Below are 56,986 nucleotides of genomic sequence, written 5' to 3' on the forward strand. Positions count from 1 at the left end.
CGAGTCGCGACACCGCCCGGCGGTGACGCGGCGGCCCTGTGGGAGACGCTCGTCGATCTCGTCGGCTCCGTGCTGCGTACGGCGGGCCGCGACGACCTCGGGAGCGGCGCGGTCGCCGGGGTCGGAGTGGGCTGCGGCGGCCCGATGACCTGGCCCGAGGGCGAGGTCTCGCCGCTGAACATGCCCGGGTGGCGCGGCTTCCCGCTGCGGGCCCGGCTCGCCTCGCGGTTCCCCGGGGTCCCGGTGCGCGTCCACAACGACGCGGTCTGCCTGGCCGTCGCCGAGCACTGGCGCGGTGCGGGCCGGGGCAGCGCCGACATGCTCGGCATGGTCGTCTCGACGGGCGTGGGCGGCGGGCTGATCCTCGGCGGCCGGCTGATCGACGGCGGCAGCGGCAACGCCGGGCACATCGGGCACGTCGTGGTCGATCCGGACGGGCCCGAGTGCCGGTGCGGCGGCCGGGGCTGCCTGGAGGCCGTCGCCCGAGGCCCGGGCCTGGCGGCCTGGGCGGTCGAACAGGGCTGGGTCCCGGGATCCGGGCAGCCGGACGCCGGGCCGGACGTCCCGCCGTACGGCGAGGCGGTCGCGGAACCGGACACCGGCCCCGATTACGTGGAGGAGACGACGGCCAGCGGGCGGCGGCTCGCCCTGGACGCCGCCGCGGGCGACGAGATCGCCCTCGCCGCGCTGGACCGCGCGGGCCGGGCGCTGGGCGTGGCCATCGCCTCCGCGGTGAACCTCTGCGACCTCGACGTGGTCACCGTCGGCGGCGGTCTCTCCCAGGCCGGGCCGCTGCTGTTCGAGCCGCTGCGGGCGGCGCTGCGGGAGCACGCGCGGATGGGCTTCGCCCGGCGGGTCAGGGTCGTCCCGGCCGCCCTGGGCCAGGACGCGGGCCTGGTCGGCGCCGCCGCCCTCGTCCTCGCCGCCGACCGCTACTGGTCCCGCTGAGCGGGACCAGCCGACCTTGAGCCGCTCGTCACCGGAGCCGGCTCGGCCAGACGCCACGCCCGAGCCTCGTTCTCAAGGCACCGCACCCCCGCCTCGAACCACTCGGGACCACCCGCCGTCTCGACCGCGCGCTCCAGATGGCCGCTCTCCCGCCACCTGCGGTGGCCGCTCGTCTCTTTCCCGGGAACGCGGTGACTCATGGGAGCAACCGGAGGGCCTGAACGTGGCGGGGACGTACGACGTTGAAGTGGCGGTGATCCAGGGTCGCCACTGCCGGCAGCCGCAACCGCTCGGCTATCGCGATCACTGAGGCGTCCACCGCCCCGAGGGGCAGGTTCCCGTAGGTGCGCACGAGTTCGGCGATACGTGCGATGTCTTCTCTCTCAAGAGAGATCAATATCAATTCCCCGGCGGCGAGTGAGTCGAGGAACGCGGCTTCCGCCAGGGACCCTCGATACTTCTCGACCAGCCAGCACACCTCGACCATCACGGGGACCGGAACCAGCAGGGGTCCCGGCGCGCTTTCGAGGAACTCCGCGCAGCGGAAGTGGTGCTTGTCCGCGATGTCCAGGGCGGCCACCAGCGGTCCGGTGTCGAGAAGCGTCGTCACATCGGACGATTCAACCCCTCGCCGAGGATCTCTTCATGCCGTTCCGCAAGATCTCCGACACCGGAGTCCATGATGCCGATGAAAGCCAGGCGGCGGCGCCTGACCGGCGGCTCGCTCTCCGGTCGGTCCGCGGTCTCGTCGGACTCCACCAGCCGCAGCGCGACGGCACGCAACTCTCGCGCCTGGTGGGGCTGAAGTCTGTCCACCAGAGCGTGCAGGTCGTCGTAGTCATGTGCGGCGGTCACATCCCGAGTGTACGTCGCTCGGAACCGCCTGAGCAGCCGATTCGTGTCGTAGACGGCCCCCGGGAAGGGAGATTCCGTTCACCGCAGGGCGTCCGCCGGTTCCATTCGGGCGGCGCGGAGCGCGGGGTAGAGGCCGGCGAGCAGGCCGACCAGGGCGCCGGCCACGGGCGCGGCCAGGGCGAGACGGGCGTCGAGGACGGGGGTCCACCGCTGCGCGGCCGAGACGGCGACGACGGAGACCAGGCCGGCTCCGGCGCCGATCACTCCGCCGGTCATCCCGATCAGGGTGGACTCCAGGAGGAACTGGGCGGCGATGTGGCGGCGGGCGGCGCCCAGGGAGCGGCGCAGGCCGATCTCGGAGACGCGTTCCATCACGGTGACCAGGGTGACGTTGGCGATGCCGACCGCGCCGACCACCAGGGAGACCAGGCCGAGGATCAGGAAGAGGCCGTTGACGTCGTCCTGGACGCCGTCGCGGGCGCGTTTGGGGGTGGGCGGCGAGATGACCTGGAGCTCGTCGTGGTGGTTGGGACTGAGCGCGACGGGGGCCTGGCGGGCGATGAGGTCGGCGGCGCCGAGGGAGGTGTTGACCAGCACGCGGGTGACGTTCCGCAGGCCGAGGCCGGCGCCGGTCGTGGGCGGCACGATCACCGCGGTGGACAGGACCTGCTCGCGGCCCAGGCCGCCCAGGACGCCGATCACCGTGTAGGCGCGGTCCTCGATGAAGACGGCGGGGGCGCCCGTCAGGCGGGTGACGCCGAGCATCCGCGCGGCCTGGTCGCCCAGGACGACCACGCGGTCACCGCGCCGCACGTGGCCCGCGTCGAAGAAACGGCCCTCGACCATGCGGCCGCGGGCGGCCCGCGGCAGCTCGGGGTCTCCGGCCACCACGGCGAGGGTCTGGCCGGTGACCCTGGTGGGATCGACGAGGTCGTTGGCCGTCACCCGGAGGTTGGAGCTCTCCTCGGTCTGGGCGAGGGCGGAGACGGAGGTGACCCCGCGCAGCCGCCGCACCTCGGCGGAGGAGTCCCAGCCGACGAGCGGGCCGCCGCCGGGCCTGGCCGGCACCTCGACCGTGATCGCGGTGGCGGTCAGCTCGTCGAACCGGCCGACGATCTGGTTCCCGGCGGTGGCGGCGACGCCCAGGGTGATCACCAGGGTGGTGATGCCGAGGACGGTGCCCAGCGTGGTCAGCGCGGAGCGGACCGGGCGGGCGAGCACGCCGGCCAGGGCCTCGGCCCACAGGTCGCGGATGTCCATGGTCTCCTCTCACCGGAGTACGGCGAACACGGGTAGGGGCACGCGGGGCGCGCGGAAGGCGGGACGCGCGGGCAGACGCCGGAGAACGACGACGTCGGCTGCTTCGACGGGACGCGGGCCGTACGGGCTGTACTGGCCGTGCGGGCCGTACGGGCCGTACTGGCTGTGCGGGCCGTACGGTCACTCCTCGGTGAGGACGCCGTCGCTGATGCGGACGCGGCGGCCGGCGCGGGCGCTCACCTCGTCCTCGTGGGTGATCACCAGGAGGGTGAGGCCGCGGGCGTGCAGGCCGTCGAACAGGTCGAGCACCGCCTCGGTGTTGCCGCTGTCGAGGTTGCCGGTGGGCTCGTCGCACAGCAGGAGGGCGGGCTCGCCCATCAGCGCGCGGGCGATCGCCACCCGCTGCCGCTCGCCCCCGGACAGCCGCCCGGGCGGGAAGTCCACCCGGTGCGACATGCCGACCAGCTCCAGCGCCTCCAGCGCCCGCCGCCGCCGGTGCCGGCGCGGGTGCCCGCCGTAGACCTCGGCGAGCATGACGTTCTCCGCGACGGTCCGGTGCGGCAGCAGGTGGAACGACTGGTAGACGAAGCCGATCTCGCGTCCCCGCAGTCTCGTCCGCGCGCCGTCCCCGAGGGCGGTCGTCTCGATGCCGTTCAGCAGGTAGGAGCCGGAGGTGGGCCGGTCCAGCAGGCCGAGCGTGTTCAGCAGGGTGGACTTGCCCGACCCCGAGGGACCCACGATGGCCACGTAGTCGCCTCGCCGGATCCGCAGGCCGACGTCGCGGAGCGCCCGCACGGGCGGGTCGGTGGGGAACACCCGGCTGACGGCGTCCAGGACGATGACGTCGGGCATGACGTCAGGCATCGCTCACCACCACCCGGTCGCCCTCCTTCAGCGTGCCGGGCCGTACGGGTGTCACCTCGACGTCGCCGTCGGCGGCCAGGCCGGTCCTGACCTCCACGTCGGCGACCCGGTCGTCGCCCCCGGGCAGCGCGACCCGGACCCTCGCGCGGCCGTCGGCCGAGGTGACGACGGCGGCGACCGGCACGGTGAGCACCGCGCCGCCGGTCGCGCCGACGGAGATCCTGGCGGTGACCGGTGTGCCGACCGCGTCCCGCAGGCCCTTGGCCGTCGTCGGGGTGAGCAGGACCGGCACGGACCCCGCCGCGTCGCCGAAGGGGCTCGTCGCCTTCTTCTTCTCCCCGGAGCCGCCGTCCGTTCCCGCGTCCGCGGGTTCGGCGTCCTTGCCGGTGGCGGTCAGCACCGCCGGGAACGTCGCGCCGTCGGCGGTCTCCAGGGTCGCCTTCAGGCCCTTGCGCAGCAGCTTGGCCTCGTCCCGGTCCACCGAGCCGGTCACCGCGAAGGACGAACTGGTCACGGTGGCGACCTTGCCCTCGACGGCGTCCCCGGGCCGGACCGCGGCTTTGTCCAGCCGGGCGGGCAGCGCGGGCAGGAAGACGATCTCCCCGGGCGGGACGCTGACGCCGTAGGTCTTCAGGTACTCGGCCAGGACCGCCTTGGCGCCCGCCACGTCCCGGCGGCCGTTGGCGACCTTCAGCCGGAGCGGGGAGAGCCGCCGGGCCTGGCGCAGCGCCTGGTCGGCGGTGGCGACGGCGTCCTCGGCGGCGCGCACCTCCTTGGTCAGCCCGGCGAGGCGGGTGGTCTTGCCCGCCCGGGCCTCGTCGTCGAAGGCGGCCAGCGTCTCCTGGGCGGCGCGCAGGTTCTCCCGGGCGCCCGCGGCCTTGACCTCGAGGAGCGTCCTGTCGTCCTCGGGCTTGGCGGCGGCGAGCGCCTGGGCGGCGGCCAGGACCTCCTCCTCGGCCTGCCGTACGGCCCTGGTCAGCTCGGTGAGGCGGGTGGCCTCCTCGGGGCTGAGGTCGCGCGCCTTCTCCGTGGCCAGCGCGTTCCGCGCGGCCCGCAGGTCCTCGCGGGCGTTGGCCAGCTTGACCGCCAGGGATTCGACGTCGCGTCCGCTGTCGAGGGCCGCCTTGTCGGTGAGCAGGTCCTCCTCGGCGGTCCGCACGGCCTGCCGGAGGGTCTCCAGCTCCCGGCGGGCGGCCAGGTCCGGCTCCTGCGCCCGGTAGCCGCGCGCGGCGTACCAGCGGCGTACGGCGGCGGCCGTGGCGGAGTCGAAGACGCCGGTGGACGGCGGGCGGTACCCGAGGCGCCGCAGCGCCGCCTGGAGCTGGCGGACATCGGCGCCGCCGGTTCCCGGCGCCATCGTGCGGTGCATGGGTACCTTGCCGCGCAGGGCGAACACCGGGCGGCCGTTGACCTCCAGCAGCACCGACCCCTCCTTGATCGTCCCAGGGCGCGGGGCGCGGGTGACCCGCTGGGCCCCGCCGTCGGCGGCGGCTCCGGCGGCGTCGGTCCCTCCGGCGCCGCCGACCACGCCGGCGAGGGTCACCGGCAGCGGCGAGCCGTACGCCAGGGTGCCGCTGACGGCGATGGCGCTGGTCAGCTTCTTCCGCGCGACGGGGGAGGTGACCAGGGACGGCTTGGGCGGCCGGCGCAGTGCGGCCTCGTCGGCGGGGGAGCGCAGCCGCGTGCCGACGGCCCAGCCCGTGCCGGCGACCAGGACGACCCCGGCCAGGACACCGCCCAGCACGCGGCGCCTGTTCCTCACCATCGGAGCCGCCGGAGCCGCCGGAGCCGCCGGACCGTCCGGGGGCCGGAGTCCGCCCGGCGCGCGGGGATCCGCCTCACCACTGGATCACCCTGAGGCCGAACTCGTCGTAGGCCTTCATCATCTTGTTGCCCGCGGAGTAGGCGGGGTAGAAGTCCCGGCCGCACTCCAGGTCGTCGAGCGCCGCCTTGATCTCCCTGTCCAGGTACGGCCGGGCCTGCGCGGCCGTCAGCTTCGGCTGGTACTCGGCCCCGTCGACGGGGTCCTCGGCCTGCTGGCGGCCGAGCCGGTTCAGCTCCGCCTTCAGCTCCGCGCCGCCGGCCTCGGCGACCTTCGTGGGCCGGAGTGAGGCGACCTTGTAGCCCTTGGCCCTGAGGCACTCGCCGTACTTCCGTGCGAGCTCGACGAGCTTGGGATCGCCGTCCGTCTCGCGGTCCGCCTGCTCCAGGCGGCGGTTGAGCTGGTCGTAGTAGTCCTGCTCGCTGGTCACGGTCTTGCCGGTGAACTTCTTGATCGCCGCGTTGCGGCAGTCCACGTCCGCCTCGCCCCACGCGGCGAGCTGGGTCGCCGACAGGGAGTTCTTGATCGGCTGGTTGGCGGTGTTGTCGTAGAACTCGTACTGGGCGGCGGCCGGGTCGTCCGGGTAGACGAACTCGGCGAAGTACTTGAACCCGTACTTCTGCCGGAACCGCTTCATCGTCTCGTAGTCGCCGGCGTCGAGCTTGCGCTTCTCGTCGCCGGCCTGCTTGGGCGGCGGGACGTTCATGTTGTACTTGAACCCCTTGCGCTTCATGCAGTCGGCGCGGTCGGACTCCATCTGGCGGATCCTGTTCTGCATCGCGTCGGCGGGCGAGGGCGAGGGCGTGGCCGCGGCCTGCGTCGCGGCCGGTCCGCCGCAGCCGGTCAGCGCGGCCAGGGCCAGGCCGATCGCGGGCACGGCGAAGAGAACTCGTGGCATGGTGACCTCGTTTCGGCACGCGGGCGGGCCGCGGGTGCGGTGGCCGCTCGCGGTGGGTGAGGGTTTCGGGGAGGGTCGCGGAGGCTCGCGGGGAGCACGCGGAGAAGAGCCGGCCGGGCCCCTGGAGGGGCGGAGCCGGGAGGAACGCTAGAGGGCGGGGTGCCGCCTCGCCCGGTACGGCGCGGCCGCGGCGAGCGCGGTGGCGAGGAGCAGCGCGGCCAGGTGGGCGATGTCGGGTTCGGACTGGACGCCGAGGTTCTCGGCGTGGACGACGCAGACGGGGACGAGATGGACGCCGGCCGCCACGGCCCAGCGCGGGTCGCGCGCCACGTGGCCGGCTCGGGCCGCGAGCAGCAGGAGCCCGAGCTCCAGCCCGGTCCTGACCACGTCGAGGGTGTCGCCGCCGCGACCGAAGTCGAGCCCGGCCGGGTCGGCGCCGGCCAGCAGCGGGACCACCGGCAGCCAGAGCCACGAGCGCCTGCCGAGCCGGTGCCGGTGGGCGGCCAGCACCAGCAGGCCCAGGACGGTCAGGCCGTAGCCGGCCATCGGCGCCACCGGGCCGCCGCCGCCGTAGAGGGCTCCGGCGTGCCAGACGGGAGGGGCGTCCACGGGCAGCAGGGTCGGGTCCAGCCAGGGGCGTCCCAGCGTGATCGCGAGCACCTTCGTCGCGACGAGCGCCACGACCGGGAGGGCGAGCCGTACCCGCCCGCGGATGACGAGCAGCAGGGCCAGCGCCGACAGCCCCGTCCAGATCGGCACCGACGCCGTGTACGGCACCAGCGTCGCGAGCTGGACGGCGCACAGCGCGGTCACCCCGAGGTGCAGGCCGTCGAGCCAGGCCGGCCGGTCCGACGCTGCCGCGACGATCCTGGCCCGCAGCCCGCCGGAGACCAGCGCCCGCGCCTCGCGGAGCGGGGGCAGCGCGCGTCCCGGCTCGGCCGTGTCGAGCAGGGTGGTGATGATCTCGCCGCCGTGCTCGGCGCGGTAGCGGCGGGGGTAGCACAGCAGCAGCCGCCGGTAGCGGCGCTCCAGGGAGTTCCCGCCCGCCCCCGTGGCGGCGGGCCTCTCCAGGGCCGCGGTCACGCGAAGGCCGATCCGGGACGGAGGAGCCGCCCGGTCACCACCGACGCCGCCTGCTGCATGCGCAGCGCCTCCGCGGAGACGACGTCGTGCCCGTGGTCGGTGAGCCGGAAGTATCTCCGGGGCCGGCCGTCGACGACCTCCTCGCGGTCCACGGCGATCAGGCCGTTCGCCGCCAGCCGGTCGAGCGCGCCGTACAGCGTGCCGACCGGCAGCTTCACCCGGCTCTCGGAGAGGTCGAGCGTCCGCTTGATGATCCCGTGGCCGTGCAGCGGGCCGTCGAGCAGCGAGGCGAGGATGAAGTAGGTCGCCTCACTGACCGCTGGTGATCCTTTAGCCATGCGGGAGACCATACTTCGCGCGGCGAAGTATGGTCAACTCGGGCATCCGATGTGGAAACGGGCGCGTCCGGGCAGGCGTCCGGTCGCCGGTCGCCGGTCGCGGGGAGGCGGGAGGCGGGACGCGGGCGGACCCGCGCGGGCGGCGGTCCCGGGGCGCGGGCGGGCGTCCGGGCCTCCGGGCTTCAGGCGGCGGGCCTGACCGGCTTGAACAGCCAGGCGTCGAAGAGCGCGTCGAGCTGCCTGCCGGAGATCCGTTCCGCCAGGGCGACGAACTCCTCGGTCGTCACGTAGCCGTAGCGGTGCTCGGCCGTCCAGGTCCGCAGCACCTTGAAGAACGCCGCGTCGCCGATGCGCCGCCGCAGCGCGTGCAGCGCCATCCCGCCGCGCCGGTAGACGGAGTCGTTGAACAGGTCCTGCGGCTGCGCGCGGCCGGGGGGATACTTCCAGATCGCGTCGCCCGCGGGGTGCGCGTCGTAGGCGGCGCGGAAGGACTGCTCGGCGGGGACGCCGTTGTGCTCCTTCCACAGCCACTCGGCGTACGTCGCGAAGCCCTCGTTGAGCCACAGGTCCTTCCACCGCCGGATGCTCAGGCTGTCGCCGAACCACTGGTGGGCCAGCTCGTGGGCGACGGTGTCGTCGTCGGGGACGAACCCGCCGTACATGGGCTTGGTCTGGTTCTCCAGGGCGTAGCCCGCGGAGAAGTCGTCGATCACGCCGCCGGTGGAGGAGAACGGGTAGGGGCCGAACACCGTGCTCCAGTAGTCGGTGATCCGCCCCGACTGGGTGTACAGCCTGCCCAGGGAGTCGCGGTAGCGGGGGTCGACCGCCGCGAGGTTCGCGATCCCGGAGGCCGTCCTGCCCTGGCGCAGCTCGAACCGGCCCAGCGTCATGGTGGCGAGGTAGCTCGCCATGGGGTGGCTCTCGCGCCAGTGGAAGGTCGTCCTGCCGCCGGCCGTCACCGGGGCGCCGACCATCTCGCCGTTGGCCAGCACGGTCAGTCCGGCCGGGACGGTGACCTCGAAGTCGTAGCGGGCCTTGTCGGCCGGGTGGTCGTTGCCGGGGAACCAGGTCTTGGCGCCGTTGGGCTCGCTGGTGACGAAGGCGCCGTCGCGGGTCGGGATGAACCCGTAGGTGCCGAGGTTGGAGGAGCCGGTGATCGGCTTGGGCTCGCCGTCGTAGGAGACCACGACGGTGAAGCGGTCCGCGTCGGAGACGGGCGTCGCGGGGGTCACGGTCAGTTCGGTGCCGGCCCGGGTGAACGCCGCGGGCCGCCCGTCCACGGTGACCCTGGCGACGCGGAAGCCCGACAGGTCGAGGTTGAACGCGTCCAGTCCCTGGGTGGCCTTCGCCGTGATCGTGGCCACGCCCGCCAGGTGCCGGGAGGACGGGTCGTAGCCGATCCGTAGGCCGTAGTGCTCGACGTCGTAGCCGCCGTTGCCGTCGGCGGGGAAGTCGGGGTCGCCGATCCCGGGGGCCCCGGTCCGCCCCTGACGCGGGGCGTCGTGCCGGGGCGCCGGGACGCCGTCGGCGGCGACGGAGGCCGCGGGGGCCGCCGCCCCCTTCGACGCCGTGCACGCGGTCGCGCCGACCCCGCCGAAGGCGGCGAGCGTGCTGAGAAACGTGGCGGTTGCCCCGATGGCCAGTCGACCGGACGTCATGCCCGTGAGTCCCCCTTCCGGGCCCGGACCGCGCCGGGCACCGCACGCAGACTACGTGACGGGCGGGTGCTACCCACGGTAATGGGGTGAGGGCCCGGGGTGTCCGTGGGATTGTGTCGCGGATGGCCTGTTCGTGCCGCGACCTCCGGACCGCCCGGGGCGCGGACCGGAAGGGGCCGGAAGGGGCCGGAAGGGGCCGGAAGGGGCCGGAAGGGGCCGGAAGGGGCCGGGAGGGGTCGGAAGGGGTCGGAAGGGGGTCTTCGGGCTCCGGGGGAACGCGGTCCTTCCGGGGGGAGAGGGGAACGCGGCTCTTCCGGGGGAGGGGGAGCGGCCCTTCCGGGCCGCTGAGCGCCCGGAAGGGCCGCGCGGGCGGCGTCAGAGGTTGCCGCGGCGGTCCTGCTCGCGCTCGATCGCCTCGAAGAGCGCCTTGAAGTTGCCCTTGCCGAAGCCGAGCGAGCCGTGCCGCTCGATCAGCTCGAAGAACACCGTCGGGCGGTCCTGCACCGGCTTGGTGAAGATCTGCAGCAGGTAGCCGTCCTCGTCGCGGTCGACCAGGATCTTGCGCTTCTTCAGCTCCTCGATCGGGGCGCGGACCTCGCCGATGCGGGCGCGCAGCTCCGGGTCGTCGTAGTAGGAGTCGGGCGTGTCGAGGAACTCGACGCCGGCGGCCCGCATGTGGTCCACTGCGCTGAGGATGTCGTTGGTGGCCAGCGCGACGTGCTGGACGCCTGGGCCGCCGTAGAACTCCAGGTACTCGTCGATCTGCGACTTCTTCCGGGAGACCGCCGGCTCGTTGAGCGGGAACTTCACCTTGCGGGTGCCGTCCGCGACGACCTTGGACATCAGCGCCGAGTACTCGGTGGCGATGTCGTCACCGACGAACTCGGCCATGTTGGTGAAGCCCATGACCCGCTTGTAGAACTCCACCCACTCGTCCATCTTGCCGAGCTCGACGTTGCCCACGCAGTGGTCGACGGCCTGGAAGAAGCGGCCGTTCTTCACCGCGGGCGCCGCGACGATCGGCTCGGCGGCGACGAAGCCCGGCAGGTACGGCCCGCTGTAGTTGGACCGGTCGACGAGGGTGTGCCGGGTCTCGCCGTAGGTGGCGATCGCCGCCATCACGACCTTCCCGTGCTCGTCCTCCACCGTGTACGGCTCGGCCAGGCCCTTGGCGCCCTGGGAGATCGCGTAGCTGTAGGCGGCCTCCACGTCGGGGACGTCGATGGCCAGGTCGATGACGCCGTCGCCGTGCTCGGCGACGTGCCGGGACACCCCGGTGCCCGCGCGCACCGCGCCGCGCAGCTCGAACCGGGCGCCGCCGGAGGTCAGGACGTAGGAGACCTCGTCACGGCTGCCGGTTTCGGGCCCCCGGTACGCCACCAACTTCATGCCGAAAGCGCTGGAGTAGTAGTGGGCGGCCTGCTTGGCGTTGCCCACGGCGAAGACCACGGCGTCCATGCCGTTCACAGGAAAGTTGTCCCTCATGCGGCTACTTTCGGATTTCATGAGCTGTGTGCGCAAGAGTTGCGTGAATTACTGGACAATATGCCTATTCAGCCTCACGCCTCCGGGGAGCATCTGGACATCATGACGATCGATCAGCTCGACGCCCGGCTCATCGCCCTGCTCACCAGGGAGCCGAGGCTCGGGGTGCTGGAGTGCTCCCGGCGGCTGGGCGTGGCCCGGGGCACCGTGCAGGCCCGCCTCGACCGGCTGTCCGCCCGGGGAGTGATCACCGGGTTCGGGCCCGACGTGTCGCCCGCGGCGCTCGGCTACGACGTCACCGCGTTCGTCACCCTGCAGATCCGCCAGTTCGGCGGGCACGACCCGGTGGTCGACCAGCTCGCCGCCATCCCCGAGGTGCTGGAGGTGCACACGATCACCGGCGGGGACGACATGCTCTGCCGGGTCGTGGCGCGCAGCAATGCGGATCTCCAGCGGGTCATTGACGTGATCGTTGACGTCCGGGGGGTGGTCAGGACCTCCTCGGTGATCGCCTTGGACACCCCCGTGCCATACCGGGTCCTTCCTTTGGTGGCCGATGTGCCGCGCCAGGTCAAGAGCTAGCCGTACCATCCCAAGCAGGGTTCAGTCACCGTTATGCATCGTTTACCCTTACGGTTCGCGCAGCTGACGGGGGGTCGGCCGCGCCAGGGGATGGGGGTTGCCGCGTGCGAGAGGGCGGGAAGAGAGGGCCGGGACGGCGGTTCCTGCGGCTGGCGCTGATCGCCTTCGGCGTCGTGGTCGTCTTGTCGGTGGGCGTTCTCGGGGTGGTGTGGGCGATGACCCCCATCCCGGACAGCACACAGCCGAAGGCCACCGCGCAGGGCTCGGTGATCTACTACCGCGACGGTAAGACCGTGCTGGCCAAGCAGGGGGTGAACCGCCGCAGCGTGCCCCTGTCCGAGGTGCCGGAGAGCGTCAGGAACGCCGTCATCGCCGCCGAGAACCGCTCCTTCTACGACGACAAGGGCGTCTCGCTCAAGGGCACCTTCCGCGCCATGTGGTCCACGGTCACCGGCCGGCAGCTCCAGGGCGGCTCGACGATCACCCAGCAGATGGTCCGCAACTACTACAGCGGCCTCAGCCAGGAACGTTCCATCGTCCGCAAGCTCAAGGAGGTCATGATCTCCTTGAAGGTCGACCAGTCCAAGCCCAAGGACTGGGTGCTGGAGCAGTACCTCAACACGATCTACTTCGGCCGGGGCGCCGACGGCGTCCAGGCCGCGGCCCAGGCGTACTTCGGCAAGGACGTCGGCAAGCTCGACGTCGCCGAGGGCGCCTACCTCGCCGCGGTGATCCAGCAGCCGTCCCGGTTCGCCGACCCGCACGGCGCCGACCTCGACGCCGCCCGGACACGCTGGCGGTCGGTGGTCGACGGCATGGTGCAGATCGGCGCGCTGACGCCCCAGCAGGCCGCCGCCACCACCTTCCCGACCCTCAAGAAGCCCCGCCCGGTCTTCTCCCTCAAGGGCCAGCAGGGCTACATGCTCGACCAGGTGGCCGCCGAGCTCAAACGCCGGGGATACACCGACGAGGCCGTCAACCAGGGCGGCCTGAAGATCGTCTCGACCTTCGACAAGAACCTCATGGCGGCGGCCGAGCGGGCCGTCACCTCCGTCATGCCCGACGGCTCCGCCAAGAAGGTCCACACCGGCCTGGCCGCCGTCGACCCCGGCACCGGCGAGGTCGTCGCCTTCTACGGCGGGCGCGACTACGACGCCAACAAGTTCGACAACTCCTTCTCCGCCAAGGTGCAGGCCGGCTCGACATTCAAGGCGTACACGCTGGCCGCCGCGCTGGAGAACGGCCTGGGCCTCGGCACGCGGGTGAACGGCAACTCGCCGATGACGGTCGCCTCCGCCCCCGACCACCCCATCCCCAACTCCGGCGGCACCTCCTACGGCCAGATCGACCTCGTCACCGCCACCAGGAACTCGGTGAACACCGCCTTCGTCGACCTCGGGCAGAAGGTCGGCCTGGACAAGGTCGTCAAGGCCGCCAGGGCCGCGGGCATCCCCGCCGAGCAGCTCGCCCCGCACCGCGGCGCGGCCACGCTCCCGCTGGGCGTGGCGTCGGTGAGCGCGGTGCAGAACGCCTCGGGCTTCGCGACGTTCGCCGCGGGCGGCGTCCACCGCGACGCCCACGTGATCCGGTCGGTGACCGACGCCACGGGCAAGGTCACGAAGTTCGACGCCAAGGGCAGGCGGGCCTTCGGCGAGCAGACCGCCGCCGACGCCACCTACGCGCTCACCCAGGTCGTCGAGGGCGGCACCGGCTCGGCCGCCCGCCTCTACGACCGGCCGGTGGCCGGCAAGACCGGCACCACCGACGGCTCGGTGTCGGTGTGGTTCGCCGGCTTCACCCCGCAGCTCGCGACCGCGGTGGACATGTTCCGCGACGACCACAAGCCGGTGGTCATCAACGGCGCCGTCCAGTACGGCGGAAGCTACCCCGCGCAGGTCTGGCGGGCCTTCATGACCGAGGCGATGAAGGGCAAGCCGGTCAAGGAGTTCCCCGAGCCGTCCGACTACGGCTACGACCCCTACGGCTACGACGACGGCTACCCCTCCGGCCCGCCCGACGACGGCTACGGCGACGGCGGCTTCCGCGACACCCCGGCCACCCCGCCGTTCGACGACGGCACCTCGTCCCCCGAGCCGGGGGACCAGGGGACCGGCCCCGGGAACGACGGCGCCGGTGACGGCCAGGGCGACGGCACGAGCCCGCAGAACGGCCCCCAGGGCCGCGTGGACGACGGCGGCGGCCCCGGCCAGGGCTTCGGCGACGGGACCGGCGGCGGCGACCCCCGCACCCAGGACCCCGCCCAGCGGGAGGGCCCCGCCCAGCGGCTCCCCGTCGGCTGACCGGGCCGCCGCGCCCCGGTCGGCAGCCTCGGTGCGAAACGGTGCGGAACGGTTCACGGCCGCGCGTCGGCCCGGTCGCGCGCCGACCCGGCCGGGCGGCCGGGTCCCGGGTCGCGCCGCCGCGGGTCAGGCGGTCAGCTCGGCCCGGAGCGCCTCCGGGGTGGTGACGGGCATCCGGCAGGTGAACCCGCGGCACACGTAGGCCGCCGGGACGCCGTCCACCGGGCCCCGCCCTTCCAGGAGGGGGACATCGGCCGCGCCGGGCTCGCCGAGGGCCACGACCATGCCCGGGGCGGGCGACATCAGGGCCGCGCGGTGCAGCGCGGCGGTCGCCGCGTCGCCGGCCGGGCCCACGACCGCGACCTCGACGGGGCCGGAGACGGCCGCCTGGGCCACCGCCAGGCCCCACCCGGCGAACCGGGCGTGCCGGTCGGCCAGGACGCTCACCGTGCCCAGGGCCGCCTCCGCGGCCTCGCGGTGCCGGGCCGAGCCGGTCAGGGCCGCGTACGACAGCAGCGCGCCCGCCACGGCGAACCACCCCGACGGGGTCGCGTTGTCGGTGGGGTCCTGCGGGCGCTGGAACAGCCGCTCGGCGTCGTCTGCGGTGTCGAAGAACCCGCCGGCGCCGTCTGCGAACCGGTCGAGCGCGCTGTCCAGCAGCGTCCCGGCCAGCCGGAACCAGCGGGTCTCGCCGGTCACGCCGTACAGCGCGAGCAGGCCCTCGGCCAGGTCGGCGTAGTCCTCAAGGACGCCGGCGCCGGCGCCGGCCCGGCCGCCGAGCGACGTGCGCAGCAGCCGGCCGCCGTCGACGTGCACCTCGTCGAGCAGCGTGGCCGCCGCCCGCGCCGCCTCCACCAGGTCGGGCCGGTCGAACAGCGCCCCGGCCTCGGCGAGGGCGGCGATCGCCAGGCCGTTCCAGGCGGCCACCACCTTGTCGTCGCGGCCGGGCCGTACCCGCCCGGACCGGGCGGCCAGCAGGGCGGCGCGGACCCGGGCGAACCGCTCGGGGTCGTCGGGGTCCTCCGGAAGCTGCAGCACCGAGGTGCCGTGCTCGAACGTGCCGGTCACCTCGAACAGCGAGACGGCCCAGGCGCCGTCGTCCTCGCCCAGGACCTCGATGATCTCCTCGGGCGTCCAGACGTAGAACTTCCCCTCCACGCCCTCGCTGTCGGCGTCCAGCGCCGAGGCGAAGCCGCCCTCGGGGGTGCGCATCTCGGCCAGCAGGAAGGAGGCGGTCTCCAGCGCCACCCGCCGGGCGAGCACCGACCCGGTGGAGCGCCACCAGTGCGTGTAGACCCGCAGCAGCAGGGCGTTGTCGTAGAGCATCTTCTCGAAGTGCGGCACCACCCAGCCGGCGTCCACGCTGTAGCGGGCGAAGCCGCCGCGGAGCTGGTCGTAGATGCCGCCCCGTGCCATCGCCTCCAGGGTCCGCCCGGCCATGGCCGTCGCCTCGCCCGCGGCGCTCCGGTCGCCCTCCGGGGCCGCGGGCCGGGGGTCGGCGGCGTAGCGCAGCAGGAACTCCAGGACCATCGACGGCGGGAACTTCGGCGCCCCGCCGAACCCGCCGCGGTCGGGGTCGAAGGACTGCCGCAGGCTCCGTACGGCCCGGTCCAGTGTGTCGCGGTCCGGCACCGGGCCCGACGGCAGCGCCGCCTGCTCGTTCAGCGCCTGGGCGATCTTCGAGCCCTGGTCCAGCACCGCCTCGCGGTCGCGGGCCCAGGCGTTCGCCACCCCGGTCAGCAGCCGCTGGAAGTGGGGCCGCGGGAAGTACGTGCCCGCGTAGAAGGGGCGCCCGTCCGGGGTGGCGAAGACCGTCATCGGCCACCCGCCCTGGCCGGTCATGGCCTGGGTCGCGGTCATGTAGACCGCGTCCACGTCCGGGCGTTCCTCCCGGTCGACCTTGACGCTGACGAAGTGCTCGTTCATCAGCGCGGCGGTGCCCTCGTCCTCGAAGGACTCGTGCGCCATGACGTGGCACCAGTGGCAGGCGGAGTAGCCGACGCTGATCAGCAGCGGCACGTTCCGCCGCCTGGCCTCGGCGAAGGCGTCCTCCCCCCAGGGGAACCAGTCGACGGGGTTGTCCACGTGCTGCAGCAAGTAGGGGCTCGTCGCGTCCTTCAAGCGGTTCATGGAAACCTCTCCTGCGTACGCGGTGCGCACGTTCTTCTCCACGAGGCGCGCGGGCCTCGCGCGCCATGGTCCTCACCCGTACGGTCCCTCTCACAGTAGACGGGCGCGGAGGCGACGCCGTGGGGGTGGGGCGGTCGCCGGGGGCATCCGGCCGCGGGATCCGCCGGCGGTGGGACCGGCGCGGGCGGGATCCGGCCGGGGTCCGGCCCCGGCCTCCTCCCCGGGTCGTAGGCGACGGTATACCGGGGTGGCACGTGGCGCCCGGAAGGCGGGACTCCCGCGCGGGGAACGCCGCGGTGCCCGCCGTACGGGGGCTCGGGGCCGGCGTCCGGCCCGCCGGGACGTCATGCGTCCGTCGCAGTGGTCCACCGGGAAAGTCGCAGCCTTCGGTGGCCGTTCGGCCGAGGCGCCGCCGGTCGCGTGCCGGAAGCATTGCCGCCATGCCGATAACGATCTTTCGCGGCGCGGTGGCCACGGGCGTCGCGCTGCTCGCGCTCGCGACGCCCGCCATGGCGGCCGCCGCCGCCGGACCACAGGTGACCGCCCCTTCCGCCGCTCCTTCCGCCGCTCCTTCCGCCGCGCCGGACGCCTCCGCCACGCCGGGCGCCCCCGACACCCCGGTCGCGCCTCCCGTGCTGCCCGCGCCGACCGGTCCGCACGCGGTGGGCACCACCACGCTGCACCTGGTGGACGGCTCCCGCCCGGACCCGTGGGTGCCGGAGCGGAAGGCGCGCGAGCTCATGGTCTCGCTGTGGTACCCGGCGCGGGCGCCCGGCGGGCGGCGGGCCGCCTATATGACCGCCGAGGAGTCGGCGCTGCTGCTGAAGGGGCAGCACGTCACCGGCCTGCCCGAAGACGTGCTGAGCGGGACCCGGACCAACGCGACCGCCGACGCCGCGTCGGCCGGCCGCAGACGCGGCCTTCCCCTCGTCGTGCTGTCGCCGGGGTTCACCATGCCCCGCTCCTCGCTGACGATCCTGGCCGAGGACCTGGCGAGCAGGGGGTACATCGTGGCGGGGATCGACCACACGTACGAGTCCTACGGCACGTCGCTCCCCGGTGGGCGCACCGCGACCTGCGTCGCCTGCGCCGAGCAGTCCGCGGACCCCTGGAAGTTCGGCGACAAGGCTGCCAGGGGCCGGGCGGCCGACGTCTCCTTCGTCCTCGACCGGCTGACCGGGCCGAGGCCGGCCTGGAAGGGCGGCGGACTGATCGACCCCTCCCGGATCGCGATGGCCGGCCACTCCCTGGGCGGCAGCAGCGCCTCATGGACCGCGCTCAGCGACCCCCGGGTGCGCGCCGGGGTCAACATGGACGGCACCTTCTTCGTCCCGATCCCCGATGAGGGGCTCGCCCGGCCGTTCCTCATGATGGGCGCCGGGAAGATCCACGAGCCCGGCGGGCAGGACTTCACCTGGGGGCGCGACTGGGGACGGATGACCGGGTGGAAGCGCTGGCTCACGGTCGACGGCGGGGACCACGGGTCCTTCACCGACTACCCGCCGCTTATGGAGCAGGTCGGCGTGGACCTGGGGTCCCGGCTCTCCGGGGCCCGCGCGGCGGAGATCACCCGTAGGTATGTCGGCGCCTTCTTCGACCTGCACCTTCGCAAGCGGTCCCAGCCGCTGCTCGACGGGCCGTCCCGGCGCTACCCGGAGGTCAGGTTCCACCGCTGACCCGGGACGCCCGGCCGGGCGTCCCGGCCTCCCGCCCCTGGGAGGGGGCGTGGGCGGCGATCAGCGTACGGCGGGGCCCTGCCGGGGCGGCGCCGTACGCGGGGTGAGGCGGCCGCGCGCGAACACCGGATCGCCGTCGGCGCCCGGAAGGTGTGTTCGGGCGGGTTCGGGGCGTAGGCTCGTTGAGCGTGGATCTCGACTTCGTCCGCGTGCACGCCGGAAGGCCGGTCGCGGAGCTGACCCGGCGTGACGTGGTGCGCGCGTTGCTCGCCGTGCCCTCAGGCGTGGCGCTGGTGGCCCTTCCCGACCTGCGCCGGGCGATGGAGCGGGCCGGAAACCCGCTGACCCCGCCCTTCTGGGAGTCGGCCCGGACGGCGCTGGGGGCGATCGAGTCGGGCAACGCGACCGTGGGCGACGTGCAGCGCTGGCTGGAGTCCACCGGCACCGAGCCGTTGCTGCTGACCCGGACCATGTTCGTCTGGCCCGAGGAGGACGAGCGCGGGCCGGTCGCCGAGGAGATGTTCCACCGGCTGGTCGCCCACCTGGAGCGGCGGGTCGCCGAGGGCGAGGTCGATCCGGACGCCCTCGCGCTGGGCGACGAGACGGCCAGGGCCTCCTACGAGGAGATCCAGGAGCGCTGGCTCGGCACCCCGCTGCCCGACGGGCGGGTGCCCAGGGACGCGGTGAGCGACGAGCAGGACGAGGAGCTGTCGGCCGCCTGGCACGAGGAGGAGGCGTTCGCCCTCGGCGAGCTGCGGCGCATCATGGCGGAGCTGCCCGAGGCCGAGCGTCCCGAGGAGGCGCTGCGGGCGGCGAGCGCCCGGCTGCGCGAGCTGATGACCGCCCCCGGCTACCCGGGCAACGTGCTGCGGGCCTGCGCCGGCTACGAGGGCGGCCCGCTGCCGGCCGACGACGAGGAGCTGTGGCTGACGGTCGCGGCGGGGATCGCCGGGCCGATCTCGGACCTTCCGGAGGAGGACGACCTCGCCGAGGTGTTCGCCGACCTGGAGGAGGAGCTGAGCTCCGAGGACTCCGTGCTGGCGGCGCTGTGCGCGATCGACCACGCGGACTGGCTGGCGGTGGTGGCCGCGCTGGCCAGGCGCGGCCCCGGGGTGCTGGCCTCGCCGGAGCGGATCGCCCGGCTCATCGCGGAGTCGGAGGACATCGACGTCCGGATGGACGAGCCGGAGGATCTGGAGTCGGCCGAGGCGCTGTTCGGGTCGGTCACGCCGCTGTGGGCCTGCCTGGGGATCGTCGACCGGAGCGAGGTGCTCACCCCGCTGGGCCACTGGGGCCTGCCCAGGGCCCTGGAACGGGCCTGGTCGGAGACGGGCTGAGCCGTACGGCCTGAAGCCGTACGGCGGGCCCCGCGGCGGGCGCGGTCAGGCGTTTTCGCCGGGCTTGCGGGGATCCCGGTCGTGCGGAAGGTCGATCTTGGAGATCTGCTTCCGCATCGACTTGACGAGCAGGAAGAGCGCGAAACCGAGGGCGGCGACGACGAGGAAGCCCAGTACACCCGGGCTGACGTCGCCATCGGCGGCGGCGGCGAACACGATGGCAGTCACACCTCAAGTCTGCCACCGCCACCCGGCGGTCCCGTCAGTGGCAGGCGGGGGAGGTCTCCTCGGCCAGAACGCCGGTGAACAGGTCGTCCTCGGGAAGCTCGGTGTCCACCAGGGAACGCGCCAGGTGGTAGTCCTCGGTCGGCCAGATCTCCATCTGCACCTCGCGCGGGCAGACGAACCAGAACCCGTCGGGGTCGACCTGGGTGGCGTGCGCGATCAGCGCCTGGTCGCGGACCTCGAAGTAGTCCCCGCAGGGGACCCGGGTGGTGACGGGCCACTTGTCCTTCTGCGGGCGGTCCTCCCAGCGGGCGATCCAGTCGCTGTAGGGGGAGCCCAGGCCGCGGGAGACCATCGCCTCGTGCAGGGCCTCGAACCGCTCCCGGGTGAAGCCCATGTGGTAGTAGAGCTTCAGAGGCTGCCAGGGCTCGCCGGTGCCGGGGTAGCGGTCGGGGTCGCCGGCCGCCTCGAACGCCTCCACCGAGACCTTGTTGGTCATGATGTGGTCGGGGTGGGGGTAGCCGCCGTCGTCGTCGTAGGTGAGGATCACGTGCGGCCGGAAGTCGCGCACGGCCGCGACCAGCGGCGCCGCGGCCGCCTCCAGCGGCTGGAGGGCGAAGCAGCCCTCGGGCAGCGGCTCGTTCTCGTCCTCGGGCAGGCCCGAGTCGACGAAGCCGAGGAAGCGCTGCCGGACGCCCAGGATCTCGCGGGCCCGCTCCATCTCCAGGCGGCGGACCTCGCCGATGTTCTCGAGGATGTCGGGGCGGTCCATCTTGGGGTTGAGGATGGAACCGCGCTCTCCGCCAGTGAGGGTGCAGACCAGCACCTCCACGCCTTCGGCGACGTAACGTGCCATCGTGGCGGCGCCCTTGCTCGACTCGTCGTCGGGGTGCGCGTGAACGGCCATAAGCCTCAGCGGTGCACTCACGGGGCTCGCTGTCTCCTCTTTGTCTGTCGCGTTCGGATCTTCGTCTGTCCCGCCGCGGCCCGGGGGACCGGCCGCCCGCCCGCGCCCTGGGACGCCGTGCCATTCCACGGCGCGGCCTGAGGCACTCTAGAGAGAGGTTAGTTTCTCGTGGGCGGTCGCGGGGGCAACGCCCCCGCGGGGGACAATTGTTTCGGACAACGCCGCGGTAGTGCTTGGAGATTCCGTCATGGCCATCAGTGAGGCCGAGCAGGGCCAGGAGCCCCGCCCCGTGCTCGGCAGTCCCGGCGACTTCCCGGAGCGGGAGCCCCGCCGGGGCAACTTCGTCGTGCACGTGGTGATCGCCATCCTGTGCGCGGTGTGCGCCGCCGGGTGGGGTTACGTCATGTGGGCGTCGAAGGGCAACACCGACGTCATCGACGAGGTCATCGCGTTCGATGCCAACCGTAGCGACTCCCTGCAGATCACCTTCGAGGTGGTCAAGCCGTCCGACCGCGCCGCCGTCTGCCGACTGCGGGCCGTGGACGTCAACCACGTGGAAGTGGGCAGCCGGGAGATCGATATTCCGGCAGGTAAGGGATATATCCGCCTTACCGAGCGGCTGCAGACCAGTGCCCAGGCGACTTCCGGCTCGGTTCAATACTGCCATCTCGTATAGTGAGATATTTGGGGAAGCGTTCGAGCCGTTAACTTGTTAGCCTGTCGAGATTCGATCGTGCGCCACCCAGCGTACGAGTGCCTGTCCGAGTACGAAGCCCCCTTCAAGAGGAAGCAAGGAGAACCCGTGGCCGACTCCCACAACGAGAGCGTCACCTGGCTCACGCAGGAGGCGTACGACCGCCTGAAGGCGGAGCTGGAATACCTCTCGGGGCCCGGGCGCGTCGACATCGCCAAGAAGATCGAGGCGGCCCGCGAAGAGGGTGACCTGAAGGAGAACGGCGGCTACCACGCCGCCAAGGACGAGCAGGGCAAGATGGAGGCCCGGATCTTCCACCTCCGTCAGATCGTCGACAACGCCAAGGTGGGCGAGGCGCCCCGCACCGAGGGCGTCGTGGGCCCCGGCATGACCGTCACCGTCCGCTTCGAGGGTGACGACGAGGAGGTCACGTTCCTGCTGGCCTCCCGCGAGGAGAGCGGCGCCCCGATCGACGTCTACTCGCCGAAGTCGCCCCTCGGCGCGGCGATCAACGGCAAGAAGGTGGGCGAGAAGGCCACGTACACGATGCCGAACGGCCGCTCCAACTCGGTGGAGATCCTCGACGCCGTGCCGTACGTCGGCGGCTGACCCTCCGGCCCGTGACCTTCCGGGCCGGAGACCTGATCCGTGGATCCGCCGGGACGTCCCGTCCCGGCGGATCTCCATGTGTGGAACGGGTCCCTGCGCGCGGGGGCCTTCACACCCGGGAAGTGACTCCGTGCGCGGAGGAGGCCCGTTCCCGAAAGCGCGGCGATAAGTCGTTAGAGAACTTTTAGCGGCTTTCCATGCGTCATCGTCTGATTTCCGGCACTCTTGGTCTGGCGCCGGGCGGAGGGAAGGAGACGACGTGTTCGAGGGGCGGACGCGTGTCTCCCATCTGATCCACGAGGCCCGGCAGGACCTCGCCTACGCCCCGCGCATCCGGCGCGCCGCGCCCGGCCTCCGGCGGCGCCGGCGCCTCCTCCCCGTCGTCCTGGTCGTCCTCCTCGCCGCGCTGGCGGCCGGGACGGTCGTCGTCGTCACCCTGCCCGAGCGGGTCCCCGAGACGACGGTCGCCCTGCGCAGGCCGGTCACCACGGAGACCGTCCGGGCCGCCGCCACACCGGCCCCCGCGCCCACGCGGGCCGCGCCCCCGCCGGTGGCCCCGCTCACCTCGATCCACAAGCCCAGCATGTTCGTCGTCGCGAACCGGGCGCTGAGCTCGGCCGTGGTCGCGAAGGTCGCCCAGATCTCCGGGGTGCGGGCGGTGGAGCGCGCCGACGCCGCCGAGGTGGGCATGGACGGCAAGCGCGTGCAGACCCTGGGGGTCGATCCCTCGACGTTCCGCGCCTACACTCCCAAGCCGACCGCCCGCTCCGACCGGCTCTGGCACAACGTCTCCGCCGGGGAGATGGCCGTCTCCTTCGTCCTGGGCAACGACGGCGGCATGCCGCTGGGAAAGATCGTGAGCGCGGCCGGGCGCAACCTGCGGGTGGGCGCCTACGCGACGATGGGCATGGGCGCCATCGACGCGGTCGTCTCCCGGGAGACCGCGCGGGCGCTGGGCGTCCCGGAGAACAACGCGCTGGTAGTGAGCGCGCCCAGGGCCGACACCGCCAAGCTGCGCGCCGCCCTGCTGCGCGTCCTGCCCAGGGGCAGCCAGGTCGCCGCGATCAACCCGGTGCTGCGGGCGCCCGTGCAACAGCCCGGGAAGCAGACCGGGAAGCAGACCGGCCGCACGGTCTGGCCGGCGGGTTCCTTCATGACCGCGGAGCAGATCAGGACGGCCCTCACCGCGGCCGTCGGCAAGCTCGGCCGGCCGTACGTGTGGGGGGCCGAGGGGCCCGACACCTTCGACTGCTCGGGCCTGGTGCAGTGGGCCTACGCCCAGGCGGGCGTGAAGATGCCCCGGGTGACGCACCAGCAGTTCGTCGCCGGCCCGCAGGTCTCGCTCGCCCAGGCCCAGCCCGGGGACCTGCTGTTCTGGCGGTCCGACCCCACCAACCCCGGATACGTCTCGCACGTGGCGATCTACTGGGGCGACGGCAAGATGCTCCAGGCCCCGCGGACCGGTGACGTGGTCAAGTTCAGCCCGGTCAGCACCCGAAACCTCGCCGGGGTCGTCCGGGTCAGCCCGGTCGTCGCGGCCCGCGTCCGCTGACCCGCCGCCCCCTCCCCGGCCTCATCCCGCGTAGACGCCTCCCGCGCACGGCGGACCCCGTACACGCGTACGACGGTCCCCACCCGCGCGTACGGCGCCCCCCGCGTACGACGGTTCTCCGCGTACGGCGCCCCTCCGCGTACGGCGGCCCCTCACGTACGGTGCCTCCCCGCGTACGGCGGTCCCCGCCTCCCCGTCCAGCATTGCCCGCGTACGGCGGTTTTCACCCTGCGCGTACGGCGGATTCGCCTCTGGTCTCGTCACCCGTAGCGTTGTAATGTCGATTACATGGATATCGAAGAAGCAACACAGAAGCTGCGCGGCTGGTTCTCCGGGCGGCTGCCCGAGGACTGGTTCGAGGGCCAGCCCGAGATCGTCCTGGACCGCGAGGAGATCGCGGTGATCGGCCGGCTCCCGGCGCCCTCCTTCACCGACGACGTCTCGGAGGTGGAGCGGGCCGCCGCCCTGGAGGGCGGCGTGCAGCGGTTCCGCGAGGAGACCCGGGAGCGGCGCATCGAGATCGCACTGGAGGCGGAGCGCCGCTTCCGCCGCAAGGTCTCCTGGGGCGTCGAGGTGGGCGACGAGACGGTGATGTTCACCACACTGTCGGTCCCCGTCATGACCCGGCTGAGGCAGTCGGAGCGCCGGGTGCTGGACACCCTCGTGGCCGCCGGGGTGGCCCGCAGTCGCAGCGACGCGCTGGCCTGGTGCGTCCGCCTGGTCGGCAGGCACACCGACTCCTGGCTGGCGGATCTGCGGGACGCGCTGCGTCACGTGGACCAGGTGCGGGCCGCCGGACCCGACCTGGATTCCTGAGCCTGAGCGGGGAAAACGGCCGCCGACTGGTCTGAACCTGTTCACTAATTGGTTTAGACCTTTATCAGTGGCCTATACCACTGCGGTAAGCGTCTTTTTTAGGCTCGCTTCTTTTGGGTAGGTCCTCTCAAACACCATGCCCCCTGCCAGCCCATACGCCCGCGAAGCGGGCGGGTGAGGGGTCGGGGCGACCGCCGGCCGCGTTAATTCACTGGTCTACGCCAATTGGATCGGACGCGGTTTCCTGGTCAATGATGTTTTGGCCCTGAGAAGCGTAAGGAGCCGTAGCAGTGTCCGTTATCGAGGACGTAACCGCCCCCAGCCCGACCAGCCACGCCGGACTGGCCGCCTGGGTCGCCGAGATCGCCCAGCTGACGCAGCCCGACCGGATCGAGTGGTGCGACGGCTCGGAAGCCGAGTGGACGCGCCTCACGAACCTCCTGGTCGAGCAGGGCACGTTCAAGCGCCTGGCCAAGCGGCAGAACAGCTTCTACGCCGCCTCCGACCCCAGCGACGTGGCCCGCGTGGAGGACCGGACCTACATCTGCTCCGAACACGAGGAGGACGCCGGGCCGACCAACAACTGGATCGCCCCGGACGAGATGCGCAAGACCTTCGGGGAGCTCTTCAAGGGCTGCATGCGCGGCCGCACCATGTACGTCGTGCCGTTCTGCATGGGCCCGCTCGGCGGCGAGATCTCGCAGCTCGGCGTCGAGATCACCGACTCGCCGTACGTCGCCGTGTCGATGCGGATCATGACCCGGATGGGCGAGCCCGCGCTGCGGCTCATCGAGGAGCGCGGCGACTTCGTCAAGGCCGTCCACTCGGTCGGCGCCCCGCTCAAGCCCGGCCAGGCGGACGTGCCGTGGCCGTGCAACTCCACCAAGTACATCAGCCACTTCCCCGAGACCCGCGAGATCTGGTCCTACGGCTCGGGCTACGGCGGCAACGCGCTGCTCGGCAAGAAGTGCTACGCCCTGCGCATCGCCAGCACGATGGCCCGCGACGAGGGCTGGCTGGCCGAGCACATGCTCATCCTCAAGCTGACCCCACCGGAGGGCGAGACCCGCTACGTCGCGGCCGCGTTCCCGAGCGCGTGCGGCAAGACCAACCTGGCCATGCTCCAGCCGACCATCCCCGGCTGGAAGGTGGAGACGATCGGCGACGACATCGCCTGGATGCGGTTCGGCGACGACGGCCGCCTGTACGCCATCAACCCCGAGGCGGGCTTCTTCGGCGTCGCGCCCGGCACCGGCGAGTCCACCAACGCCAACGCGATCAGGACCCTCTGGGGCAACAGCATCTTCACGAACGTCGCCCTCACCGACGACGGCGACGTGTGGTGGGAGGGGCTCACCGACGAGCCTCCGGCGCACCTGACCGACTGGAAGGGCCGCGACTGGACCCCGGACGGCGGCGAGCCGGCCGCGCACCCGAACGCCCGGTTCACCGTGCCCGCCGGCCAGTGCCCGACCATCGCCCCCGAGTGGCAGGACCCCAAGGGCGTGCCGATCTCGGCGATCCTGTTCGGCGGACGCCGCGCCACCGCGGTGCCGCTGGTCACCGAGTCGCTGAGCTGGCAGCACGGCGTCTTCACCGGGGCCAACATCGCCTCCGAGAAGACCGCCGCGGCCGAGGGCAAGGTCGGCGAGCTGCGCCGCGACCCGTTCGCGATGCTGCCGTTCTGCGGCTACAACATGGGCGACTACTTCGGCCACTGGATCAGCATCGGCCGGCGGGAGGGCGTCCGGCTGCCGAAGATCTACTACGTCAACTGGTTCCGCAAGAACGACGAGGGCAAGTTCGTCTGGCCCGGCTTCGGGGAGAACATCCGCGTCCTGAAGTGGATCGTCGACCGGATCAACGGCAGGGCCGAGGCGGTGGAGACCCCCATCGGCCTGCTGCCCGCCGAGCTCGACACCGACGGCCTCGACCTCTCCGCCGAGGACCTGCGGACCCTGCTGAGCGTGGACGCGGAGGTCTGGAAGGAGGAGGCCGCGCTGATCCCGGCCTTCTTCGAGACCTTCGGCGACCACCTCCCCAAGGAGCTCTGGGACGAGTACCACGCCCTGGTCGCGCGCCTGGACAAGTAGGGACGCCGCGCCCCGGTGCGCTCCGGAGCGATCCACTGCGCACCGGAAAACGGCCTCCGCGGCGAACTTCCGTGATGACCCGATCGTCTACATGACGGCGGGGCATCCGCCTTTCCTCCACCCCCCGGGAGGCCGGACATGGAAGAAGCACTGCTCGTCGTCGCCCTGATCCTCCTCGCCGCCGTGGGCTTCACCGCGTCGGCCCTGTCCAGGGAGCATCGCCGGGCCCGCTCGGCTCCGTCCGTCCACCTCACCGGCTCGCCGGGCCACTACGAGATCGCCTACCTGGCCGGAGGGCCGCTGCGGACGGTCAACACGGCCCTCGCCGTGCTCGCCAGGGGAGGGGGCGTCCGCGTGTCACGGGGCGGCCAGGTCAGCGTGGTCACCGGGGCCCCGCTCTCCCCCGATCCGGTCGAGCGGGCCGTCCTCAAGACCCTCCGCGCCCGGGGCGGGTCCTGCCAGGTGGGGCAGCTGCGCCGCGCCGTGGCCGACGACCAGGCCATGAGCGACCTGCGCGACGGCCTGACGCGGGCGGGCCTGCTGATCCCCGACGGCGCGCTCGCCCCGGCCAGGAGGCTGCTGAACCTCCTGCTGGTCCTCACCGTGCTCGCCGTCGTCTTCGAGTTCGTCACCCTCATCCCCACCGTCTTCAGGTTCGTCACCGTCATGTCCATCGGTGGCGGGGAAGTGGTCGGCGTGGTGACGCCGCTGGCCGGAGCCCTCGCCGCGGTCATCGGCATGACGACCTACCAGAGCCGGAAGCGCGCGCTGCGCGGCATGCTGACCGACGCCGGGCGTGCGGCCCTCGACGACGTCGGCAGGACCCACGTGCGGGGCGTCTCCCGTGCCGCGGACCTGCCCCTGTACGCCGCGGTCGGCATCCCGGTCGCCCTGTACGGCCTCGCCGAGGCCGGCGACCCCGCCCTCACCGAGGAACTGCAGCGGCAGCACGCGAACAGCGCCGTGAGCTGCGCCTCGGGCTCCTGCGGGGGCTCCTCCGGGTCGTCGGGCGACGGCGGCTCCTTCGGCGGGGGCGGCGATTTCGGCTCGGGCGGCTGGGGCGACTCAGGCGGGGGCGACTCGGGCGGCGGGTCGAGCTGCGGAGGCGGGTCGAGCTGCGGCGGCGGAGGCTGCGGTGGCGGCTGAGCGGCCCGCCGGGGCGGCGCGGGGAGACGACATGACGGGGACCGGGCGGCTCGGGGTCGGCATCGGGTGGCGACCGGAGATCGACCTGACCGTGGAGCGCCTGCCGGGCGTGGACTTCGTGGAGGTCGTCGCGGAGAACATCCGTCCCGGCGACCTACCGGAGTCGCTGCGGGTGCTGCGCGGCCGGGGCCTGCCGGTGATCCCGCACGGCGTCGGGCTGGGGCTGGGAGGGGCCGAGCCGCCCGACCCGGACCGCCTGGCGCACCTGGCGGACTGCGCGCGGGCCCTGGACGCCCCGCTGGTCAGCGAGCACCTGGCCTTCGTCCGCGCGGGCGGCATGGAGGCGGGTCACCTGCTGCCGGTCCCGCGCACCCGGGCCGCGCTGGCGGTGGTCGCCGACAACGTACGGCGGGCGCAGGCGGCCCTGCCCGTCCCGCTGGCCCTGGAGAACGTGGCCGCCCTGTTCGGCTGGCCCGACGACGAGATGACCGAGGCGGAGTTCCTGGGCGAGCTGGTGGAGACGACCGGGGTCGGGCTGCTGGTCGACGTGGCCAACCTCTACACCAACCAGATCAACCTGGGCCTGCCGGCCGTCGGCGCGCTGGACGCCCTGCCGCTGTCGGAGCTGGCCTACGTGCACGTCGCCGGGGGGCACCTCCACCACGGCGTCTGGCACGACACCCACACCGCCCGGGTTCCCGGTGAGGTGCTGGAGATCCTGGCGGAGCTGCGCGCCCGGGTGGACCCGCCGGGCGTGCTGCTCGAATGGGACGGCGACTATCCCGGCGACGACGTGCTGGAGGCGGAGCTCGGCCGGATCCGCGAGGCGGTGACCCGTGCCTGACCCGGTGAACCACCCCGCCCCCTCACCCGGGCCCGGCCTCCCGTACGGCCCCGCCCCTTCACCCGCGCCGGGCCTCCCATACGGCCCTGACTCCCCGCCCGCGCCCGGAACCGTGAACGGCTCCGTATCCGGTCCCGCGGCCGGTGCCCGGGCCGAGCTGGCGCGGGCCCAGGCGGAGCTGCTGGCCGCCCTGGTGGCCGGGGGCGAACCGCCCCGGGGGTTCGACGAGGGGCGGCTGCGGATCCAGGCCGCGAGCCTGGTCTCCAAGAGACGCGGGGTCGTGGCCCGCATCCGGCCGGACCTCGTGGCACTGCTCGGCGCCGCCGGGTTCGCCGCCGAATTCGACGCCTACGCCCGGGGCCGCCCCAAGCCGCCCGGCGGCTCCCGGGCCGACGCCCGGGACTTCGCCGAGCGGCTCAGGGCGGCCGGGCACCCGCTGCCGGAACCCGAGCCGGAGCCGCCCGCCGGACGCCGCCGGTGGACCCGGTTCACGCGGGCGCTGCGGGAACTCCCGCCCGTCCTGCCGACGCGGGTGAAGGGCCTCACCCGCGGGTGGGCGGGTCGGCCGCGCTGATCGCCGCCGGGTGTCCCGCCTGAGCGGCGGGTACCGCCCCGGCCGAGTGACGGACACCACGCCCCGGGCGGGTGGTGGGCGCCGCGCGCCGGCCGGGCGGCAAGGAGACCTCCGCCGAACTTTCGTGCGATCTCTCTCGTCTATACCGGAAACGGGGCCGAATGCCCCGCCTTCTCTCCCCCCGGAGGCGGATATGGCGATCATGGTGTTCTTCGGTGTCATCGTTCTCACCGGCGCCGTCGTCCTCGCGGTGGTGCTGCTGTTCAGGAAGGCCGACGCGGTCACGGCCGCCGGCCGGCCGAAGAGGTTGGACCCCCGGCCCCGCGGTCGCGTCGGCGCCCGCTCCCGCCGCATGTCCTCGGCCTACTCGACGTCCTACGACGCGCCGTCCTTCGGTCACACTCCCGGCGGCGACGGCTGCGGCGGATCCTCCGGTGGCCACGGTCACTCCTCCGGCTCGGACGGCGGCTCCTTCGGCGGGGGCGGCGACTTCGGCTCCGGAAGCTGGTAGGCCCCGTGCCCGCGGGCGGCCCGCCGGAGCACTCCGCCCGCGGGCGCGGCGCGCCGGCCCGTACCGCCGATCGGTGCCCACCGGTCTGAACCCGCCGACTCGAACCGGCCCGAACCGACTCGAACCGACTCGAACCGGCCCGGACCGTGGCCGCACCGGCCGGCGCGTTTGGCCGGACGGGCCGGGGATACCTACTCTGACGTGGGGGGACTGCGCTGTCTTGACGGGTCGTACCTGACCGTCACGCCGGTGGCGTGCCGGGACAGCGTCGGCTCGCCGTACGAGGTCACGCTCGAACTCCACCGCGACGGCGTGCTGTACGGCACCGTGGGGGAGCGCTGCGGCTGGTTGCTCGCCCGGCTGGCCAGGGAGGTCACCGAGGCCCGCGCCGGCCACCAGGACCAGTGGCCCGACCCCGACGACCGCTTCCCCGGCCTCCCGGGGGAGGACGAACTGTTCGCGTTTCGTTACCGGACCAGGAACGGGGTCGTCAGCGGGGGCGAACTCCGATGTCAGCTGCGTACCATCCCGGTCTGGACGCCGGGACGGCGGGGCGGGTCGGGGGAGTGGCGGCTGACGCGGAGGGCGTTCGTCGAAGCCTGGTGCGGCGGCGGGGTCGGCCTGCGCGCGGTCCTCACCTCCGCTGAACTGGGGATCTTCATCGACGCGCTGGTCGCCGAGGCCGAGGAGTGCCTGGGACGAGCAAGCCCGGCAACCCATCCGGGATCCCCATAGAGGGGGCAACAGGTCCCCGGGACGGTGATAATTGCCTGTCAGCGCCCTTCCACCGCGGGCGTTGGAAGGAGGGGATTCCATGGATGTGCGCGATCTCGTCTACCGGCTGTACGAGCGGCGGCTGGAGGCGAAGCTGTCGCGGCAGCCGGGATCGGTCCCCCGGCACGTCGGCGTCATCGTCGACGGCAACCGGCGCTGGGCGCGGGCGATGGGCCTCGACGACGTCAGCCGCGGTCACCGCAAGGGCGCCGACAAGATCTCCGAGCTCCTGGGCTGGTGCCGGGAGGCCGGCGTCGAGGTCGTGACCGTGTGGCTGCTCTCCAGCGACAACCTCAGCCGGCCCAAGGACGAGCTCGACCTCCTGGTGAGGATCATCGAGGACGTGGTCCAGGAGCTCGCGGCGGACGGCTGGCGCGTCAACCCCATGGGGGCGCTCGACCTCCTGCCGGACCGTACGGCCCGCGTCCTGAAAGAGGCAAAAGAAGCGACATCCCACCGTCCCGGGCTGATTGTGAACGTTGCTGTTGGGTATGGAGGAAGGCGTGAGATCGCTGATGCGGTGCGCTCCCTCCTCCAGGAGCACGCCAGCAAGGGCGCGAGCATCGAGGACCTGGTCGAGGTCCTGGATGTCGAGCACATCGCGGAGCATCTCTACACGCGCGGCCAGCCTGACCCGGACCTCGTCATCCGGACCTCGGGAGAGCAGCGGCTCTCCGGATTCCTGCTCTGGCAGAGCGCTCACTCCGAGTTCTACTTCTGCGAGGCCTACTGGCCCGACTTCCGCAGAATCGACCTCCTGCGGGCGCTCCGCTCCTACGCCGCGCGGCACCGGCGGTACGGCTCCTGACCCGTGTGACGAATGCCCCCTTTTGGATAGGCATGCGGCATTGGAAGGCGGGTATTCAGGACGTACCGTAACAAGTGGGTGGCCACCGGCCGCCCACACCGGAGAGGGCCCGCCTTTGCGACAACGTTCCGCCAGGGAGGGCCGGGCACCGGCACCCCCGGCGTGTCGCGCGGTGGGATCCAGGTCCGGTCCGCATCCCAGCACATGGCAGGGCGCCCCCCATGGCGCCCGGGGGAGATCGCGTGGCAAACCCTTCGTCCTCAGCCACGTCGCCGGCCACCAACCGGCGTACGTACGTCCTGGACACCTCGGTCCTCCTGGCTGACCCGGCGGCGATGAGCCGCTTCGCCGAACACGAGGTGGTCCTCCCGATCGTCGTCATCACCGAGCTGGAGGCCAAGCGGCACCATCCGGAACTCGGCTACTTCGCGCGCAAGGCGCTGAGGTACCTCGACGACCTGCGGGTGACCCACGGGCGGCTGGACGAGCCCATGCCCATCGGAGACGGCACCATCCGGGTCGAGCTCAACCACAGCGACCCCTCGATCCTTCCCGTCGGCTTCCGGCTCGGCGACAACGACACCCGCATCCTGACCGTGGCGCGCACCCTCGCGGCCGAGGGACACGACGTGGTCCTCGTCTCCAAGGACCTGCCCATGCGGGTCAAGGCCGCCTCGATCGGGCTGGCGGCCGAGGAGTACCGCGCCGAACTGGCCTTCGTGGAATCCTCCGGCTGGACCGGCATGGCCGAGCTCCAGGTGGCCGACGAGGACGTCCAGTCGCTCTTCGAGCACGGCACCGCGGACGTGCCCGAGGCGCGCGACCTGCCCACCCACACCGGCCTGCGGCTGCTGTCCAACCGGGGCTCGGCGCTGGGCCGGATGATGCCCGACAAGTCGGTGCGGCTGGTGCGCGGCGACCGCGAGGTGTTCGGCCTGCACGGCCGTTCGGCCGAGCAGCGCATCGCGCTCGACATCCTGATGGACCCCGAGATCGGGATCGTCTCGATGGGCGGCCGGGCGGGCACCGGAAAGTCGGCCCTGGCCCTCTGCGCGGGCCTGGAGGCCGTCCTGGAGCGCCGCCAGCACCGCAAGGTGATCGTCTTCCGCCCGCTGTACGCCGTCGGCGGCCAGGAGCTCGGATACCTCCCCGGCACCGAGAACGACAAGATGAACCCCTGGGCGCAGGCCGTCTTCGACACCCTCGGCGCGATCACCACCCCCGAGGTGATCGAGGAGGTCATGGACCGCGGCATGCTGGAGGTGCTGCCGCTCACCCACATCCGCGGCCGTTCCCTGCACGACGCCTTCGTCATCGTCGACGAGGCCCAGTCGCTGGAGCGCGGGGTGCTGCTGACGGTGCTGAGCCGGATCGGCGCCAACTCTCGCGTCGTGCTCACCCACGACATCGCCCAGCGCGACAACCTCCGGGTGGGCCGGCACGACGGCGTGGTCGCGGTCGTGGAGAAGCTCAAGGGACATCCGCTGTTCGCCCACGTCACGCTGACCCGCTCGGAGCGCTCGCCGATCGCCGCGCTGGTCACCGAGATGCTGGAGGACATCACGATGTAACGGGCCCGTCTCCGGCGGGCGGCCGTCTCGCCGCCCGCCGGAGGCGGTTCCCGGTCACGGGGGCAGCCGCACGCCGTCGGCCGCGAGGTCGCGGAACTCGAAGCAGGTGTGCTCCCCCCACGACCTGGGCTCGCCGGGGAACAGCCGGGTGATCTCGACGCTCCAGATGCTCTCCTGCTTGTTCTGCCGGATGGTGCAGGTGAGCTGGGCGATCCCGGCCCGGGAGAGCGTGCCCTCTCCCGACAGGATCACGTTCAGCCGGTATCCCGTGGTGTCGCCGAGGTCCTTGCGCCGGCCCGACTCGGCGTACCGGGTGGTCTCGGTGTCGTAGTGCCGGAAGGCGTCGAGGGCGGTGGTCAGCTCCGGTTCTGGCGGCTGCTTGCCGGCCCGGAACAGGGTGTCGACGATGTCGGAGGCCGTGTCGGAGCCCACCGGGATCCTGACGGGCTCCAGGCGGCCGTCGCGCAGCAGGTAGACGGTCACCCACGTGGGGCTGTAGCTGATCACAGGGGGCCGCCCGCGGTCCTGGACGCCGGTGGGGGCGATCCCGCACCCGCCGAGCGCGAGGACGGCCGCCAGGGCGGCGGCGGGCCACCGGGCGGGGCGGGCGAGTCGTTCCGTGCGCCGTACGGCCGTGCCGGGCCGTCCCGCCTCCCGGGCGGGGTCGCGGTGTGCCCTCATCTTCCGGGCAGCCAGACCGTGAAGAGGACGCCGGGGTCCTGCGCCCGCGCCGAGACGGTGCCGCCGTGCAACTCGACGTTGGCGCGGGCGATGGACAGGCCGAGCCCGCTGCCGTCGCCGCCGCTCGCCTTGTAGAAGCGGTTGAACACGTGCGGCAGGTCGGCGGGCGGGATGCCCGGGCCGTGGTCGCGCACCTTCACCTCCAGTCCGCCGGGGACGCGGCGGGCGGTCACCACGACGGGGGGCGCGCCGTGCCGCAGGGCGTTGCCCACCAGGTTCGCCACGATGACGTCGAGGCGCCGCGGGTCGGCGGAGAAGGCCAGCGCGCGGGGCACGTCCACCTCCACCCGGTCCGACCAGCCCCGTATCTCCAGGCAGTCGTCGATCACGTCGGCGACGTCCACGCTCTCGGTGTTCAGCGTCGCCGTGCCCGAGTCGAACCGGCTGGTCTCGATGAGCTGCTCCACCAGGGTCCGCAACCGCTTGATCTCCCGCAGGACGAGCCGTACGGCCGCCGCCGGCTCGGCGGGCAGCCGGTCGGCCTCCTCCGAGAGCATGTCGGCCACCGCCGTCATCGCGGTCAGCGGGGTGCGCAGCTCGTGCGAGACGTCGGCGACGAACCGCCGGGACATCGCCTCCAGCGAGCGCAGTTCGGACACGCTGTGCTCCAGGGCGGCGGCGGTGTCGTTGAAAGTGGCGGTGAGCTGCGCCAGCTCGTCCTGACCGTGCACCGGCAGGCGGGTGTTGAGCCGGCCGGCGCCCAGCGCCCGGGCCGCCGAGCCCAGCCGCCGGACGGGCAGCAGCACCCGCCTGGCCGACACCAGGGCGACGGCGAGCGCGATGACCAGCATGACGCCGCCGGCCGCGGCCAGCGGCCGGCGCAGGTCGTCCAGGAGCCGCTCCTCCTCGGTGAGGGGGACGAAAGCGAAGACGCTCATCCCGGTGGGCCTGGCGATGCCGAGGGGCTCGATCCGCCACACGGGGGTGGCGATGATCAGCCACATCCGTCCCCGGACCGCCCGGCGGGCGGTCACCGTCTTGCGGGCGGACGCGGTGACGAGGTCGGCGGGGACATCGCTCATGCCGAAGTCGCCGTCGGGGTAGGCGTAGCTCTCGTAGCGGACCACCACCCGGCCGTTGCGGGCGCGCAGGCTCCGCTGCAGGGCGGCGATCTGCGTGTCGGCCGGCGGGCCGTCCCCCGGCCAGCGGGCGCCGACCGGCACCTTGATCCCCTCGATGATGTCGCGCACGTCGCCGACGGCCACCTGCTCGGTCCGGTCGATGACCCGGCGCTTGACGAGCTCGTAGCCGATCACCGCGACGAGCGCGGAGGCGGACACGGCGATGAGGGTGAAGGCGATGACCAGGCGGCCCCGCAGGCCGGTGTGCATCAGCCTCACGGCGGGCTGAACCGGTAGCCGAACCCGCGGACGGTGTGGATGAACTCCGGCTCGGCGGGCACCTCCTCGATCTTGGCGCGGATCCGCTGGACGCAGGCGTCCACCAGGCGGGAGTCGGCGACGTGGGTGTGGTCCCAGACGGCCCGCAGCAGGTACCTGCGGTTGAGCACCTGGCCGGGGTGGCGGACCAGTTCGAGCAGGAGCCGCAGTTCGGTGGGGGTCAGGTGGATCTCCCGGCCGGCCAGCGACACCTTGAGCGCGCCCCGGTCCACGACCAGGTCGCCGAAGGTGACGCGGTCGGAGGCGGCCGACTCCACCCGGCGCAGCACGGCGCGGATCCGCGCGTCCAGCACGCGCGGTTCGACGGGTTTGACCACGTAGTCGTCGGCGCCGGCCTCCAGGCCGACGACCACGTCGAGGTCGTCCCCGCGGGCGGTGAGGAGGATGACGGGCAGCTGGTCCATCCGGCGGATGCGGCGGCACACCTCGACCCCGTCGATGCCGGGGAGCATGACGTCGAGCACGGCGATCTCGGGGCGGCGCGACCTGATGTGGGCGAGGGCGTCCTCGCCGTTGTCGTAGGAGGTCACGGTGTGCCCCTGGCGGCTCAGCGCCAGCTCCAGCCCCGTCCGGACCGAGGGATCGTCTTCCACCAGAAGGATGCCCGCCACGCCGTAATTATTCGCCCAAATGCCATCGGATCGGTGCCTGTCATTGAACTGTGACAGGGAAGGGGCAGGCCGGGCGGTACGGCGGGACCCGCCGGGACCTCCCACTCCGGTGCGCGGGCCGGGCGGGCCGTCTAACCGGTAAATGTGACTGAAATCACAGTACATTGCCAAATGACGGGAAAGGCCACGTAATCAGGTGGTAAGCAGGGGGAAAGCCTGTTGATCTCGCGGGAGAGGCAGACCAACTCCGCCGTTCAGGTTGCGGAGCACCCCCCCGCGCACGGCAAGCTCATAGGTCGTGAGCTCAGGACCGCCGCAGTTGAGGGAGCATCCGGCTCCGCGCCCCCGCCGTAACGCCCGGAAATCCGCCAAGCGGGACAAGGCGGCCCCACAGGAGCCGCGGGCGGGGAAGAAGAAGGGGTGGCTGACCCCCAAGCGCGCCATCATCCTCGCGACGACGGCCGCCGTCGTCGTGGGCGGCGGCGGGTTCACCGTCTACACCGCGATGCAGAACGCCTCCGCCCCGAAGCCGGCGCCGCTCTCCCTGAACGAGATGTCGAAGATCTTCGGCGGCGGCGACCCGTTCGCGCCCGACCCCGAGGGCGACATCCTCAAGGCCCAGGCCGCCCAGGCGCTCAAGGCCGACCGGCTGGCCGCCGAGCGCGACAAGCGCCGCAAGCTCAGCCCCATCAAGATCGTCAAGGAGGCGCCCGGCGGCGGCGGCTTCGACCCCAAGCAGCTCCCGCCCGGCCCGGCGAACCCGTCCGGCAACCGCGCGCTGGGCAAGCAGATGCTGGACGCGCGCGGCTGGAGCGACCAGTGGGGCTGCCTGGAGAGGCTCTGGACCAAGGAGAGCGGCTGGAACGAGCGGGCGATGAACCGCTACAGCGGCGCCTACGGCATCCCGCAGTCCCTGCCCGGCAGCAAGATGGCCAGCGCCGGCGGCGACTGGCAGACCAACCCCGCCACCCAGATCGCGTGGGGCCTCGGCTACATCAAGGGCCGCTACGGGACGCCATGTGGTGCCTGGGCCCATTCCCAGGCCACGGGCTGGTATTGAGACACCAGGACTCGGCAAGTCTGACCGCCTCCATGCCATGGGCGACGCACCCTGGGGCTCATGGATGTGAAGGTCAGCGTGGTGGTGCCGGTGCGCGATCCCGGCACCGCGGCCGACGCCTGTGTCCGCTCGCTCCTCGCGCAGTCGATGGCCCCGGAGGAGTACGAGGTCGTCTTCGCCGACGCCGGGCCGGGCGACGGGATCCAGCGGCGCCTTGAGGCGCTGTCGGCGGCGCGGCCGAACGTCCGGGTGCTGCACCTGGGGGAGACCGGCTCGCCGATGAGGGGCCGCAACATCGGGATGGCCGTCGCCCAGGGCGAGTACGTCTACCTGATGGAGCAGACCGACCGGCTGGAGCGGACCGCGCTGGAGCGGATGTACCGGCGGGCCGTGCAGACCGACGCCGACGTCCTCCTCGGACGGCTGGTGGCCGGCCGGATGCCGCCCTCCCCGGTGTTCGAGGCCGACCGCGACCGCGCCGACATCCTCAAGGACCGGCTGCTGTCCGCGCTGACCCCGCACAAGCTCTACCGCCGGGCGTTCCTGGACGCCGAGGCGCTCGGCTTCCCCGACCCCGGCGGACGCCTGGCCGAGGAGACCTTCGTGCTCCGCGCCTACCTGCGAGCCAAGGTCGTCGCGGTCCTGGCCGACGAGGTCTGCTGCCACGTGGCCGAGCGCCCCGAACCGCCGGGCGACCCGTACGTGCAGGGGGCGGAGCTGCGCGAGCTGCTCGACGTCATCGACGCCGAGCTGCCCCCGGGACGGCGGCGCGACCGGATGTACGCGCACTGGCTGCGGGCCTCGGTGCTGCGCCGGCTCGGCGGCGGCCGGTTCGTCACCGCCTCCGCCCGGGAGCGGGCGGCCACCTTCACCACGCTGCGCGAGCTCGTCATCCAGCGCTTCCCCCCGCATCTGGACCGGTACCTGCCCGTCCATCTGCGGGTCCGCGCGGCCCTGCTGCGCGCCGGCCGCCTCGACCGGCTCCTCGCGCTGGCCGAGGCCATGCGCGGCACCCACCTGCGGGCCGACCTGCGGGAGGCCGGATGGCGGGACGGCGCGTTCGAGATGACGCTCACCGTGGAGATCATGCGGGCCGGCGGCGAGCCGATGCGGTTCGTCCCCTACGGCGAGACCGGCCTGCTGTGGGACCCCCCGGCGCCGCTGGACGTCCAGCTCCCCCCGGAACTGGTGGACGTCACCCGGGCCGTCTCACAGGCCCGGGTCGAGGTCTACATCAGGCACCCCGGCAGCGGGCTCGTCCACGCCCTGCCGGTGACGTCGTCGCTGACCCGCTGCCGGCACCGCAACGGGATCAGGCTGCAGGCCGGCGCGACCGCCCGGCTGGAGGTGGACACCGCGGCCCTGGGCCGCCCGCTGCCGGCCGGCCCGTGGGAGGTCCACGCGCGCATGCACGGCGGGGCGCACCGGGCCCGCGCCCGGGTGACCGGCGTCCCCGGCGACTGCGTCGGCGACCTGGCCGGCCGCTCCCGGAGGCTGGTCGTCCCCTGGTGGTCGGAGGAGGGGGAGCTGGGCGTCTGCGTGGAGCCCCGGTCGTTCTCCGAGTCGATCGTCCTGGTCTCGACGGGGACGAAGGTCATCCGCGACCGGGGACAGGTCTTCGTCGTCGTGCCGGTGCCGTACGTGCCGCCGAGCGGGGGGCCGCCCGCGGAGCTGACGCTGCGCCGGGCGGCCCGCCCGGACCAGGAGGTCTGCGTGCCCGCCCTCATCGAGCCGGGTGTGCCGGGACGCCACGCGGGGCGGCTGGTGGCCAGGGTCCCGACCCGGCTCGCCGCCCAGGAGGGGTTCCTGTGCCCCGGGGAGTGGCTGCCGTTCCTGCGGCTGGACGGCGGGGAGGAGGCCCTGCGCTTCCGGCTGCGGATGGGCCGCACCGGCAGGGTGGAGGTCGGCGGCGCGGGCGGCCCGGACGCGGCCGGACCCCGGTACCCGCTGGCCCGGCGCGCGGTCCTGCGGGTTCCCGGGGTCCGGGGCACCGTCCGGCTCGCCCGGACGGTGCGGCGGCACTACCTGCCGAGCTGACAGGCGTTGACGAGGTCACCGCTCGCCGGGCGCGGCAGGGTCGCGCTCGGCGGGGGAGCCTGGCCCTTCTCCACCCAGCCCGCGAGGGCGTCGAAGGCGGTGCGGAAGCACGGCAGCATCGGCCGCAGCCTGTCCGGGAAGCTCGCGTACAGGCCGTCGGTGTGGGTGCCGTCGGTGATCCGGTAGTAGCGGAACGGCCGGTCTCCGACCATCTTCGCGTAGACGTCCCCGGTGCGGGAGATCGGCAGCAGCGTGTCCAGCGTGCCCTGCAGGGTGATCAGGGGCTTGCCGATCCGCCCGGTCAGTTCGATCTTCCTCACGGCCGGCGCGACGTACTTCCTGCGGGCCGCGTAGTCGTAGTCGGCGTCGCAGTCCGGCGTACCCGAGGCGCAGAACGGCGTGCCGGCATCGGTGTCGCCGTCGTAGCCCGGGTCGAGCTCCTCGCGGTAGAGCCGCTGGGTGAGGTCCCAGTACACCTGGTGGTGGAACGGCCACAGGAACTCCGACCCCTTGGCGTAGCCGGCGTCGTACATCGCCTGGGCGTCACCCTTGGGATAGGCCCGCAGCGCGGGCGGCAGGAAGGTCAGGAGGTTGTCGTCCTGCGTCCACAGGGTGCCCTCCCAGTCCACCCCGCCGTCGTAGAGCCACGGCCGGTTCTCCAGCTGCCAGCGGACGAGGTAGCCGCCGTTGGAGATGCCCGCGGCGTAGGTGCGGCGGGGGAGCCTGCCGTACCGCTGCGCGGCGACGGCCTTGGCGGCCAGCGCCACCTGCGTGACCCGGGTGTTCCACTCGGCGAGCGCGTCCCCCGGCTTCCTGCCGTCCTTGTAGAAGTCGAGGCCGGTGTTGCCCTTGTCCGTCGCCGCGTAGGCGTAGCCCTTCGCCAGCGCCCAGTCGGAGATGACGAAGTCGTTGGCGTACTGCTCGCGGTTGCCGGGGGTGCCCGCGACGACCAGCCCGCCGTTCCAATCGTCGGGCAGCCGGATCACGAACTGCGAGTCGTGGTTCCAGCCGTGGTTGGTGTTGGTGGTGGAGGTGTCGGGGAAGTAGCCGTCGATCTGGACGCCGGGCACGCCTGACGGGCTGGTCGCCCCGGCCGGGTGCAGGCCCGCCCAGTCGGCGGGGTCGGTGCGCCCGGAGGCGACCGTGCCGGCGGTGGTGAGGTCGTCCAGGCAGGACTTCTCCTGGTGCTCGGCGCCCACGACCGTCAGCAGGCCCATCAGCGCGCAGTGCCGGCCGACGCCGGAGGCCCCGGCCGTCTCGGCGGTGGCGGCGGTGGCGGCCGGGGCGCCCGCGGCCAGGGCGGCGGTGAGGAGGGCCAGGCCCGCCGCGAGCGCGGCGGGCCGGCGGCGCCGGGAAGCCGCCGTCGATGTCGCCGCCGGTGTCGCCGTCGGTGCCGCCGTCGATGTCATCGTCATGCCTCTCAGCTCCGCTTCAGGTGGTCGGCGAGGGCGGCGCGGAACTCCTCGGGCCGCTCGACGTGCGGGCTGTGCCCGCAGTCGAGGACGACCTCGGTGAAGTTCCCGTACCGCCGCAGCACGGTTCGCGTCTGGGTCACCATCGGCTGGGCCGGGGTGCCGGGGGACCCGGGGACGATTCCCAGGGCGCCCAGGTGGGCGAGGTCGAGCATCGAGGTGTCGGAGACGATCACGTCGGAGTCGCCCCTGACCCACAGGACGGGCGGCTTGGGATCGACGGTGTGCAGGTCGTCCAGCCGCAGGTACGTGGGGGCCATGGTGTTGAGCACCCCGCGACGGCCGGGGGCCGTCCCGGGCCAGGCGTCCGAGGGGACCGCGTCGCCCGGGTAGTTGTCCTCGCCGATCCTCGTGGTGAGCATCGACTCGACGAAGACGTCCTCGTCCTCGGGGTCGAGCACCGTGCCGGGCTTGACGTACGTGGCGCGCAGCACGCTCCGCGGCGACAGGGGCGAGTCGGCCGACCGGTCGCCGGCGGCCAGCAGCCGCACGAACTCGGGGTTGGCCGTCCCCCCGCCGCCGCCCGCCCCGTCGGGGTGGTTCAGCGTGCCGTCCGGCCCGTGCGTGCCGCCGAAGCCGTACGGCGAGACCGGGTTGACCAGCGTCACGCTCCGCACGGCCGAGGGCCGGTCGCGCAGCGCCTGCAGCACGACCCCGCCGCCCATGCTCCACCCCACCAGGTGCACGCCGGACAGGTCGAGGGCGTCGACGAGCGCGAGGACGTCGTCGGAGAAGTCCCGCAGGCCACGGGTGGCGTCGATCGGCGCCGGGTCGCTCTCGCCGAAGCCGCGCAGGTCCACCGCGAGCGGCCGGTAGCCGCCGGGCAGGGCGAGCATCGTCTCCCGCCAGAAGACGGAGCTCGACACGTTGCCGTGGACGAACAGCACCGGTTCGCCCCCGGCCGTCCCGGTCGTCAGGACGTTCTGGGTGATCCGGGCGGTGGGCACCCGCCGGCTCTCGATGTGCATCTGGTGATCTCCGTTACGGGTTCAGCGGACGGTCGGGGCGGAGGCGGTGTCGCCCTCGGCGCGCACGGTGGCCAGGTCGCGGTCCTTGGTCTCCCGGGCGACGAAGACGGTGATCAGGGTGACCACGGCGGCGATGAGCACGTACAGCATGATCGGCAGGGCGGAGCCGTACTGCTGCAGCAGGGCCACCGCGATCAGCGGGGCGACGCCGCCGGCGATGATCGAGGCGAGCTGCGCGCCGACCGACACGCCCGAGTAGCGCATCCGGGTGGCGAACAGCTCGGAGAAGAACGCGGCCTGCGGGCCGTACATCGCGCCGTGCAGGATCAGGCCGACCGTGACCGCCAGGGTGACCGCGAAGAAGTTCTTGGTGTCGATCAGCGGGAAGAAGGCGAAGGCCCACACGCCCACCCCGGCCGCGCCGAGCAGGTAGACCGGGCGCCGGCCCAGCCGGTCGGACAGCGCGCCCCACATCGGGATCGAGAAGAAGTGGATGGCCGAGCCGATGAGCACCGCGTTGAGCACCATGGGCTTGTCCAGCTTCGCCGCCTCGGTGGCGTACACCAGCACGAACGCGGTGATCACGTAGTAGGAGACGTTCTCCGCGAAGCGGGCGCCGATCGCGATGAGGACGTCGCGCCAGTGGTAGCGGAACACGTCGGCCATGGGCATGCGCTTGACGGGCTTGTGCTCGGCGTTGGCGACCGCCTGCTGGAAGATCGGCGACTCGCTGATGGACAGGCGGATCCACAGGCCGATCAGCACCAGGACGCCGGACAGCAGGAACGGGATGCGCCAGCCCCAGCTGTTGAACGCCTCGTCGCTCTGGAACGCGGCCAGCACCGCGAGCACCGCGGTGGCCAGCAGGTTGCCGCCGGGGGCGCCGGACTGCGGCCAGGAGGCCCAGAACCCGCGCCGGTTCGGGTCGCCGTGCTCGGAGACGATGAGCACCGCGCCGCCCCACTCGCCGCCGAGGGCGAAGCCCTGGACCAGCCGCAGGGCGGTCAGCAGCAGCGGGGCCGCGGCGCCGACCGTCGCGTAGGTCGGCAGGCAGCCGATCAGGAAGGTCGCGACGCCCATCATCAGCAGGCTGATGACCAGGAGCTTCTTACGGCCGAGGAGGTCGCCGTAGTGGCCGAAGACGAGCGCGCCGAGCGGGCGGGCCACGAAGCCGACCGCGTAGGTCAGGAACGCCAGCAGGGTGCCGGTGAGCGGGTCGGACTTGGGGAAGAAGAGGGCGGGGAAGACCAGCGCGGCGGCGGATCCGTACAGAAAGTAGTCGTACCACTCGATCGTCGTGCCGATCAGGCTGGCGGCGACGATCTTGCCGATAGGGGTTCGGGTTTTTTCTGTCATCTCACTCACCAAAGGTTGCGCTGTTGGGGGGATGTCGGCTCACGGTACGTAGTGACCGGCGTCACTCCTATGGGTGCGGTCCCCACAGCGGGAGGCGGGTGTATGTGGACAACCGGGATCACGACACCTGGCGGGGCGGGCGGTGAGGGGGCTTACCGGATCGTGACCCGGGCGCGGTGGGCGGCGGAGCCGGGCGGCGCGGGCGGGCCGGTGACCGGCCACGGGTCAGGGCGGTGGGCGGTCGCGGTCCGGTGGGCGGTCAGGGGTCCGGCCGGTGGGCGGTCGCGGTCCGGTGGGCGGTCGCGGGCCCGGCCGGTCGCCGGGACGCGGGAAGGGGCCGGCGGGTCAGTGGCTGAGGCGGTGGAGGCGCAGGGCGAGCTGGATCTCCAGGGCCCGGTCGGGGTCCTGCCAGCCCGCGCCGAGGAGCCGGCCGATCCGGTCCAGCCGCTGGGTGACGGTGTTGACGTGGATGTGCAGGGCCTCGGCGGTGCGCGACAGCGAGCCCCCGGCGGCGTAGTAGGCGGTGAGCGTGCGCTCCAGGGCGGTCCCCCGGCGCGCGTCGTAGGCGAGCACCGGGCCGAGCGTCGAGGCCAGGAACGCCTCGATGTCGTGCCCGTCGCCGACGAGCAGCCCGACGAAGCCCAGCTCGGCGGCGCTCGCGCCGTCCCCCGTCCGGCCCAGGGCGAGCAGCGCGTCGGCGCAGCGCTGCGCCTCGCGGTGGGCGGCGGCGATCGGCTCCGCGTCGCGCACCGGGCCGGCGGCGCCCGCGGTGACCGGGTGCCCGAGGGACGCGCTCAACTCGGACGCCACCCGCTTGGCCAGGGGGCCGGGCCGGTCGCCGGGGAGCAGCAGCACCACCTCGTCGCCCCGCAGGGCAGCCAGACCGCCCTTCAGCGTGGCCTGGGAGGAGGCCCAGAACGCGGCGCGCTCACGCCCCCCGCCGTGGCGGACCACGACCACCACGTGGTCGGCGTTCAGATCGACCCCGACCCGCCGGGCCCGCTGCGCCAGGCCGTCCAGGCCGGGCCGGGAGATCAGGTCGTCCAGCAGCTCGCCCCTGACCCGGCCCTCGGCCTCGGCCGCGGTGCGCCGCGACAGCAGCAGCAGCGCGGTGACCAGCGCGGCCCGCTCCAGGATGCGCTGGTCGGTGTCGGCCACCGGGCCCTCGTGACGCAGCACCAGCGTGCACAGCGGCTCGCCGCCCACGTCCATCGAGGCGATCAGCAGGTTGCCCTTGCGGACCGTACGGCCCAGCGCCCGCGACGACCGTGCGGCCTCGGCGATGGCCTCCGCGGTGGTCCCGGCCGCCCGGCCGCCGCGCGCCGGGCCCTTCCCCGATCGGCTCGGCCGGCCCGATCCGGGCGTGTCCTCGCCCGGGTCCAGCGCGCCGAGGTCCCCGGTGATCGCCTGCCCGGTCTCGTCCAGGACGACCAGCGAGCCGCCCAGCACCTCGGTGACCACGGCGGCGACGTCCCTGACCCCGCCGCCGCGCAGCACCAGCCCGGCCATCCGGTCGTGCGCCAGCGCGGCCCGTTCCACCGCCTCGCCGTGCGCCTTGGCCTGCCGGCTGGCCTCGCTGAGCTCCTCCAGGGCGTTCCTGGTCTCCTGCAGCAACCGGGCGTTGTCGATGGCCACCGCCGCGTGCGCGGCCAGCGAGCCGAGCAGCACCACCTCGTCCTGGGTGAACGGCCGCACGCTCCGGTTGGAGGCGAACAGCACGCCGATGACCCGCGCGCCGAGCTTCAGCGGCACACCGAGGATGGCGACCAGGCCCTCGTCGTGGACGGCCTCGTCGATGTGCGCCCTGTGGTCGAACCGCTCGTCGGAGAAGTAGTCGGCCGTCGCGTACGGCGTGGCGGTCTGGGCGACCAGCCCGCCCAGCCCGGTGCCCATGGCCAGCCGCACGGTGCGGAACTTCGCCGACACCGAGCCGTCGGTCACCCGCATCCGGGTGTCGCCCCGCTCGGAGTCGATCAGCGTCATGTAGGCGACGTCGGTGCCCAGGAGCTGCCGGGCCCGGCGCACGATCGCCTCCAGCACGGCGTCGAGGTCGCGCAGCCCCGCCAGGTCGCTCGCCGTGTCGAACAGGGCGGCCAGCTCCGCCTCCCGCCTGGCCCGGCGCGACAGCTGCGCCCGCACCTTCAGCGCGGTGAGCTTGGCCTCCTCCAGCTCGGCGAGCGTGGCCGCGTCCGCCCCGGCGGCGCGGGCGGCCAGGATGGGCCCCTCGAACTCGACCGACGACGCTTCCCTGGCCAGCAGTTCGAGGAAGATCCCTGCGTTCATGCCCTCCATTGTCGCCGTGCTTCCTATCCATCCCGGTCTGTCCCGGCGTTTCCCGCCGCCGGACGCGGGGAGCGGCCCACCGGCCGTCCCCGCGCCGCGGGCGCGAGGTGGTGCCCGGCCCGCGACCCGCGCGGGCCGGGGGTCAGTGGGCGGTCCAGCCGCCGTCGACGGGCAGGGACACCCCGGTGAGGAACGAGCCGTGCGGGCCGCAGAGGTAGGCGACCAGCTCGGCCACCTCCTCAGGCTCGATCAGCCGCTTGATCGCGGCCGGGGCCAGCATGATCTGCTCGATCACCTCGTCCCTGCCGATCCCGTGCGTCTCGGCCTGGGCGTCGATCTGCTTCTCGACCAGCGGCGTGCGGACGTAGCCGGGACACACACAGGTGGAGGTGACCCCGTGCGGGGCGCCCTCCAGGGCGATGACCTTCGACAATCCCTCCAGCGCGTGCTTGGCCGTGACGTACGCCGCCTTGTACGGCGAGGCGCGCAGCCCGTGGATGGAGGAGATGTTGACGACGCGGCCCCAGCCGCGCTCGTACATCCCCGGCAGGACCGACCTCACCAGCAGGAAGGGGGCCTCGACCATGACCTTGAGGATCTTCGCGAAGACCTCCGGCGGGAAGTCCTCGATCGGCGCGACGTGCTGGAAGCCGGCGTTGTTGACCACGATGTCCGTACCCGGTGGGAGGGCGTCGGTGAAGTCCGGCGTCGACAGGTCCGCGACCACCGGCGTACCGGAGACCTCCGCGGCCACCTTCGCGGTGGCCTCCGCGTCCATGTCGACCACCACCACGTGCGCCCCGGCGGCGGCCAGACGGTGCGCGCAGGCACGCCCGATCCCGCTGCCCGCTCCGGTCACCACGGCCTGGCGTCCTGTCAGGTCCATCATGCTGCCGAATCTAGGCAATCAGCCGAACACCGGCCCATGTACGCGGTCGCCATAGTCCCATGGTCGTCTATGTGCGTGGCGCGGATCCCCCCGGGGCGCAGGGCGGTTCGCCCGTCCGGCCGGGGCGGACGGCGCGGGACGGCCGCCGGGCGGTGACCGGCGGATCCGGGCCGCGGCCGCCGGGCGGTCCTCAGACGGTGACCGGGTAGGTCAGCGCCAGCTCGTCACCCGGCAGACCCCGGATGCCCCAGTTGACCTGCGGCGCCTCCAGGATCACGATCTCCAGGTCCGCGGGAGGCAGGCCGAGGTCCTCCTGAGCCCTGGCGAACAGGGTGCGGATCAGGTCGCGCTTCGCCTGCGGGGACCGGCCCTCGAAGCAGACGATCTCCACGATGAGGTACCGCTCGCTCCGCTGCGGGCAGACCATGTCCTCGGCGTCCAGCAGCAGGAACCGGTGGAACCGCTTGTCGGCGGGGAGCTTCCACGCCTCCGTCAGGCAGCCGTGGACGGTGTCGGAGAGCTCCCGGCGCCTGCCGGCCCAGACGTCGCGGCGGCCGTAGAACTTGACCTGTGCCATGGTCGATCCTCCTGCGGGGAGGCCCCGGACACGGTCCGGGGCGAAATCGGGGACACCGAGTCTTCCACGGCGTCCCCCGGACCCCGGCCGGGGAGCCGCGTCAGGACGGCCGCCGGGTCATGGACAGCACGTCCAGCAGGTCGTCGAGCTGCTCCTCGGTGATGGCGCCGGAGGCGACGTGGCCGCGTTCGACGACGATCTCGCGGATCGTCCTGCGCTCGGCGAGGGCCTGCTTGGCGATCTTCGCCGCCTCCTCGTAGCCGACGTACCGGTTGAGGGGCGTGACGATCGACGGGGACGACTCGGCGTACTCGCGCAGCCGGTCGGCGTTGGCCGTGACGCCCTGGACGCACCGGTCGGCCAGCAGCCGGGAGACGTTGGCCAGCAGCCGGATGGACTCCATGATGTTGCGGGCGATGACCGGCAGCATCACGTTGAGCTCGAAGTTGCCCGAGGCCCCGGCGAACGCGATCGCCGCGTCGTTCCCGATGACCTGCGCGGCGACCATGTGCGTCGCCTCGGGGAGCACCGGGTTGACCTTGCCCGGCATGATCGACGACCCCGGCTGGAGGTCGGGCAGGTTGATCTCGCCGAGACCCGCCCTGGGGCCGGAGCCCATCCACCGCAGGTCGTTGGCGATCTTGTTGAGCGAGACGGCGACCGTGCGGAGCTGCCCGGAGAGCTCCACGATCGCGTCCCGTGCGCCCTGGGCCTCGAAGTGGTCGGGGGCCTCGGAGAACGGCAGGCCGGTGGCCTCCCGGAGCTTCTCGATGACCTTGGACGCGAAGCCGGGCGGGGTGTTGATCCCGGTGCCGACGGCCGTGCCGCCCAGCGGGAGCTGCGCCAGGTGCGGGATGGCGGAGCGCACCCGGGCGACGGCGTTGTCGATCTGGGTGGCGTACCCGCCGAACTCCTGACCGAGGGTGACCGGCGTGGCGTCCATCAGGTGGGTGCGGCCGGACTTGACCACGTCCTCGAACTCCAGCGACTTGCTCCGCAGTGCGGTGGCCAGGTGCCGGAGCGAGGGGATGAGGTGGTAGGTCACCTCGGTCGCGGCGGCGACGTGGATGGAGGTGGGGAAGACGTCGTTGGACGACTGCGAGGCGTTGACGTGGTCGTTGGGATGGACCGGACGGCCCAGCCGCTCCTCGGCCAGGGTGGCGATCACCTCGTTGGCGTTCATGTTGGAGGAGGTGCCGGAGCCCGTCTGGAAGACGTCGATCGGGAACTCGGAGTCCCACTCGTTCTCGGCGATGTCGGTGGCGGCCTCGGCGATCGCCTGCGCCAGGTCCTTCTCCAGGACCCCCAGTTCGGCGTTGACCTCGGCGGCGACCGCCTTGATCAGGCCGAGGGCGGCGATGTGCGGGCTCTCCAGCCCCCGCCCGGATATCGGGAAGTTCTCCACCGCCCGCTGTGTCTGCGCCCGCCATTTCGCGTTCGCCGGAACCCGTACCTCGCCCATCGAGTCGTGCTCGATCCGGTATTCGGTCATGGGTACAGTCTGCGTCTTGCCGGATAAAGCCGGAATTCGGCACCGGCCGCCCCGCCCTGGGCGGCCGGTGTCGCCGGGTCAGTCCTTCTTCAGCTGCTGGAAGCGGATCATGTTGCCCGCCGGGTCGCGGAAGGCGCAGTCGCGGACGCCGTACGGCTGGTCGATCGGCTCCTGGAGCACCTCGGCGCCGGACGCGCGGACCTCCTCGAAGGTGGCGTCGCAGTCCGGGGTGGCGAAGACGACGGCGCGCAGCATGCCCTTGGCGAGCAGGTCGCCCAGCGCGGCGAGGTCCTCCGGGGCGGCGTTCGGGTCGGCGTTGACGGTCTCCAGGACGATGTTGACGTCCGGCTGCGACGGCGGGCCCATGGTCAGCCAGCGCGCGCCGCCGTACGCGACGTCGTTGCGCACCTCCAGGCCGAGCGCGTCCCGGTAGAAGGCGAGCGCCTTGTCGCCGTCGTCAACGGTGATGTAGCAGTAGTGCAGGGTGAGTTCCATGCCGATCACGCTATGGCCGGCGGCCCCTTCCGGGCTTCTCGATTCCTGACCGGTTCGGCGGGGCCCCGGCGGAGCCCGGCGGGGCCCCGGCGCGTCAGGTGCCCGCGAAGGCGGCCACTGCCATGATGATGATCACGATCAGCGCGACGGCCGCCACCCCGAGGAGGGCGATCAGGCCGACGCGGGTCCGTGGCGGCGTGGTGTTCTGCACGCCCTTGCCGCCCTGCCCGGCGATCGCGAACAGGTCGGTGCCCAGCCCGTGGGAGCGGAGCTGGTCGCCGGTGAGCCGGTTCCCCGGGGACGCCCCGGGCTCCCACGCGGGCCGTGGCGCGTGCTCCCGGGGCATTCCGGGCCTGCCGGGCTCGCCGTGCGCCTCGACGGGGGGCAGCATGCGGGTGTCCGCGGCCTGGCCGCCCGCTTCCGGCGCCCCGGTCGCCGGCGGCGTCGGGGACGATCCACGGCCGGGAGCCGCGGCCCCGGGCACGCCGGGTGCCTGGTTCCGGACGCCGGGCGCCTGGTTTCGGGCGGGCGGCCGGAAACCGCCCGGCGGGCGGGCGACCACCACGGTCCGGTCGGCGTCGAACTCCTCGGCCTCACCGGGAGGCGTGCCCGCCGGGCCCCGCGGCGCCGGGGACGCGCCACCGGGCGCGGAAGGGGCGGACGAAGCGGCGCCGGGCGCGGAGGGAGCGGGCGACGCGGCGGGCCGGGAGGCCGCAAGGCCGTACGGCGGCGCGGCCGGGCGCCCGGCCTTCGGCGCGGCGGACCCCGGCGGCTGCGGAGCCGGGGGCGTGGAAGGGCGGGGCGCCGGCCGCGGGACCGGCGCGGAGGGGTGCGACGCGGGCGGCGCGGCGGGGGCGGGCCGTGCCGCGAACGTGCCGGTGGAGGGGATCTCGTCCGGCGAGGCGGGATGCCCGGCGCCCGGAGTGGTCACCGCCGGGCCCGCGGGGGCGTCGGCCACGGCGCGGAGCATCGCCATCGCCCTGCCCGGTTCGGGCCGAGCCCGGAAGTCGCGCTCCAGGAGCCGCTCCAGCACCGGCCGGAGCGGACCGGCCAGGACCGGCGGATCGACCTGGTCGCTCATCAGGGCGGCCAGGGTCTCCGACACCGAGGACCGCTCGTAGGCGGGCCTGCCCTCCACCGCGAAGTACAGCGTGGCCCCCAGGGACCACAGGTCGGACTCCGGGCCGGTGTGCTCGCCGCGCGCCCGCTCGGGCGGGGTGTATCCCGGCGAGCCGATGACCATGCCGGTGCTGGTGAGGCTGTCGTCGCCCTCGGCCTTGGCGATGCCGAAGTCGGTGAGCACGACCCGGCCGCTCTCGGTGAGCAGCACGTTGCCGGGCTTGACGTCGCGGTGCAGCACCCCCTGGGCGTGGGCGGCGCGCAGCGCCCCGAGGAGGTCGACGCCGATCTCGGCGACCAGCCGGGGCGGCAGCGGCCCCTCCTCCTCGATCACCTGTTCCAGGGAGCGGGCCTGCACCAGCTCCATGATGATCCACGGACTGCCGTCCTCGTTGATCGCGTCGTGGACGGTGGCCACCGAGGGATGGCTGATGCGGGCGGCCATACGGCCCTCACGGATCATGCGCTCCCGGAGCTCCGCGCGCTGCGCGTCGCTGAGACCGCGCTCCTGCCGGATCTCCTTGATCGCTACCTCGCGCCCGAGGGCGCGGTCGTAGGCCCGCCACACCGTGCCCATCGTGCCCCGGCCGATCGGAGCGATCAGCTCGTAGCGGTTCGCGAGCAGGCGCCTTTGCTGTTCCGGCATGAGAAGAAGATAGCGATTGTTGGTTGTAGATCGCTTTACCCGCGCTTGCGGAGCTTTTTCGGCCAAAGAAGGCGCGGCAGCATCAGCCTGATCATCGGCGTCAGAATCCGCCCGAACGGCTGCGGGGCGGGCGGCCGTTCCACCGGCTTGCGGTGCACGCCCTCGGCCGGGCGGCGGTGGCCCCGCATCGACGACCCCACCGGCGTCGGGGTCGGCGCGGTGGGGGCCTGGAACGGGCCAGGCGGCGGCACGAACGACGGGGGCGTGTTCTGCGGGGTGCCGACCCGGTGCAGCCCGCGGTGCTGCGGGCGGCGGTTGAACGACGGCACCGCGATCGTCGTGCCGTTCCGCTGCGGCCGGGGGACCGGCTCCTCCACCACCCCTCCGGCCGCCACCCGGGCGAGCATCAGCGAGGCGCGGACCGCGTCGAGCCGGGTCGCCGGGTCGATGGCGAGCAGGCCGCGCAGCACCGGGGTCAGCGGCCCGGCCTTCTCCATCGGGATCGGCTCGCCGCTGGTGAGCGCGGCCAGCGCGGCGGCCGCCGTACGGCGCCCGTGCAGGCCGCGCCCCTCGACGGCGGTGTAAAGGGTCGCGCCGAGCGACCACAGGTCGGCGGCCGGACTGGCCTTGGCGCCCAGGACGCGCTCGGGGGAGATGTATCCGGCCGAGCCGAGCACCATGCCCGCCTGGGTGATCGGCACGTCACCCTCCAGCGCGGCCAGGCCGAAGTCGGTGAGCACCGCCCGCTCGGGCGTCACCAGGACGTTGCTGGGCTTGACGTCGCGGTGCAGGATGCCCTTGGCGTGCACGGCGCGCAGCGCGCCGAGGACCTGCCGCCCGATCTCGGCGACCTGGCGCGGGGGCAGCGGGCCGTGCTCCTGCAGGAGCTGCTCCAGCGACCTGGCGCGCAGCAGCTCCATCACGATCCAGGGACGCTCGTCCTCCGTCACCACGTCGTAGACCGTGATCACGGACGGGTGGGCGACCATCGCGGTGGCCCGCCCCTCGCGCTCGGTCCTGGTGCACAGCTCGGCCCGGAGATCCTCGTCGAGGACCAGGGGCAGCCGCACCTCCTTGACCGCCACCTCACGGTCGAGCCATTCGTCGTGTGCGCGCCAGACGGTGCCCATGCCGCCGCGCCCGACCGGCTCCGCCAGCCGGTAGCGCGCTGCGAGAAGGTATCCGGAGGGCGCACGCATGATTGGCAGCTTACCGATTTGCGTATTGAGACCTGTAGACACCGGGCCGAAACTTCTTGCGATCTTCTGTCAGATTTTCGTACTCGTCATGGTCGATAAACACTCGGTGACCCCTGACCGCCCGTCCGGCTTCCTGGTTTCCGGTGTATTCATGACGCGCGTTCCCGCTTTCCGGGTGACGGCCATACCCGGCGCGCATGACGAGCGGCCCTGAAGGCGGAGCGGTCAGGACGGCCCCGCGCCCGCCGCGTAGGACCACCCCGACCAGCGGTCCACCTCGACGACCACCACCGGCCCCTCCGGCGGGCGGTCGCGGTACTGCGGGTAGCGCGCGGCGAGCCGGCCGAGAGCCCGCTCCCGCTCGGCGCCCTCGCCGGCGATCCGGGCCCGCCCGTCGGCGCGCGCCCACCACAGCCGCGACCAGTCGTCGTCGTAGTGGTCCGCCAGCAGGCACACCCGGTCGTTGGCCGCGATGTTGCGCAGCCGGCGCAGATCCGCGGTGCGCTTGGGTTTGTGGTCGACGGCGAAGGCGATCACGTCGCCGTCGACCTCGAAGGTGACCGGCACGAGATGGGGTGTGCCGCCGGCGTCAGCGGTGGCCAGCCGGGCGACCCGGGCCGCCCGGAACCTCTCCCGTGCCTCGTCCGCGTCCATCGCCCCTCCCGTGCCCCGTGGATGACGGTCAGCGGCGGCCGATGGACAGGACGGGGCCGGTCGTGTCGGCGAAGAAGTCCTCTCCCCTGTCGTTCACCACGATGAACGCGGGGAAGTCCTCGACCTCGATCCGCCAGACCGCCTCCATCCCGAGCTCGGGGTACTCCAGCACCTCGACCTTCCTGATGCAGTCCTGGGCGAGACGGGCGGCCGGGCCGCCGATGGAGCCGAGGTAGAAGCCGCCGTGGGCCTTGCAGGCGTCGGTGACCTGCTTGGAACGGTTGCCCTTGGCGAGCATGATCATGGAGCCGCCGGCGGCCTGGAAGCGCTCGACGTAGGAGTCCATCCGGCCGGCCGTGGTGGGGCCGAAGGAGCCGGAGGCGTAGCCCTCGGGGGTCTTGGCGGGGCCGGCGTAGTAGACCGCGTGGTCCTTCATGTACTGCGGCATCTCGCCGCCGGCGTCGAGGAGCTCGGCGATCTTGGCGTGCGCGATGTCGCGGGCCACGACCAGGGGGCCGGTCAGCGACAGGCGGGTCTTGACCGGGTACCTGGTCAGCTCGGCGAGGATCTCCGGCATCGGGCGGTTGAGGTCGATGCTCACCACGTCGTCGGAGAGCTGCTCGTCGGTGGTGTCCGGCAGGAACCGGGCGGGGTCGGTCTCCAGCTGCTCCAGGAAGATCCCCTCGGGGGTGATCTTGGCCAGGGCCTGGCGGTCGGCGCTGCAGGAGACCGCGATGGCGACCGGGCAGGAGGCGCCGTGGCGGGGGAGGCGGATGACGCGGACGTCGTGGCAGAAGTACTTGCCGCCGAACTGCGCGCCGATGCCCAGCTTCTGGGTCAGCTCGAAGACCTTGGCCTCCAGTTCGAGGTCGCGGAAGCCGTGACCGCTGGGGGAGCCCTCGGTGGGGATGGTGTCGAGGTAGCGGGCGCTGGCGTACTTGGCGGTCTTCAGCGCGAACTCCGCGGAGGTGCCGCCGACGACGATCGCCAGGTGGTACGGCGGGCACGCGGCCGTGCCGAGGGAGCGGATCTTCTCCTCCAGGAAGGCGAGCATCCGCTTCTCGTTGAGGACGGCCTTGGTCTCCTGGTACAGGAACGACTTGTTGGCGCTGCCGCCGCCCTTGGCCATGAACAGCAGCTTGTACTCGTCGGGGTGGCCGTGCGGGTCCTCGGCGTACAGCTCGATCTGGGCCGGGAGGTTGGAGCCGGTGTTCTTCTCCTCCCACATGGTCAGCGGGGCCATCTGGGAGTAGCGCAGGTTCAGCCGGGTGTAGGCGTCGTACACGCCGCGCGAGACGTGCTCGGCGTCGGCGCCGTCGGTGAGCACGTGGCGGCCGCGCTTGCCCATCACGATCGCGGTGCCGGTGTCCTGGCACATCGGCAGCACCCCGCCGGCCGCGATCGAGGCGTTCTTCAGCAGGTCGAGGGCGACGAAGCGGTCGTTGCCGCTGGACTCGGGGTCATCGATGATCTTGCGGAGCTGGGCGAGGTGGGACGGCCGCAGGTAGTGGGAGATGTCGTGGATCGCCGTCTCGGTCAGCAGCCGCAGCGCCTCGGGATCGACCTCCAGGAACCTGCGGCCCGCGGCCTCGACCACGCGCACCCCCTCGGTGCCGATCAACCGGTACGGGGTCTCGTCCGGTCCCAGGGGGAGCAGGTCGGTGTAGTCGAACTCGGGCATCGTCTTTGATCCTCCGTGCCGCGTGGCTGCTTCCGGTGCCCCTAGAGGGTAAGCCCTCGCGTCGGGCGCTCCGCCGGGTGGCCGGGCGACGCGAAAGGAAATAAGCCCTTTAATGAGTCATTAGTGATGTATGACGTCTATTGTCACTATATGTCCGAAAAACCGAGGGAAACTAGGAGATAAGGCCGGGTCGAGATCCCGGTGGAGAGCCGAGGGCTGTGACCATGACTACCGAACACATCATCATGCTCGCGATCGTTGCGTTCATCATCGTCGTCAGCCTTGCCGTGTCGCTGATCGCCATCACGCTCCGGAACATCAGGGAAGACGGCGGGCGGACGCCCCAGTGGCCGGTGAGCTGGCCGGAGCCTCCCGCGGAGCTGCCGCAGCAGCGGGTGAAGGTGCCCCACCAGCGGCGGGCGAGCCTGCCGCGCGCGAAGAGCCGCCAGTCCCACTGAGCGGTCCGCCGTACGGGTCGTCGCCCGGCCCGCCGGGCGGCTCGCCCACCAGGTCGCGCGGCGGGCCGGCGAGGGCGTCGCGCGGGGAGGCCGCGGGGGACGCGGGGGAATGGTGCGTCCCGCCGAGCCCGATCGCGATCCCGGCGACCACCAGCGCCACCCCGAGCAGATCGGGGAGCGTGGGCGCTCCCAGGCCCAGGACGGCGCCCGTGACGATGGCGCCCACCGGGATCAGCCCGGCGAACAGCCCGGCGGTCCCGTGCCCGATACGGGGCAGCGCGTCGTACCAGAGGAGGAACGCCACGGTGGTCACGACCACCGCCTGGTACGCGAGGCCCGCCGCCTCCGCCGCGGACGGCACGCGCAGCATCGCCGTGCCGTCCACGATCCATCCGGTGCCCGCCAGCAGCGGTACGGCCAGCACCGACGAGTAGGCCGACACCCGCACCGCCCCGAACCGGGGCAGCAGCGGCACGGCCAGCAACGTGAAGGCCAGCTCGCAGCCCAGCGCGCCCAGCGACCACAGCAGGCCGGGAAGATCGCCGCTGCCCAGTCCGGTGGCCAGGGTGGTCCCCGACACCACCACCGCGGCCGCCCCGACCGTCCGCGGCGAGGGACGTCCGCCGATCAGGGCCAGGACCAGCGGGACGGCGCCGAGGACGGTCCCGGGCAGCACCGGTCCGCCGTGCCGGGTGGCCTCGATCACGCACACGTTGAAGAGGGCCAGCCCGAACAGCGCCAGCGCGACCAGCAGGGCCGCCTCCCGGGGGCGGGGCCGGAGGAACCGCAGGCCCGACGCGCGGGCGACGGCGAGCAGCAGCACGGCGGCCGCCAGGTAGCGCAGGGCCTGGCCTCCGTAGACCGGATAGCCGCCGATCACGCCGGACACCCCCGCCAGGGTGCCGACCAGGAACATTCCCCCGGCCGCCTGCGCCGGGCCGCGTATCTCCCGGCCTCCCCGGCCTCCGGGGGGTTCCGTGCGTCCCGGTCCCGGGCGGGCAGGGGAGCCGGTCGAAGTGACATTCGCGTTCACGCGGTGAATGCTATGAAGCAAATGGTCCCCTCTACGGGTCCAATGAAGCGGCAAGAACGAGGACCAATTGGCCGACCTGCATCTCACCATCGACCGCGCGGCGGGGGGGATCGCCGCTCAGATCGCCTGCGAGCTGCGCGAGGCCGTACGGCAGGGCCGGCTCGCCGCCGGGGAGCGGCTGCCGGCCAGCCGCGAGCTGGCCAGGGACCTGGGGCTGTCGCGCGGCGTGGTCGTGGAGGCGTACGAGCAGCTCGTCGCGGAGGGGTTCCTGCTCTCCCGGGTCGGCGCGGGCACCAGCGTGGCGCCGGCGGCGGGCCGGGCGCAGCAGGCGCTCGGCACGTCGCCGCCGACCTGCGAGCCGTACTACGGTCGCCGCTCCACCACCCCCGAACTGGGCCTCTTCCCGCGCGAGAGATGGCTCGCCTCGATCAGGCGGGTGCTGGCCGCGCTGCCGGCCGACGCGCTGGACTACGGCGATCCCGGCGGCGTCCCGGAGCTGCGTGAGGAACTGGCCGCCTATCTGGGCAGGGTCCGAGCGGCGGACGTCCGCCCGGAGAACCTGGTGATAGTGGGCGGGGTGGCCCAGGGGCTGAGCCTCACGGTCCGGGCCCTGGCCGGGCGGCTCCTCCAGGGCGGGGCCAGGCACGACCTGGACTGGTTCGCCGACCGCGTCACGCGCCCCGAGCCGCCCCCCGCCCGGATCAGGCTGGCCGTCGAGGACCCGGTCAGCCTGCGCCAGCTCCCGCTGCTCCGTACGGCGGGGGCCGACCTGGTCACGGTGCCGGTGGACGAGGAGGGCGTCGACGTCCGCGCCCTGGCCGCCACCGGCGCGCGGGCGGTGCTGCTCACCCCGGCCCACCAGTACCCCACCGGAGTGGTGCTGTCCCCCCGCCGCCGCGCCGAGCTGATCGAGTGGGCCGTCGCGACGGACGCGACGATCCTGGAGGACGACTACGACGCGGAGCTCCGGTTCGACCGCGGCCCGGTGGGCTGCCTGCAGGGGCTCGACCCCGGCCGCGTGGTCCTGGCCGGGAGCGTGAGCAAGTCGCTGGCGCCGGGGCTGCGGCTCGGCTGGGTGGTGGCGCCGCCGTCGATCTCCGAGTGGATACGGCGGGCCCGCGGCGAGCTGGACCTCGGCTCCCCGGTCCTGGAGCAGTACGCGCTGGCCGATCTCATCCGCGGCGGTGGCTACGACCGGCACCTGCGGAGAATGCGCCGGGAGTACCGCGCCCGGCGCGACGCCCTGGTGCGGGCTCTGGCCGAGCACCTCCCCGAGGTCACGGTGCGCGGTGTCTCCGCGGGGCTGCACCTGTTCGCCGAGCTGCCCGGCGGCTGGGACGAGCAGTCGGCCGCCGGGGCGGCCTGGCGGGGCGGCCTCGTCGCCGAGCCGGTGGGTCCGATGCGGCGCGCGCCGGGGCCGCCCGCGCTGGTCATGGGGTTCGCCCGGTTGCCCGCCCACCGCGCGGCCGGCGCCGTCCGGGCCTTCGCCCGCGAGCTCCGCGAGATCCGTGAGCTCCGTGAGCTCCGCGAGTTCCGCGAGCTCGGTGAGCTCGGTGAGCTCCGCTGACGGGCCGCCGCGGACCCGCCGCGGACCCGCCGCGGACCCGCCGCGGACCCGCCGCGGACCCGTCGCGGGCCGGCGGTCCGGGCGCCGGCGGATCAGCGGACCGCCGGACCGGGCACCGGTAGATCATCGGTATGTCCTGACAAACCTTGACTGGCCCGGATTCCTTGCCTAGAACGGGAGTTCCAGAGGCTTCTCCCACGGAGGCGTCATGCGCGGTGCCCTGCCGTACGTCAGCCGGACCGGAGCGTTTCCCCCCGCGCTCCCGGTCGCGCGTCCCCGGCGTGGAACGGCGGTGACCACGTGAGGACGGCCGGAGCGCCCATCTCGTGGGGGGTGTGCGAGGTCCCCGGCTGGGGCCGCCAGCTCGACCGTTCCCAGGTGCTCGCCGAGATGCGGGACCTCGGCCTGACGGCCACCGAGCTCGGCCCCTACGGCTTCCTGCCCCTCTCGCCGGCGCGCTGCCGCTCCATGCTCGAGGGGTACGGCATGCGCGCCGTCGGCGGGTTCGCCCCCGTGGTCCTGCACGAACCGCGCTACGACCCCCTCCCGGAGGTGCGCGCCGCCCTGCGGTCGTTCCGGGACGGCGACGTGGAGGTGCTCGTGCTCGCCGCGGCCGCGGACGAGGAGGGCTACGACAAAAGGCACGCCCCGGGCGCCCAGGGCCGCGACGCCAGGCACGTCCCGGACGTCCAGGGCTGGAAGACCCTGCTGGCCAACCTGAAGCGGATCATGAAGGCCGCCGAGGAGTTCGGCCGTACGGTGGCCCTGCACCCGCACGTCGGGACCGTGGTGGAGAACGCCGAGGAGGTGGAGCGCGTCCTCGACGGCAGTACCGTGCCGCTCTGCCTGGACACCGGCCACCTGCTCGTCGGCGGCGCCGACCCCGCC

At 73.1% G+C, this 56,986-nt stretch carries 50 protein-coding genes (2 of these 50 running past the window's edge); 21 read left to right on the forward strand and 29 right to left on the reverse strand.

What is annotated here, in order from left to right; translation table 11 throughout:
* On the forward strand, positions 1-948 hold the 3' portion of the coding sequence (locus IEZ10_RS11580) for an ROK family protein (RefSeq protein WP_189246476.1). The gene continues 90 nt to the left of window position 1, outside the view; the window shows 948 of its 1,038 coding nt (coding positions 91-1,038); its start codon lies beyond the left edge, outside the window; it ends in the stop codon at positions 946-948.
* A 196-nt stretch (positions 949-1,144) separates the two neighbouring features.
* Here IEZ10_RS11580 and IEZ10_RS11585 read toward each other — a convergent pair whose 3' ends face one another.
* The 10 genes from IEZ10_RS11585 to hppD all read right to left on the reverse strand — a co-directional run bounded on the left by IEZ10_RS11585 (position 1,145) and on the right by hppD (position 11,211).
* Positions 1,145-1,558, reverse strand: coding sequence for a type II toxin-antitoxin system VapC family toxin (locus IEZ10_RS11585; RefSeq protein WP_189246477.1), 414 nt, complete (start codon positions 1,556-1,558; stop codon positions 1,145-1,147).
* Entirely contained in the window at positions 1,555-1,803 is a 249-nt protein-coding gene (locus IEZ10_RS11590) for a hypothetical protein (protein WP_189246478.1), read from the reverse strand. The genes IEZ10_RS11585 and IEZ10_RS11590 overlap by 4 nt, the downstream gene beginning before the upstream one ends.
* Positions 1,804-1,881: 78 nt before the next feature.
* Complete coding sequence (locus tag IEZ10_RS11595) at positions 1,882-3,063, reverse strand: ABC transporter permease (RefSeq protein WP_189246479.1); 1,182 nt, start codon at positions 3,061-3,063, stop codon at positions 1,882-1,884.
* A 180-nt stretch (positions 3,064-3,243) separates the two neighbouring features.
* Positions 3,244-3,927: an ABC transporter ATP-binding protein gene (locus IEZ10_RS11600; protein WP_229811165.1), complete on the reverse strand. Its 684-nt coding sequence runs from the start codon at positions 3,925-3,927 to the stop codon at positions 3,244-3,246.
* Positions 3,920-5,671 carry a peptidoglycan-binding protein gene (locus IEZ10_RS11605; protein WP_229811166.1) on the reverse strand — a complete coding sequence of 584 codons (1,752 nt, stop codon included), beginning with the start codon at positions 5,669-5,671 and terminating at the stop codon, positions 3,920-3,922. The genes IEZ10_RS11600 and IEZ10_RS11605 overlap by 8 nt, the downstream gene beginning before the upstream one ends.
* A gap of 94 nt (positions 5,672-5,765) precedes the next feature.
* Positions 5,766-6,647 carry a hypothetical protein gene (locus IEZ10_RS11610; RefSeq protein WP_189246481.1) on the reverse strand — a complete coding sequence of 294 codons (882 nt, stop codon included), beginning with the start codon at positions 6,645-6,647 and terminating at the stop codon, positions 5,766-5,768.
* Between the two features lie 147 nt (positions 6,648-6,794).
* Complete coding sequence (locus IEZ10_RS11615) at positions 6,795-7,730, reverse strand: hypothetical protein (protein WP_189246482.1); 936 nt, start codon at positions 7,728-7,730, stop codon at positions 6,795-6,797.
* A complete protein-coding gene (locus tag IEZ10_RS11620; protein WP_179825520.1) occupies positions 7,727-8,068 on the reverse strand; it encodes a PadR family transcriptional regulator in 342 nt (113 codons plus the stop codon). Before IEZ10_RS11620 ends, IEZ10_RS11615 begins: the two co-directional genes overlap by 4 nt.
* A gap of 182 nt (positions 8,069-8,250) precedes the next feature.
* The gene (locus IEZ10_RS11625; RefSeq protein ID WP_189246483.1) at positions 8,251-9,726 is read right to left on the reverse strand and encodes a M1 family metallopeptidase; all 1,476 of its coding nucleotides are present in this window, start codon (positions 9,724-9,726) and stop codon (positions 8,251-8,253) included.
* Positions 9,727-10,101: 375 nt separating this feature from the next.
* Positions 10,102-11,211 carry a 4-hydroxyphenylpyruvate dioxygenase gene (hppD, locus tag IEZ10_RS11630; RefSeq protein WP_229811167.1) on the reverse strand — a complete coding sequence of 370 codons (1,110 nt, stop codon included), beginning with the start codon at positions 11,209-11,211 and terminating at the stop codon, positions 10,102-10,104.
* A 102-nt stretch (positions 11,212-11,313) separates the two neighbouring features.
* Between hppD and IEZ10_RS11635 the strand changes: the two genes are divergently transcribed.
* Together IEZ10_RS11635 and IEZ10_RS11640 are read left to right on the forward strand one after the other, a co-directional pair.
* Entirely contained in the window at positions 11,314-11,793 is a 480-nt protein-coding gene (locus IEZ10_RS11635; RefSeq protein ID WP_189246485.1) for an Lrp/AsnC family transcriptional regulator, read from the forward strand.
* A 104-nt stretch (positions 11,794-11,897) separates the two neighbouring features.
* Entirely contained in the window at positions 11,898-14,093 is a 2,196-nt protein-coding gene (locus tag IEZ10_RS11640; protein WP_189246486.1) for a transglycosylase domain-containing protein, read from the forward strand.
* Positions 14,094-14,219: 126 nt separating this feature from the next.
* Here IEZ10_RS11640 and IEZ10_RS11645 read toward each other — a convergent pair whose 3' ends face one another.
* Positions 14,220-16,223 (reverse strand): thioredoxin domain-containing protein, encoded by a 2,004-nt coding sequence (locus tag IEZ10_RS11645; RefSeq protein ID WP_189246487.1) that lies wholly within the window; start codon positions 16,221-16,223, stop codon positions 14,220-14,222.
* A 440-nt stretch (positions 16,224-16,663) separates the two neighbouring features.
* Between IEZ10_RS11645 and IEZ10_RS11650 the strand changes: the two genes are divergently transcribed.
* Both IEZ10_RS11650 and IEZ10_RS11655 read left to right on the forward strand, forming a co-directional pair.
* Positions 16,664-17,899, forward strand: coding sequence for an alpha/beta hydrolase family protein (locus IEZ10_RS11650; RefSeq protein WP_189246488.1), 1,236 nt, complete (start codon positions 16,664-16,666; stop codon positions 17,897-17,899).
* Positions 17,900-18,087: 188 nt separating this feature from the next.
* Positions 18,088-19,236 (forward strand): hypothetical protein, encoded by a 1,149-nt coding sequence (locus IEZ10_RS11655; protein WP_189246489.1) that lies wholly within the window; start codon positions 18,088-18,090, stop codon positions 19,234-19,236.
* A 45-nt stretch (positions 19,237-19,281) separates the two neighbouring features.
* Here IEZ10_RS11655 and IEZ10_RS11660 read toward each other — a convergent pair whose 3' ends face one another.
* Together IEZ10_RS11660 and mca are read right to left on the reverse strand one after the other, a co-directional pair.
* The gene (locus IEZ10_RS11660) at positions 19,282-19,464 is read right to left on the reverse strand and encodes a hypothetical protein (protein ID WP_189246490.1); all 183 of its coding nucleotides are present in this window, start codon (positions 19,462-19,464) and stop codon (positions 19,282-19,284) included.
* Between the two features lie 34 nt (positions 19,465-19,498).
* Positions 19,499-20,389: a mycothiol conjugate amidase Mca gene (mca, locus tag IEZ10_RS11665; RefSeq protein WP_189246491.1), complete on the reverse strand. Its 891-nt coding sequence runs from the start codon at positions 20,387-20,389 to the stop codon at positions 19,499-19,501.
* 226 nt (positions 20,390-20,615) lie between these two features.
* Between mca and IEZ10_RS11670 the strand changes: the two genes are divergently transcribed.
* The 12 genes from IEZ10_RS11670 to phoH2 all read left to right on the forward strand — a co-directional run bounded on the left by IEZ10_RS11670 (position 20,616) and on the right by phoH2 (position 32,360).
* Positions 20,616-21,044 carry a DUF4307 domain-containing protein gene (locus IEZ10_RS11670; RefSeq protein ID WP_189246492.1) on the forward strand — a complete coding sequence of 143 codons (429 nt, stop codon included), beginning with the start codon at positions 20,616-20,618 and terminating at the stop codon, positions 21,042-21,044.
* A 126-nt stretch (positions 21,045-21,170) separates the two neighbouring features.
* Entirely contained in the window at positions 21,171-21,671 is a 501-nt protein-coding gene (greA, locus tag IEZ10_RS11675; RefSeq protein ID WP_189246493.1) for a transcription elongation factor GreA, read from the forward strand.
* Positions 21,672-21,930: 259 nt separating this feature from the next.
* Positions 21,931-23,223 (forward strand): C40 family peptidase, encoded by a 1,293-nt coding sequence (locus tag IEZ10_RS11680; RefSeq protein ID WP_189246494.1) that lies wholly within the window; start codon positions 21,931-21,933, stop codon positions 23,221-23,223.
* A gap of 288 nt (positions 23,224-23,511) precedes the next feature.
* Positions 23,512-24,039, forward strand: a complete 528-nt coding sequence (gene abmR, locus IEZ10_RS11685) for an ATP-binding transcription factor AbmR (RefSeq protein WP_189246495.1) — start codon at positions 23,512-23,514, stop codon at positions 24,037-24,039.
* A 290-nt stretch (positions 24,040-24,329) separates the two neighbouring features.
* Positions 24,330-26,132, forward strand: coding sequence for a phosphoenolpyruvate carboxykinase (GTP) (locus IEZ10_RS11690; RefSeq protein WP_189246496.1), 1,803 nt, complete (start codon positions 24,330-24,332; stop codon positions 26,130-26,132).
* 138 nt (positions 26,133-26,270) lie between these two features.
* Positions 26,271-27,278: a TIGR04222 domain-containing membrane protein gene (locus IEZ10_RS11695; protein ID WP_189246497.1), complete on the forward strand. Its 1,008-nt coding sequence runs from the start codon at positions 26,271-26,273 to the stop codon at positions 27,276-27,278.
* On the forward strand, positions 27,268-28,122 hold the full coding sequence (locus tag IEZ10_RS11700; protein WP_229811168.1) for an MbnB/TglH/ChrH family RiPP precursor modification enzyme: 855 nt from the start codon (positions 27,268-27,270) through the stop codon (positions 28,120-28,122). Before IEZ10_RS11695 ends, IEZ10_RS11700 begins: the two co-directional genes overlap by 11 nt.
* A gap of 112 nt (positions 28,123-28,234) precedes the next feature.
* Positions 28,235-28,696, forward strand: coding sequence for an SCO6045 C-terminal-like domain-containing protein (locus IEZ10_RS11705; protein WP_189246498.1), 462 nt, complete (start codon positions 28,235-28,237; stop codon positions 28,694-28,696).
* A gap of 193 nt (positions 28,697-28,889) precedes the next feature.
* Complete coding sequence (locus IEZ10_RS11710; protein WP_189246499.1) at positions 28,890-29,207, forward strand: hypothetical protein; 318 nt, start codon at positions 28,890-28,892, stop codon at positions 29,205-29,207.
* Positions 29,208-29,408: 201 nt separating this feature from the next.
* Positions 29,409-29,942, forward strand: a complete 534-nt coding sequence (locus IEZ10_RS11715) for a hypothetical protein (protein WP_189246500.1) — start codon at positions 29,409-29,411, stop codon at positions 29,940-29,942.
* A gap of 79 nt (positions 29,943-30,021) precedes the next feature.
* Positions 30,022-30,789, forward strand: coding sequence for an isoprenyl transferase (locus tag IEZ10_RS11720; RefSeq protein ID WP_189246501.1), 768 nt, complete (start codon positions 30,022-30,024; stop codon positions 30,787-30,789).
* A gap of 221 nt (positions 30,790-31,010) precedes the next feature.
* Positions 31,011-32,360, forward strand: coding sequence for an RNA 5'-3' helicase PhoH2 (phoH2, locus tag IEZ10_RS11725; protein WP_189246502.1), 1,350 nt, complete (start codon positions 31,011-31,013; stop codon positions 32,358-32,360).
* A 54-nt stretch (positions 32,361-32,414) separates the two neighbouring features.
* Here the strand turns inward: phoH2 and IEZ10_RS11730 are convergent, their stop codons facing one another.
* The 3 genes from IEZ10_RS11730 to IEZ10_RS11740 are packed head-to-tail and all read right to left on the reverse strand — an operon-like array spanning position 32,415 to position 35,112.
* Complete coding sequence (locus IEZ10_RS11730) at positions 32,415-33,041, reverse strand: hypothetical protein (RefSeq protein ID WP_189246503.1); 627 nt, start codon at positions 33,039-33,041, stop codon at positions 32,415-32,417.
* Positions 33,038-34,432: an ATP-binding protein gene (locus IEZ10_RS11735; protein WP_229811182.1), complete on the reverse strand. Its 1,395-nt coding sequence runs from the start codon at positions 34,430-34,432 to the stop codon at positions 33,038-33,040. Before IEZ10_RS11735 ends, IEZ10_RS11730 begins: the two co-directional genes overlap by 4 nt.
* A 5-nt stretch (positions 34,433-34,437) precedes the next feature.
* Positions 34,438-35,112 carry a response regulator gene (locus IEZ10_RS11740; protein ID WP_189246505.1) on the reverse strand — a complete coding sequence of 225 codons (675 nt, stop codon included), beginning with the start codon at positions 35,110-35,112 and terminating at the stop codon, positions 34,438-34,440.
* A 298-nt stretch (positions 35,113-35,410) separates the two neighbouring features.
* On the opposite strand from IEZ10_RS11740, the gene IEZ10_RS11745 reads away from it, so the two are divergent.
* Together IEZ10_RS11745 and IEZ10_RS39885 are read left to right on the forward strand one after the other, a co-directional pair.
* Positions 35,411-36,172, forward strand: coding sequence for an aggregation-promoting factor C-terminal-like domain-containing protein (locus IEZ10_RS11745; protein WP_229811169.1), 762 nt, complete (start codon positions 35,411-35,413; stop codon positions 36,170-36,172).
* Between the two features lie 60 nt (positions 36,173-36,232).
* A complete protein-coding gene (locus IEZ10_RS39885; RefSeq protein ID WP_189246506.1) occupies positions 36,233-38,209 on the forward strand; it encodes a glycosyltransferase family 2 protein in 1,977 nt (658 codons plus the stop codon).
* On the opposite strand, the gene IEZ10_RS11755 is transcribed toward IEZ10_RS39885, so the two are convergent.
* From IEZ10_RS11755 to IEZ10_RS11815, 13 genes are all read right to left on the reverse strand, one after another.
* Positions 38,194-39,624: a tannase/feruloyl esterase family alpha/beta hydrolase gene (locus IEZ10_RS11755; protein ID WP_229811172.1), complete on the reverse strand. Its 1,431-nt coding sequence runs from the start codon at positions 39,622-39,624 to the stop codon at positions 38,194-38,196. The two genes, IEZ10_RS39885 and IEZ10_RS11755, sit on opposite strands and share 16 nt — an antisense overlap.
* A gap of 5 nt (positions 39,625-39,629) precedes the next feature.
* Positions 39,630-40,649: an alpha/beta fold hydrolase gene (locus tag IEZ10_RS11760; protein ID WP_189246507.1), complete on the reverse strand. Its 1,020-nt coding sequence runs from the start codon at positions 40,647-40,649 to the stop codon at positions 39,630-39,632.
* A 21-nt stretch (positions 40,650-40,670) separates the two neighbouring features.
* Positions 40,671-42,005: an MFS transporter gene (locus IEZ10_RS11765; protein ID WP_189246508.1), complete on the reverse strand. Its 1,335-nt coding sequence runs from the start codon at positions 42,003-42,005 to the stop codon at positions 40,671-40,673.
* 345 nt (positions 42,006-42,350) lie between these two features.
* A complete protein-coding gene (locus IEZ10_RS11770; RefSeq protein WP_229811173.1) occupies positions 42,351-44,288 on the reverse strand; it encodes a helix-turn-helix domain-containing protein in 1,938 nt (645 codons plus the stop codon).
* 142 nt (positions 44,289-44,430) lie between these two features.
* Positions 44,431-45,174: a 3-hydroxybutyrate dehydrogenase gene (locus IEZ10_RS11775; protein WP_373287389.1), complete on the reverse strand. Its 744-nt coding sequence runs from the start codon at positions 45,172-45,174 to the stop codon at positions 44,431-44,433.
* Between the two features lie 193 nt (positions 45,175-45,367).
* Positions 45,368-45,754 carry a tautomerase family protein gene (locus IEZ10_RS11780; protein WP_189246511.1) on the reverse strand — a complete coding sequence of 129 codons (387 nt, stop codon included), beginning with the start codon at positions 45,752-45,754 and terminating at the stop codon, positions 45,368-45,370.
* A 100-nt stretch (positions 45,755-45,854) separates the two neighbouring features.
* Positions 45,855-47,246 carry a class II fumarate hydratase gene (locus IEZ10_RS11785; protein WP_189246512.1) on the reverse strand — a complete coding sequence of 464 codons (1,392 nt, stop codon included), beginning with the start codon at positions 47,244-47,246 and terminating at the stop codon, positions 45,855-45,857.
* 78 nt (positions 47,247-47,324) lie between these two features.
* Complete coding sequence (locus IEZ10_RS11790) at positions 47,325-47,741, reverse strand: VOC family protein (protein ID WP_189246513.1); 417 nt, start codon at positions 47,739-47,741, stop codon at positions 47,325-47,327.
* 94 nt (positions 47,742-47,835) lie between these two features.
* Positions 47,836-49,506 (reverse strand): serine/threonine-protein kinase, encoded by a 1,671-nt coding sequence (locus IEZ10_RS11795; protein ID WP_189246514.1) that lies wholly within the window; start codon positions 49,504-49,506, stop codon positions 47,836-47,838.
* A 35-nt stretch (positions 49,507-49,541) separates the two neighbouring features.
* Positions 49,542-50,705 (reverse strand): serine/threonine-protein kinase, encoded by a 1,164-nt coding sequence (locus IEZ10_RS11800; protein ID WP_189246515.1) that lies wholly within the window; start codon positions 50,703-50,705, stop codon positions 49,542-49,544.
* 225 nt (positions 50,706-50,930) lie between these two features.
* Positions 50,931-51,359 carry a TIGR03668 family PPOX class F420-dependent oxidoreductase gene (locus tag IEZ10_RS11805; RefSeq protein WP_189246516.1) on the reverse strand — a complete coding sequence of 143 codons (429 nt, stop codon included), beginning with the start codon at positions 51,357-51,359 and terminating at the stop codon, positions 50,931-50,933.
* A 28-nt stretch (positions 51,360-51,387) separates the two neighbouring features.
* Entirely contained in the window at positions 51,388-53,040 is a 1,653-nt protein-coding gene (locus IEZ10_RS11810) for a fumarate hydratase (RefSeq protein ID WP_189246517.1), read from the reverse strand.
* Positions 53,041-53,358: 318 nt separating this feature from the next.
* Complete coding sequence (locus IEZ10_RS11815; RefSeq protein ID WP_189246518.1) at positions 53,359-54,414, reverse strand: DMT family transporter; 1,056 nt, start codon at positions 54,412-54,414, stop codon at positions 53,359-53,361.
* Positions 54,415-54,598: 184 nt separating this feature from the next.
* On the opposite strand from IEZ10_RS11815, the gene pdxR reads away from it, so the two are divergent.
* Both pdxR and IEZ10_RS11825 read left to right on the forward strand, forming a co-directional pair.
* Entirely contained in the window at positions 54,599-56,098 is a 1,500-nt protein-coding gene (gene pdxR / locus IEZ10_RS11820; protein ID WP_189246519.1) for a MocR-like pyridoxine biosynthesis transcription factor PdxR, read from the forward strand.
* 300 nt (positions 56,099-56,398) lie between these two features.
* On the forward strand, positions 56,399-56,986 hold the 5' portion of the coding sequence (locus IEZ10_RS11825; protein ID WP_229811174.1) for a TIM barrel protein. It continues 384 nt past the right edge of the window; 588 of the gene's 972 nt are visible here — the first part of the coding sequence; its start codon is at positions 56,399-56,401; the stop codon falls past the right edge of the window.

The organism is Streptosporangium pseudovulgare, from assembly GCF_014648055.1.
GTDB lineage: Bacteria > Actinomycetota > Actinomycetes > Streptosporangiales > Streptosporangiaceae > Streptosporangium > Streptosporangium pseudovulgare.

What these genes read in the sequence shown, in the direction of transcription:
- IEZ10_RS11595 (WP_189246479.1), bottom strand. Translation starts at nt 3,063, where the DNA reads ATGGACATCCGCGACCTGTGGGCCGAGGCCCTGGCCGGCGTGCTCGCC.
- IEZ10_RS11600 (WP_229811165.1), bottom strand. Translation starts at nt 3,927, where the DNA reads ATGCCTGACGTCATGCCCGACGTCATCGTCCTGGACGCCGTCAGCCGG.
- IEZ10_RS11610 (WP_189246481.1), bottom strand. Translation starts at nt 6,647, where the DNA reads ATGCCACGAGTTCTCTTCGCCGTGCCCGCGATCGGCCTGGCCCTGGCC.
- IEZ10_RS11620 (WP_179825520.1), bottom strand. Translation starts at nt 8,068, where the DNA reads ATGGCTAAAGGATCACCAGCGGTCAGTGAGGCGACCTACTTCATCCTC.
- IEZ10_RS11625 (WP_189246483.1), bottom strand. Translation starts at nt 9,726, where the DNA reads ATGACGTCCGGTCGACTGGCCATCGGGGCAACCGCCACGTTTCTCAGC.
- hppD (WP_229811167.1), bottom strand. Translation starts at nt 11,211, where the DNA reads ATGAGGGACAACTTTCCTGTGAACGGCATGGACGCCGTGGTCTTCGCC.
- IEZ10_RS11635 (WP_189246485.1), top strand. Translation starts at nt 11,314, where the DNA reads ATGACGATCGATCAGCTCGACGCCCGGCTCATCGCCCTGCTCACCAGG.
- IEZ10_RS11645 (WP_189246487.1), bottom strand. Translation starts at nt 16,223, where the DNA reads ATGAACCGCTTGAAGGACGCGACGAGCCCCTACTTGCTGCAGCACGTG.
- IEZ10_RS11650 (WP_189246488.1), top strand. Translation starts at nt 16,664, where the DNA reads ATGCCGATAACGATCTTTCGCGGCGCGGTGGCCACGGGCGTCGCGCTG.
- IEZ10_RS11670 (WP_189246492.1), top strand. Translation starts at nt 20,616, where the DNA reads ATGGCCATCAGTGAGGCCGAGCAGGGCCAGGAGCCCCGCCCCGTGCTC.
- abmR (WP_189246495.1), top strand. Translation starts at nt 23,512, where the DNA reads ATGGATATCGAAGAAGCAACACAGAAGCTGCGCGGCTGGTTCTCCGGG.
- IEZ10_RS11695 (WP_189246497.1), top strand. Translation starts at nt 26,271, where the DNA reads ATGGAAGAAGCACTGCTCGTCGTCGCCCTGATCCTCCTCGCCGCCGTG.
- IEZ10_RS11710 (WP_189246499.1), top strand. Translation starts at nt 28,890, where the DNA reads ATGGCGATCATGGTGTTCTTCGGTGTCATCGTTCTCACCGGCGCCGTC.
- IEZ10_RS11720 (WP_189246501.1), top strand. Translation starts at nt 30,022, where the DNA reads ATGGATGTGCGCGATCTCGTCTACCGGCTGTACGAGCGGCGGCTGGAG.
- phoH2 (WP_189246502.1), top strand. Translation starts at nt 31,011, where the DNA reads ATGGCGCCCGGGGGAGATCGCGTGGCAAACCCTTCGTCCTCAGCCACG.
- IEZ10_RS11730 (WP_189246503.1), bottom strand. Translation starts at nt 33,041, where the DNA reads ATGAGGGCACACCGCGACCCCGCCCGGGAGGCGGGACGGCCCGGCACG.
- IEZ10_RS11735 (WP_229811182.1), bottom strand. Translation starts at nt 34,432, where the DNA reads ATGCACACCGGCCTGCGGGGCCGCCTGGTCATCGCCTTCACCCTCATC.
- IEZ10_RS39885 (WP_189246506.1), top strand. Translation starts at nt 36,233, where the DNA reads ATGGATGTGAAGGTCAGCGTGGTGGTGCCGGTGCGCGATCCCGGCACC.
- IEZ10_RS11755 (WP_229811172.1), bottom strand. Translation starts at nt 39,624, where the DNA reads ATGACGATGACATCGACGGCGGCACCGACGGCGACACCGGCGGCGACA.
- IEZ10_RS11760 (WP_189246507.1), bottom strand. Translation starts at nt 40,649, where the DNA reads ATGCACATCGAGAGCCGGCGGGTGCCCACCGCCCGGATCACCCAGAAC.
- IEZ10_RS11765 (WP_189246508.1), bottom strand. Translation starts at nt 42,005, where the DNA reads ATGACAGAAAAAACCCGAACCCCTATCGGCAAGATCGTCGCCGCCAGC.
- IEZ10_RS11770 (WP_229811173.1), bottom strand. Translation starts at nt 44,288, where the DNA reads ATGAACGCAGGGATCTTCCTCGAACTGCTGGCCAGGGAAGCGTCGTCG.
- IEZ10_RS11775 (WP_373287389.1), bottom strand. Translation starts at nt 45,174, where the DNA reads ATGGACCTGACAGGACGCCAGGCCGTGGTGACCGGAGCGGGCAGCGGG.
- IEZ10_RS11780 (WP_189246511.1), bottom strand. Translation starts at nt 45,754, where the DNA reads ATGGCACAGGTCAAGTTCTACGGCCGCCGCGACGTCTGGGCCGGCAGG.
- IEZ10_RS11785 (WP_189246512.1), bottom strand. Translation starts at nt 47,246, where the DNA reads ATGACCGAATACCGGATCGAGCACGACTCGATGGGCGAGGTACGGGTT.
- IEZ10_RS11790 (WP_189246513.1), bottom strand. Translation starts at nt 47,741, where the DNA reads ATGGAACTCACCCTGCACTACTGCTACATCACCGTTGACGACGGCGAC.
- IEZ10_RS11795 (WP_189246514.1), bottom strand. Translation starts at nt 49,506, where the DNA reads ATGCCGGAACAGCAAAGGCGCCTGCTCGCGAACCGCTACGAGCTGATC.
- IEZ10_RS11800 (WP_189246515.1), bottom strand. Translation starts at nt 50,705, where the DNA reads ATGCGTGCGCCCTCCGGATACCTTCTCGCAGCGCGCTACCGGCTGGCG.
- IEZ10_RS11805 (WP_189246516.1), bottom strand. Translation starts at nt 51,359, where the DNA reads ATGGACGCGGACGAGGCACGGGAGAGGTTCCGGGCGGCCCGGGTCGCC.
- IEZ10_RS11810 (WP_189246517.1), bottom strand. Translation starts at nt 53,040, where the DNA reads ATGCCCGAGTTCGACTACACCGACCTGCTCCCCCTGGGACCGGACGAG.
- IEZ10_RS11815 (WP_189246518.1), bottom strand. Translation starts at nt 54,414, where the DNA reads ATGTTCCTGGTCGGCACCCTGGCGGGGGTGTCCGGCGTGATCGGCGGC.